Annotated in this window: 52 protein-coding genes and 1 pseudogene (1 of these 53 running past the window's edge); 28 read left to right on the top strand and 25 right to left on the bottom strand. The window is 60.2% G+C overall.

The window, feature by feature from the left end:
- A pseudogene (locus IB279_RS26780) lies at positions 1-233 on the top strand (5-dehydro-4-deoxyglucarate dehydratase); the annotation flags it as partial.
- A gap of 20 nt (positions 234-253) precedes the next feature.
- Complete coding sequence (locus IB279_RS26785; RefSeq protein ID WP_192340022.1) at positions 254-1,390, top strand: mandelate racemase/muconate lactonizing enzyme family protein; 1,137 nt, start codon at positions 254-256, stop codon at positions 1,388-1,390.
- A 123-nt stretch (positions 1,391-1,513) separates the two neighbouring features.
- On the opposite strand, the gene IB279_RS26790 is transcribed toward IB279_RS26785, so the two are convergent.
- The gene (locus IB279_RS26790) at positions 1,514-2,434 is read right to left on the bottom strand and encodes an AraC family transcriptional regulator (protein WP_090301571.1); all 921 of its coding nucleotides are present in this window, start codon (positions 2,432-2,434) and stop codon (positions 1,514-1,516) included.
- A gap of 213 nt (positions 2,435-2,647) precedes the next feature.
- Here IB279_RS26790 and IB279_RS26795 point away from each other — a divergent pair, with 213 nt between their 5' ends.
- The 6 genes from IB279_RS26795 (at position 2,648) to IB279_RS26820 (ending at position 9,618) form a co-directional block, all read left to right on the top strand.
- Entirely contained in the window at positions 2,648-3,529 is an 882-nt protein-coding gene (locus IB279_RS26795; protein ID WP_034798656.1) for a carbohydrate ABC transporter permease, read from the top strand.
- A 4-nt stretch (positions 3,530-3,533) separates the two neighbouring features.
- Positions 3,534-4,418: a carbohydrate ABC transporter permease gene (locus IB279_RS26800; protein ID WP_034798658.1), complete on the top strand. Its 885-nt coding sequence runs from the start codon at positions 3,534-3,536 to the stop codon at positions 4,416-4,418.
- Between the two features lie 2 nt (positions 4,419-4,420).
- A complete protein-coding gene (locus IB279_RS26805) occupies positions 4,421-5,515 on the top strand; it encodes an ABC transporter ATP-binding protein (protein ID WP_034798661.1) in 1,095 nt (364 codons plus the stop codon).
- A gap of 39 nt (positions 5,516-5,554) precedes the next feature.
- A complete protein-coding gene (locus tag IB279_RS26810) occupies positions 5,555-6,820 on the top strand; it encodes an ABC transporter substrate-binding protein (RefSeq protein WP_060584383.1) in 1,266 nt (421 codons plus the stop codon).
- 75 nt (positions 6,821-6,895) lie between these two features.
- Positions 6,896-8,449, top strand: a complete 1,554-nt coding sequence (locus IB279_RS26815; RefSeq protein ID WP_060609430.1) for a glycoside hydrolase family 28 protein — start codon at positions 6,896-6,898, stop codon at positions 8,447-8,449.
- An 8-nt stretch (positions 8,450-8,457) separates the two neighbouring features.
- Positions 8,458-9,618: a glycoside hydrolase family 105 protein gene (locus IB279_RS26820; RefSeq protein WP_060609427.1), complete on the top strand. Its 1,161-nt coding sequence runs from the start codon at positions 8,458-8,460 to the stop codon at positions 9,616-9,618.
- Here the strand turns inward: IB279_RS26820 and IB279_RS26825 are convergent.
- A complete protein-coding gene (locus IB279_RS26825) occupies positions 9,555-10,571 on the bottom strand; it encodes a LacI family DNA-binding transcriptional regulator (protein ID WP_192340024.1) in 1,017 nt (338 codons plus the stop codon). The two genes, IB279_RS26820 and IB279_RS26825, sit on opposite strands and share 64 nt — an antisense overlap.
- Before the next feature lie 137 nt (positions 10,572-10,708).
- Between IB279_RS26825 and IB279_RS26830 the strand changes: the two genes are divergently transcribed.
- The 6 genes from IB279_RS26830 to IB279_RS26855 all read left to right on the top strand — a co-directional run bounded on the left by IB279_RS26830 (position 10,709) and on the right by IB279_RS26855 (position 16,947).
- Positions 10,709-11,743 (top strand): Gfo/Idh/MocA family protein, encoded by a 1,035-nt coding sequence (locus tag IB279_RS26830; RefSeq protein ID WP_090301575.1) that lies wholly within the window; start codon positions 10,709-10,711, stop codon positions 11,741-11,743.
- 10 nt (positions 11,744-11,753) lie between these two features.
- On the top strand, positions 11,754-12,656 hold the full coding sequence (locus IB279_RS26835; protein WP_034798673.1) for a sugar phosphate isomerase/epimerase: 903 nt from the start codon (positions 11,754-11,756) through the stop codon (positions 12,654-12,656).
- A gap of 59 nt (positions 12,657-12,715) precedes the next feature.
- A complete protein-coding gene (locus IB279_RS26840; RefSeq protein WP_034798675.1) occupies positions 12,716-13,948 on the top strand; it encodes a sugar ABC transporter substrate-binding protein in 1,233 nt (410 codons plus the stop codon).
- A 202-nt stretch (positions 13,949-14,150) separates the two neighbouring features.
- Positions 14,151-15,053, top strand: a complete 903-nt coding sequence (locus tag IB279_RS26845; RefSeq protein ID WP_060584395.1) for a carbohydrate ABC transporter permease — start codon at positions 14,151-14,153, stop codon at positions 15,051-15,053.
- On the top strand, positions 15,050-15,877 hold the full coding sequence (locus tag IB279_RS26850) for a carbohydrate ABC transporter permease (RefSeq protein WP_034798680.1): 828 nt from the start codon (positions 15,050-15,052) through the stop codon (positions 15,875-15,877). Before IB279_RS26845 ends, IB279_RS26850 begins: the two co-directional genes overlap by 4 nt.
- The gene (locus tag IB279_RS26855; RefSeq protein ID WP_034798682.1) at positions 15,874-16,947 is read left to right on the top strand and encodes an ABC transporter ATP-binding protein; all 1,074 of its coding nucleotides are present in this window, start codon (positions 15,874-15,876) and stop codon (positions 16,945-16,947) included. Before IB279_RS26850 ends, IB279_RS26855 begins: the two co-directional genes overlap by 4 nt.
- Before the next feature lie 310 nt (positions 16,948-17,257).
- Here IB279_RS26855 and IB279_RS26860 read toward each other — a convergent pair whose 3' ends face one another.
- From IB279_RS26860 to IB279_RS26870, 3 genes are read right to left on the bottom strand one after another with little or no spacing between them, the layout of a single operon-like run.
- Positions 17,258-18,526, bottom strand: coding sequence for a glycerate kinase (locus IB279_RS26860; RefSeq protein ID WP_090301578.1), 1,269 nt, complete (start codon positions 18,524-18,526; stop codon positions 17,258-17,260).
- On the bottom strand, positions 18,523-19,611 hold the full coding sequence (locus tag IB279_RS26865; RefSeq protein ID WP_034798686.1) for a tartrate dehydrogenase: 1,089 nt from the start codon (positions 19,609-19,611) through the stop codon (positions 18,523-18,525). The genes IB279_RS26860 and IB279_RS26865 overlap by 4 nt, the downstream gene beginning before the upstream one ends.
- A 21-nt stretch (positions 19,612-19,632) precedes the next feature.
- The gene (locus IB279_RS26870) at positions 19,633-20,931 is read right to left on the bottom strand and encodes an MFS transporter (RefSeq protein WP_034798689.1); all 1,299 of its coding nucleotides are present in this window, start codon (positions 20,929-20,931) and stop codon (positions 19,633-19,635) included.
- A 128-nt stretch (positions 20,932-21,059) separates the two neighbouring features.
- Here IB279_RS26870 and IB279_RS26875 point away from each other — a divergent pair, with 128 nt between their 5' ends.
- Positions 21,060-21,974: a LysR family transcriptional regulator gene (locus tag IB279_RS26875; RefSeq protein WP_034798776.1), complete on the top strand. Its 915-nt coding sequence runs from the start codon at positions 21,060-21,062 to the stop codon at positions 21,972-21,974.
- Positions 21,975-22,100: 126 nt separating this feature from the next.
- Here IB279_RS26875 and IB279_RS26880 read toward each other — a convergent pair whose 3' ends face one another.
- The 4 genes from IB279_RS26880 to IB279_RS26895 form a co-directional block, all read right to left on the bottom strand.
- Entirely contained in the window at positions 22,101-22,883 is a 783-nt protein-coding gene (locus tag IB279_RS26880; protein WP_060609421.1) for a FadR/GntR family transcriptional regulator, read from the bottom strand.
- Positions 22,884-22,925: 42 nt separating this feature from the next.
- Positions 22,926-23,822, bottom strand: coding sequence for an NAD(P)-dependent oxidoreductase (locus tag IB279_RS26885; protein WP_060609418.1), 897 nt, complete (start codon positions 23,820-23,822; stop codon positions 22,926-22,928).
- 179 nt (positions 23,823-24,001) lie between these two features.
- On the bottom strand, positions 24,002-24,994 hold the full coding sequence (locus tag IB279_RS26890) for a sugar-binding protein (RefSeq protein ID WP_060516756.1): 993 nt from the start codon (positions 24,992-24,994) through the stop codon (positions 24,002-24,004).
- A 48-nt stretch (positions 24,995-25,042) separates the two neighbouring features.
- Positions 25,043-26,023, bottom strand: a complete 981-nt coding sequence (locus tag IB279_RS26895) for an NAD(P)-dependent oxidoreductase (protein ID WP_060516755.1) — start codon at positions 26,021-26,023, stop codon at positions 25,043-25,045.
- A gap of 150 nt (positions 26,024-26,173) precedes the next feature.
- Between IB279_RS26895 and IB279_RS26900 the strand changes: the two genes are divergently transcribed.
- Positions 26,174-26,962, top strand: a complete 789-nt coding sequence (locus IB279_RS26900; RefSeq protein ID WP_234798880.1) for an ATP-binding cassette domain-containing protein — start codon at positions 26,174-26,176, stop codon at positions 26,960-26,962.
- Between the two features lie 46 nt (positions 26,963-27,008).
- Positions 27,009-28,004, top strand: a complete 996-nt coding sequence (locus IB279_RS26905; protein ID WP_060516753.1) for an ABC transporter permease — start codon at positions 27,009-27,011, stop codon at positions 28,002-28,004.
- A gap of 375 nt (positions 28,005-28,379) precedes the next feature.
- On the opposite strand, the gene IB279_RS26910 is transcribed toward IB279_RS26905, so the two are convergent.
- The 7 genes from IB279_RS26910 to IB279_RS26940 all read right to left on the bottom strand — a co-directional run bounded on the left by IB279_RS26910 (position 28,380) and on the right by IB279_RS26940 (position 36,578).
- Positions 28,380-28,649, bottom strand: coding sequence for a hypothetical protein (locus IB279_RS26910; RefSeq protein ID WP_244546903.1), 270 nt, complete (start codon positions 28,647-28,649; stop codon positions 28,380-28,382).
- 341 nt (positions 28,650-28,990) lie between these two features.
- The gene (locus IB279_RS26915) at positions 28,991-31,288 is read right to left on the bottom strand and encodes a PBP1A family penicillin-binding protein (RefSeq protein ID WP_113506347.1); all 2,298 of its coding nucleotides are present in this window, start codon (positions 31,286-31,288) and stop codon (positions 28,991-28,993) included.
- Between the two features lie 178 nt (positions 31,289-31,466).
- Positions 31,467-32,771, bottom strand: a complete 1,305-nt coding sequence (locus IB279_RS26920) for an aspartate aminotransferase family protein (protein WP_060529750.1) — start codon at positions 32,769-32,771, stop codon at positions 31,467-31,469.
- Positions 32,768-33,586, bottom strand: a complete 819-nt coding sequence (locus tag IB279_RS26925; protein WP_051659457.1) for an N-formylglutamate amidohydrolase — start codon at positions 33,584-33,586, stop codon at positions 32,768-32,770. The genes IB279_RS26920 and IB279_RS26925 overlap by 4 nt, the downstream gene beginning before the upstream one ends.
- Positions 33,587-33,604: 18 nt before the next feature.
- Positions 33,605-34,948, bottom strand: a complete 1,344-nt coding sequence (locus IB279_RS26930) for a glutamine synthetase family protein (RefSeq protein ID WP_060516739.1) — start codon at positions 34,946-34,948, stop codon at positions 33,605-33,607.
- 38 nt (positions 34,949-34,986) lie between these two features.
- A complete protein-coding gene (locus tag IB279_RS26935; protein WP_082566430.1) occupies positions 34,987-35,649 on the bottom strand; it encodes an isochorismatase family cysteine hydrolase in 663 nt (220 codons plus the stop codon).
- A 47-nt stretch (positions 35,650-35,696) separates the two neighbouring features.
- A complete protein-coding gene (locus IB279_RS26940) occupies positions 35,697-36,578 on the bottom strand; it encodes a MurR/RpiR family transcriptional regulator (protein ID WP_034798710.1) in 882 nt (293 codons plus the stop codon).
- 180 nt (positions 36,579-36,758) lie between these two features.
- Here IB279_RS26940 and IB279_RS26945 point away from each other — a divergent pair, with 180 nt between their 5' ends.
- From IB279_RS26945 to IB279_RS26965, 5 genes are all read left to right on the top strand, one after another.
- Positions 36,759-38,639: an ATP-binding cassette domain-containing protein gene (locus IB279_RS26945; RefSeq protein WP_192340026.1), complete on the top strand. Its 1,881-nt coding sequence runs from the start codon at positions 36,759-36,761 to the stop codon at positions 38,637-38,639.
- Positions 38,640-38,661: 22 nt separating this feature from the next.
- Entirely contained in the window at positions 38,662-39,825 is a 1,164-nt protein-coding gene (locus IB279_RS26950) for an ABC transporter substrate-binding protein (RefSeq protein WP_051659459.1), read from the top strand.
- A gap of 91 nt (positions 39,826-39,916) precedes the next feature.
- Entirely contained in the window at positions 39,917-40,654 is a 738-nt protein-coding gene (locus tag IB279_RS26955; protein WP_226020830.1) for an ABC transporter ATP-binding protein, read from the top strand.
- 24 nt (positions 40,655-40,678) lie between these two features.
- Complete coding sequence (locus IB279_RS26960; protein ID WP_176960447.1) at positions 40,679-41,566, top strand: branched-chain amino acid ABC transporter permease; 888 nt, start codon at positions 40,679-40,681, stop codon at positions 41,564-41,566.
- Between the two features lie 183 nt (positions 41,567-41,749).
- Positions 41,750-41,989, top strand: a complete 240-nt coding sequence (locus IB279_RS26965; protein WP_060609394.1) for a tautomerase family protein — start codon at positions 41,750-41,752, stop codon at positions 41,987-41,989.
- A gap of 240 nt (positions 41,990-42,229) precedes the next feature.
- Here IB279_RS26965 and IB279_RS26970 read toward each other — a convergent pair whose 3' ends face one another.
- From IB279_RS26970 to IB279_RS27005, 8 genes are all read right to left on the bottom strand, one after another.
- Complete coding sequence (locus IB279_RS26970; RefSeq protein ID WP_060644495.1) at positions 42,230-42,631, bottom strand: hypothetical protein; 402 nt, start codon at positions 42,629-42,631, stop codon at positions 42,230-42,232.
- Between the two features lie 318 nt (positions 42,632-42,949).
- Positions 42,950-44,011 (bottom strand): ABC transporter ATP-binding protein, encoded by a 1,062-nt coding sequence (locus IB279_RS26975; protein WP_090301584.1) that lies wholly within the window; start codon positions 44,009-44,011, stop codon positions 42,950-42,952.
- A 17-nt stretch (positions 44,012-44,028) separates the two neighbouring features.
- The gene (locus IB279_RS26980; RefSeq protein ID WP_060516729.1) at positions 44,029-44,850 is read right to left on the bottom strand and encodes a carbohydrate ABC transporter permease; all 822 of its coding nucleotides are present in this window, start codon (positions 44,848-44,850) and stop codon (positions 44,029-44,031) included.
- On the bottom strand, positions 44,847-45,734 hold the full coding sequence (locus IB279_RS26985; RefSeq protein WP_192340028.1) for a carbohydrate ABC transporter permease: 888 nt from the start codon (positions 45,732-45,734) through the stop codon (positions 44,847-44,849). Before IB279_RS26985 ends, IB279_RS26980 begins: the two co-directional genes overlap by 4 nt.
- Before the next feature lie 247 nt (positions 45,735-45,981).
- Positions 45,982-47,316, bottom strand: coding sequence for an extracellular solute-binding protein (locus IB279_RS26990; RefSeq protein ID WP_060644498.1), 1,335 nt, complete (start codon positions 47,314-47,316; stop codon positions 45,982-45,984).
- Positions 47,313-48,137, bottom strand: coding sequence for an ROK family protein (locus IB279_RS38200; RefSeq protein ID WP_234852866.1), 825 nt, complete (start codon positions 48,135-48,137; stop codon positions 47,313-47,315). Before IB279_RS38200 ends, IB279_RS26990 begins: the two co-directional genes overlap by 4 nt.
- 50 nt (positions 48,138-48,187) lie before the next feature.
- On the bottom strand, positions 48,188-48,874 hold the full coding sequence (locus tag IB279_RS38205) for an N-acetylmannosamine-6-phosphate 2-epimerase (protein WP_034798722.1): 687 nt from the start codon (positions 48,872-48,874) through the stop codon (positions 48,188-48,190).
- A 69-nt stretch (positions 48,875-48,943) separates the two neighbouring features.
- The gene (locus tag IB279_RS27005; RefSeq protein WP_034798725.1) at positions 48,944-49,690 is read right to left on the bottom strand and encodes a GntR family transcriptional regulator; all 747 of its coding nucleotides are present in this window, start codon (positions 49,688-49,690) and stop codon (positions 48,944-48,946) included.
- A gap of 472 nt (positions 49,691-50,162) precedes the next feature.
- On the opposite strand from IB279_RS27005, the gene IB279_RS27010 reads away from it, so the two are divergent.
- The gene (locus tag IB279_RS27010; RefSeq protein ID WP_064817045.1) at positions 50,163-50,309 is read left to right on the top strand and encodes a DUF1127 domain-containing protein; all 147 of its coding nucleotides are present in this window, start codon (positions 50,163-50,165) and stop codon (positions 50,307-50,309) included.
- Between the two features lie 286 nt (positions 50,310-50,595).
- On the opposite strand, the gene IB279_RS27015 is transcribed toward IB279_RS27010, so the two are convergent.
- Positions 50,596-51,597, bottom strand: a complete 1,002-nt coding sequence (locus IB279_RS27015) for a DUF4105 domain-containing protein (RefSeq protein ID WP_034798802.1) — start codon at positions 51,595-51,597, stop codon at positions 50,596-50,598.
- Between the two features lie 529 nt (positions 51,598-52,126).
- Here IB279_RS27015 and IB279_RS37380 point away from each other — a divergent pair.
- The 5 genes from IB279_RS37380 to IB279_RS27035 all read left to right on the top strand — a co-directional run.
- Positions 52,127-52,657 carry an ABC transporter substrate-binding protein gene (locus IB279_RS37380; protein WP_234824578.1) on the top strand — a complete coding sequence of 177 codons (531 nt, stop codon included), beginning with the start codon at positions 52,127-52,129 and terminating at the stop codon, positions 52,655-52,657.
- Positions 52,654-53,193 carry an ABC transporter substrate-binding protein gene (locus tag IB279_RS37385; RefSeq protein ID WP_246802147.1) on the top strand — a complete coding sequence of 180 codons (540 nt, stop codon included), beginning with the start codon at positions 52,654-52,656 and terminating at the stop codon, positions 53,191-53,193. Before IB279_RS37380 ends, IB279_RS37385 begins: the two co-directional genes overlap by 4 nt.
- A 576-nt stretch (positions 53,194-53,769) precedes the next feature.
- Positions 53,770-54,222 carry a DUF2721 domain-containing protein gene (locus IB279_RS27025; RefSeq protein ID WP_034798730.1) on the top strand — a complete coding sequence of 151 codons (453 nt, stop codon included), beginning with the start codon at positions 53,770-53,772 and terminating at the stop codon, positions 54,220-54,222.
- Positions 54,223-54,612: 390 nt separating this feature from the next.
- Positions 54,613-56,304: an aspartate-alanine antiporter gene (aspT, locus tag IB279_RS27030; protein ID WP_034798732.1), complete on the top strand. Its 1,692-nt coding sequence runs from the start codon at positions 54,613-54,615 to the stop codon at positions 56,302-56,304.
- A 260-nt stretch (positions 56,305-56,564) separates the two neighbouring features.
- Positions 56,565-57,671 carry the 5' portion of a decarboxylase gene (locus IB279_RS27035; RefSeq protein ID WP_034798734.1) on the top strand. The gene runs 1,620 nt beyond the window's last position, so the window shows 1,107 of its 2,727 coding nt (coding positions 1-1,107); its start codon is at positions 56,565-56,567; the stop codon falls past the right edge of the window.

Genomic DNA, 57,671 nt, shown 5'->3' on the forward strand with positions numbered 1-57,671 from the left:
CCGCCCTTCGCGCCGGCGAGCGCGCCACCTGCGAGCGCATCCTCAACGACTTCTTCTATCCGTTCATGGCCATCCGCAACCGCGCCAAGGGCTATGCGGTGTCGGCGATCAAGGCCGGCGTGCGGCTACAGGGTTTTGATGCCGGTCCGGTGCGTGCGCCGCTGAAAGACTTGACCGAGGAGGAAGTCGCCATGCTCGACGCGCTCATCGGTGCGAACAAGCGTCAGAAATGAGTGTTTTGCGAGGATAGCCCATGAAGATCGTCGCCGTCCGCACCCACCTTCTCGAACATCGGCTGGCCGTGCCGTTCGAAAGCGCCTCCATGCGTTTTGACCGTCGCGCCCATGTGCTGGTCGAGATCGAGTGCGACGACGGCACGATCGGCTGGGGCGAGTGCCTCGGCCCGGCGCGGCCGAATGCGGCGGTGGTTGCGGCGTACACGACCTGGCTGATCGGCCAGGACCCGCGCCAGACGGAAAAGCTCTGGGCGATCCTCTACAACGCGCTGCGCGATCAGGGGCAGCGCGGGCTTGCGGTCACCGCCCTTTCCGGCATCGATATCGCGCTCTGGGATATCAAGGGCAAACACTATCGTGCCTCAGTTTCCATGCTGCTTGGCGGGCGCTGGCGCGAGAGCGTGCGCGCCTATGCGACCGGCAGCTTCAAGCGCGGTGGCGTCGACCGGGTCTCCGACAATGCGCTGGAGATGGCCGAGCGCCGGGCGCAAGGCTTCCATGCCTGCAAGATCAAGATCGGCTTCGGCATCGAGGAAGACCTGCGTGTCATCCGTGCCGTGCGCGAGGCGATCGGCGACGAGATGCGGCTGATGATTGACGCCAACCATGGCTACACCGTCACCGAGGCGATCCGGCTTGGCAAGGCGGCGGCCGACTACGACATCGACTGGTTCGAGGAGCCGGTCGTGCCGGAACAGCTTTCCGCCTATCGCGCGGTCAGGGCCGGCCAACCAATCCCGGTTGCCGGCGGCGAGACCTGGCATGGCCGCTATGGCATGTGGCCGGCGATCGAAAGCCGTGCCGTCGACATCCTGCAGCCGGATCTCTGCGGCTGCGGCGGCTTTTCCGAGATGGCGAAGATCACGAGCCTTGCGACGCTGCACGGCGTTCGCATCGTGCCGCATGTCTGGGGCACGGGCGTGCATATCGCTGCCGCGCTGCAGTTCATGGCGGCGATGACGCCGGATCCGGTGCGGGTCAACCCGATCGAGCCGATCCTGGAGTTCGACCGGACGGAAAACCCGTTCCGGCAGGCGGTGCTGAAGGCGCCGATCGAGGCGGTCGACGGTGTCGTTGCCATCCCCGATGCGCCCGGCCTTGGCATCGAGATCGACCGTGACGCGCTCGCCAGGTTCAAGATGCCCGAGACATGAGAGTGTTGTTGACATGCGCGCCGACCAGGGCCATGTCCGAAATTGCCGGGTATGTTCTCCCACATCATCGCGGCGAGACACATGGGTGCTTGTCTGTCCGGCTTAGCGCCAACACACTTCGAGCTAGTCGGCCGCAAGCCCGTCGGCAAGTACCAGGGCCTGTTCGCGCTCGTCGAGGTGCATGAGGCCGCCATCTCGGCTTTGGCGAACCCTTTTCATGTGATCGCGTGGACTGATACCCAGAGTTCGCTTGAACATGCGTGAGAAGTAGTAGGGGTCGGGATAGCCGACTTCCGCGGCCGCAGAGGAAACCGAAAGCCCTGCTTCGAGAAAGTGCATCGCCCGCTCCATGCGTTTCAGTTCCTGGTACTTGCGCGGCGTGCGCGCCACGCGCTTTTGGAATTCCCGCAGGAAATAATCGCGATTGTAGGGTGATGCCTCAACCGCTTTCGTCGCAATATCCGGGTCGAGCGGATTGGCGGAGATCATCGTTGCGGCCTTCATGACAGCGAGATCGATCGCGTCTGCCCCCTCGGGCTGGTAGGTGGCATGGTCTCGCCACCCGATGAACGCATCCTCGATGAAAGCGATCAACAGAACCATGAACAGGTGGTGCTGGCCAAGCGTCACGGAAGAGGGCGGCGCGCTTTGACGATAGTGGCGCGCCAACGGCTCAAGCAACCCCCACCGCGCCAGTCTCAACTTCGGCACCAAATCCATCTGCTCGACCAGGTTGTGGCGGCCGTAAATATCAAGAGTGAAATGCTGGGCGAGGCCAAGATACGTCTCCGGTCCCTCGCTCCATCCGATGAAGCGCTGGCCGCGCGAAATCAGCATGGCATCACCCGGCTCCATCACGCGTGGCTCGCCGTCGACCAGATAGTGGCCGCGCCCTTCAAGGCAGATGACGAGGTCGTCGACCGGGTTCGACTTGTCGATGCGCCAAGTCTGCGAATGCTCCATCCGGATAGCAGCGCGGGTCAGATTAAGCGTCAGCGCCGCCGGTGGAATAGCTGAGAGAATTCCACCTTCAATTTCGTCCATCTTTTTCCTCGCCTTTGTGAATTCATTCTGTGACAAAAATACGTGAGTGTCATCGCAGAAATGCATGCACGCACCGCATCGAACTGGGAGGAGATCGGTCAGCGGACGGGAAGGAGGCTACAGCCTGCGCCTGTCTGCGCCGTTCCGGGAGCGCAATTTGTACGAAACCGTATCTAAAATGGCCGCTCTGCAGTGCCGTCCGGGAGGGCCGGCATGAAAGGGCATCGTCTTTTAGGGCTTGGCTATCTGGCGCCCTACATTATCGGCCTCTTGATCTTCACGGCCATTCCGTTCATCGGCTCATTCTATCTCAGCTTCACGAGCTACGACTTGATGAGCGAGCCGCGCTGGACAGGTGTCGCCAACTACGAGCGGCTGTTTACCCGCGACCGGACTTTCATCAAGTCGCTGAACGTAACGCTGCTTTACGTGTTCATTACCGTGCCTTTGAAGCTCGCCTTTGCGCTCTTCATCGCTGCAATACTAAACCACAGGTTGAAATTCATCGGTCTTTTTCGAACGGCGTTCTATGTGCCTTCAATCCTTGGGGGGTCGATCGCGATTGCCGTTTTGTGGCGTTATGTCTTCGCTTCGCAGGGCCTTGCGAACATGGCGCTTTCGACCCTTGGTATCGCGCCCGTCGATTGGTTCGGCGATCCCGTGAATGCGCTTTTCACCATCACGCTGCTGCGCTGCTGGCAGTTCGGCTCGGCCATGGTGATCTTTCTTGCCGCCCTTCAATCGATCGACAAGTCACTTTATGAAGCGGCCGCCATCGACGGCGCCGGCAAAGTGCGCACCTTCTTCTGGATCACCCTACCGCTGCTAACGCCGGTTATTTTCTTCAACTTGATCATGCAGATGGTTCAGGCGTTCCAGGAGTTTAACGGCCCTTACATCATCACCCAGGGCGGTCCACTCAAGGCGACCTATCTGCTGCCGCTCTACATTTATGACGAGGCTTTCAAGAAGTTCAACATGGGCTACGCCTCGTCTATCGCCTGGGTGCTCTTCGCCATCATCACTGTGCTGACCCTTGTTGCCTTCTGGTCCTCCAAGAAGTGGGTCTATTACGCCGGCGACAAGAGGAGCTGACGAGATGACCGAGTTTCAAGCTCTCAACGATCGCGTGGCTGCACGCAGGGCAAGGGTCCGCCTGATCTCCACGGCGGTTCGCTATGTGCTTCTGTTTTCCGTTGGGTTCGTCATGCTCTACCCGCTGATCTGGCTGGTAGGCGCGAGTTTCAAGACGAATTCGGAGATCTTTTCTGGTGCTGGTTTCATGCCGGCAAATCCGACGGCTGACGGCTATGTAAAGGGCTGGCAGACGTCGACGCCCTATACGTTCGGCCGGTTCTTCTGGAATTCCTTCCTGATCATTCTGCCGAAGGTCATCGGTACGGCGATCTCATGCACGATGGCGGCTTATGCCTTCGCAAGGTTCGACTTTCCGCTGAAGAAGATCCTCTTCGGTTCGGTCATTGCCATCCTGCTTCTGCCAAATGTTGTAACCCGCATTCCGCAGTATATTCTCTTTCGCGATCTCGGCTGGCTCGACACGTTCCTGCCGCTCTGGGTACCTTCCGCCTTTGCGGGCGATGCCTTCTTCGTCTTCATGCTGGTGCAGTTCCTGCGCTCGCTTCCGGCGGATATGGAAGAGGCCGCTCGTGTTGACGGCGCAAACAGTCTCCAGACGCTGGTCTACATCGTCGTGCCGATGCTCGCGCCGGCGCTGATCTCTGTCTGCCTGTTTCAGTTCATGTGGACCATGAACGACTTCCTGGGACCGCTGATTTACCTGTCATCGGTCGACAAATATCCCGTGAGCCTCGCGCTCAAACTTTCCATCGACACCACCGAAGCCTTCGAATGGAACCGCATTCTCGCAATGTCGGTGCTGACGATCACGCCTGCCTTGGTCGTCTTCTTCGCTGCGCAACGGTACTTCATTGAAGGGATCTCCTCTGGGGGAGTCAAAGGCTGAACATGGCTAAGGTCCAATTGAAGAACCTCGAAAAGGTCTATGGCAACGCATTCAAGGCCGTGCACGGGATCAATCTCGATATCGAGGATGGCGAGTTCATGGTCTTCGTCGGTCCCTCTGGCTGCGCCAAGTCCACCACATTGCGCATGGTCGCGGGGCTCGAGGAGATTTCGGGAGGCGAGGTCGTGATCGGCGACCAGCGGGTTAACGACCTGCCGCCCGGCAAACGCTCCATCGCAATGGTGTTCCAGAACTATGCACTGTACCCGCACATGAAAGTGCGCGGCAATCTGGCCTTCGGGTTGAAGATTGCCGGCAAGCCGAAGGCGGAGATCGACGCGGCTATCGCTCACGTAGCCAAGATCCTTGAAATCGAGCCGTTGCTCGATCGGTTGCCGAAGCAGCTCTCCGGCGGCCAGGCCCAGCGCGTGGCGCTCGGGCGTGCATTGATCAAGAAGCCCGGCGTCTTCCTGTTCGACGAGCCGCTGTCCAACCTCGACGCCAAGCTGCGTGCCTCGATGCGTGTCCGCATCACCGACCTGCACCGCCAGCTCAAGGCCGAAGGCTTATCCTCAACGGTCATTTACGTGACACATGACCAGACCGAGGCGATGACGATGGGCGACCGCATCTGCGTCATGCAGGCGGGCCACATCATGCAGGTCGCCGCGCCGAAGGAGCTCTACAATCGCCCGGCGAACCTTTTTGTCGCTGGCTTCATCGGCAGCCCCGAGATGAACCTTGTCGATGCCGAACTTGTCGACGGGCATCTTTCTATCGGGACCCAGCGCCTGCCGCTCGGCTCCAACCTTCAAGCAAGGCTCTCGGCGAGGCCGGCAGAGGCGGTGCTCGGCATGCGCCCGCAGCACCTCTCACTCGCCACCGACGGCCCTGCGTTCACAGCGAAACTCACGAATGCCGAGTTCATGGGCCATGAAGTCTACCTTCACGCCGATCTCGAGGGTCGAAAGCTGGTGAGTGTAGTGGGCGCCGCCGAATTCGAGGCTCTTGGCCGCTCCGATCTGATCCGGCTGCGCCCGGACCCCAGAAAGCTTCATGTTTTCGACAAGACCGATGGCCGCAACGTGTCGCTTTGAGGAGGCGATGCGTCGTTCAATTTCAAGGAGGAGAAACCAATGAGAATGACAGTAAAGATCGCTGCGCTCGCCAGCGTTGCATATGGCGCTCTCGCGCTCGCCACGGCAGCGCACGCCGCTGAGCTACGCATGGCGTGGTGGGGCGGCGAGAGCCGCCACGTTGCCACCCAGAAGGCGATCGCAGCTTGCGGTGAAAAATATGGCCATACCGTCAAAGGCGAGTTCACTGGTTTTGACGGCTACCTCGAAAAGTTAACGACCCAAATGGCCGGCAAGACCGAGGCCGATATCGTGCAGGTCAATTGGCCGTGGCTGCCGCTGTTTTCGAAAAATGGTGACGGTTTTGCGGACCTGCGTACGCTCCAGGCGATCGATCTTTCCAACTGGAGCGAAGCCGATCTCGCGGCGGGCTCAATGAACGGCGTCTTGCAGGGGCTTTCCGTCTCGACCACCGGCCGCGTCTTCTTCTTCAACGCCACGACCTTCGAGAAGGCCGGGGTGCCTATCCCGAAAACCTGGGATGAGTTCTTCGCTACGACGGCAACGATTAAGGAGAAGCTTGGCAAGGACTATTACACCTTCAACGCCGTCAAGGAGACCGCGCAACTTCTAACGACATTGGCCGTCGTCCAGAAGACCGGAAAGGATCTCGTCGATCCTGAGACCAACCGTGTTGCCTGGACACCTGAGGAGCTGGCTGAAGGCATTTCCTTCCTCGGCAAGCTGGTCGAGACCGGCGCCATTCGCTCCCAGAAGGAAGAGGCCGCCGACGGCAACGTCAATCTGTTCGAGAAACCCTCCTGGGCCGAGGGGAAGGTCGCCGGTTCCTATGAATGGGATTCGACCTATTCCAAGTATGCCGATCCGTTGAAGGACGGTCAGGTGTTGACGCCCGTGCCGATGCTCAAGCTTGCTGATGCGGTAACGGACGGCGTCTATCGCAAGCCCTCCATGGTGTTCTCGATCTCGAAGAATTCGAAGGACCCAGCGGCTGCGGCGCAAATCGTCAACTGCCTGTTGAACGAGCCGGAAGGGATCGATGCACTCGGTACCTCTCGCGGCCTGCCGGCGTCGAAGGCCGCTGCCGCTCGCCTTGGTGAAAAGGGCGAGCCCGAGGTGCGGGCCGCCAATGCCATCGTGCTGGCCGCCGGCGGGCCGACGGTTTCGCCGTTCAATGAACACCCAGAGATCCGCGCCGCCTTCATCGATACGCTCGAGGAATACGCCTACGGGCAGCTCGATGCCAAGGAGGCGGCAGAACAGATCATCGATACGGTGAACGACGTTCTCGCCAAGTTTGACTGATCGCTAAGACTGCCCGCCGTTGCTTGTCGCGGCGGGCGTCCCTGCGCCCTGCGGGAAGCCTACACGAGAGAGATCATGACCCGACCATCCATCATCGCGCTGTCGGCGCGAACGGCGGCGTTTTGCCTGCCGGCACGCGGAGCACTATACCACCTGCCGGCGACAGCGAAGTGGCGCCTTTCCTCGTCCGACGGGGACAATCAGATGCGGCAGGGAGAGACCTCCCTTGCTGTGCCTCTGCTGCACGAGCTTCAACCTCGCGCACGTTACTGCTTCGAAGCGGAAGGGTTTGAAGCGGTCGAGTTTGACACCCCGTCCTGCGCGGGGCTCGTCGACGCCGCCGAGTTTGGTCTTGTCCTTGATGTTCTTCCCGAGGATTTCGACGGTGCCCGCCGGAATGCGGCTGCTTTGAGAGAGGCCGTTGCTGCGGTTCCGGTGGGCGGTACGTTGAGGGTGCCGGCTGGGGTCTGGACGGCATTTCCGGTCAAACTCAAGAGCCACATGACTTTCCACCTTTCCCAAGGGGCGGTCTTGCGAGCGCCGTCGGTGCGGCGCGGATGGCCCATCCTGCCCGCCCGTGACGCGTCCGGCCGGATGTTGGGGAGCTGGGAAGGCCTTCCGGCCGACTGTTTCGCAGCTCCGCTCCATGCCGTTGGCGTGAAAGAGCTGACAATCGAGGGGCAGGGCACGCTCGACGGTTCCGGCGATAGGGGCGACTGGTGGACCTGGCCGAAAGAAACGCGTGACGGTGCACGCCGCCCGCGCGGCCTTCATCTCGTTTCCTGCTCAAATGTGCAGCTCCTTGGCTTTGCCATCCGCAATGCGCCCTCCTGGACGATCCACCCGCAGGGTTGCAGGCGATTGACGGCGGCAGGACTATTCATTTCCGCTCCGTTCGACAGCCCAAATACCGATGGCTTCAATCCTGAAAGTTGTCGCGACGTGACAATCACCGGCGTCCGCTTTTCCGTCGGGGATGATTGCATCGCCGTGAAGGCCGGCAAACGCGGCCCAAATGGTGAGGATGACCATCTGAGCGAAACGCGTGGCGTGCGGGTGAGCCACTGCTTGATGGAGCGTGGCCACGGGGGGCTCGTCATTGGTTCGGAAATGTCTGGCGGCGTGCACGACGTTTCGATCGAGAATTGCGCCATGGTCGGTACAGATCGCGGCCTGCGCCTTAAGACGCGGCGCGGCCGTGGTGGAGCGATCACCGATATCGCTATGCGCAGCGTTCTTATGGACGGCGTCGAGACCGCGCTTTCTGCCAACGCACACTACCATTGCGATGCCGACGGCCACGACGCCTGGGTGCAATCCCGCCAGCCGGCTCCAGTCGATGTGGGCACGCCTGTCATCGACGGCGTCACGATTGAGGATGTCGAGATCCGGAAGTTGGCCCATGTCGCCGGTACCTTCCTTGGCCTGCCGGAGGCCCCAATCCGCAACATCAAAATTCGTCGGCTCAAGATCGTCTCCTTCAACTACGAGGCCACAGCCGCTCCTCCTGTCATGGCTGACGGGATCCGACCGATGCGGCATGAAACGATCGTCTCGGAACAAGCGGACGTCGATTGCGACGAGCCGGCGCTCCTGAGCACCGCCGCGATATCAACGCACTTCGAGTGAGAGATCCCATGAACCCGACCGACTATTTCGACCAGTTCGCGCATCGCTACAGTCCCTACAAGGGCGGGAGCTGGTGTTACGAAGACGGCTGCCTCTACCGAGGCCTTCAGCTGCTGTTTCAGGCGACGGGCGAGAAACGTTGGATGAACCATCTTCACCGGCTGGCCGATCGGCAAATCGGGCCCGATGGCTCACTCCTCGGCTACGATCCCACAGAATACAATATCGACCACATTCTCGCCGGACGATCGCTCTTTGCCTTGGCCAGGGATACCGGCGACGCCCGCTATCTCGCGGCGGCAGAACATCTGGCTGGTCAACTCGAAAGCCATCCGCGCATCCCCCAGGGCAACTACTGGCACAAGAAGCGCTACCCACACCAGGTCTGGCTCGATGGGCTCTATATGGGCCTGCCGTTTCAAATCGAATATGCGCTGGCCACGGATAGGCCGGCGCTTGTTACTGACGCCCTTCGGCAATTTTCGACGGCGCTTTCGCTAACGGCGACCCCGGCCGGCCTCTATGTTCATGGTTACGACGACAGCCGAAAACAGCTGTGGTCCGATCCGGAGACAGGCAAATCGCCTGCCGTGTGGGCACGCGCTGTTGGCTGGCTGGCGATGGCGCTCGTGGATGCGCTGGCGCTTCTACCTGATGACGAAATCTCCGGTCCTCATCGGCTGAGGGCACGCCAGCTTTTGGGGGAACTCATGGCGCGGCAGACATCGTCTGGCCTCTGGATGCAGGTGCTTGACGCACCGAACCTCGAAGGCAACTACGAGGAAAGCTCGGCCTCCGCCATGTTTGCCTATGCGCTGATCCGCGCCGCACGCCTTGGGCTCGTCGAACCTGATCGAGCGTCAGAGACAATCGCGGCCGGCCGCCGCGCACTCGACGCTCTGCTCTCTATGCGGCTCATTGCCGACGCCCAGGGCATAACCAGGCTGACGACGATCGTCTGCGTTGCAGGTCTCGGAGGCTTCGAAGGCACGTACAGGGACGGTACGCCCGGCTACTACCTCGCAGAACGGCTGGTGAGCGACGATCCCAAGGGCGTCGGTCCGCTGATGATGGCCTTCGCCGAAAGTGTCAGCAAACGTGTCGATCAGTCGCTCTCACCCGGGACGAGCGTCATGGGCCAGAGGAACCGCGCAGATCTCACCGGGTAAATGTCGGCAAAAGCCGGCATCGTACCAAGCAGGGATTCGGCAAGTGCTATGCCAAGATCGCGTAGGGACAGGCTGAAAGCCGTCAATCGGGGCGACAGGAATTGCGAATGCGGACTTTGACGACCGATGATCGCCATGTCCCGTCCGGGCTTTATGCTGGCTTCCACCAGTCCGCGATAAAGGCCGACAGTGATTGCTTCGTTGATGAGCACAATCGCCGTCGGACGGGTCTCAAGCGCACTCAGTTCCCGGGCGATTTGATACCCTCCCGCTTCGTTCGGGGTTGAGCGGAACACATGACGCTCGTCGAGGTTAAGCCCATGTCGGGCCAGGGTCGCACGGCACTGATCTTCAAACACATAGCCCAGGTTCATGTCGTCATGCGGCCGCGTAATCGCTATGTGCTTGTGGCCGTGCGCAACCAGCCGATCGATCGATGCCTCAGCCATGCCCTCGAAATCCAGATCAAGCCAGGGTTGACCGACATCTGTCAGGCTACGTCCGAGCGTGATGAACGGGATCTTGCGTTTGGACAACAGCTCGAAGCGGGCATCGTGTCGCCTTGTTGCCGAAAGGATGATGCCGTCGGCAAAACCGCGCGCGACAACGCGCTTCAAGTAGTCGTTCGGATCCTCCTCAGAGGAGCAGAGCAGGGCGACGAGGTCGAGCTTGTGACGAGCAAAGACGGTCTGGACACCGTCGAAGACGCTCATGAAGAATGTGTCCCCCTGGCCGGTGATTTCGGAGCCGGTCTGCATCATGAAGCCGATGACGCCGGTCGCGCCCTTGCGGAGCGCACGGCCCGATTGGTTGGCGACATAACCAAGGGACTCGGCTGCTTCGAGCACCCTTTTTCTGGTCTCTTCGTTGACGTCGGGCTTACCGTTCAGCGCCCGGGATACTGTCCCGATCGAGATATCGAGGTGTTCTGCAAGCTCGCGAATCCCCTTCATTTTTCCGCGTTCCTCCCCAGACCCGCGACTGGTCATTTTCACACCTCTTGACATAAAAACCCTTTGCCGCATAGTATCGTAAACGTTTACGGAAGCCAATTGAGGAGTTGCTGCTTCCGTTTCTTGGAGGAAATCACGTGCGATACAGGGCCGTTTTGTGCGGGTGCGGAGCTATGGCCAAAGGCTGGCTGAGGGCGCTGACGGAGAGCGAACTTCTTCGCGTGAAAGTCGAGATTGTTGGCCTCGTCGATCTCGACCAGGCGACTGCTGAGGCGCTCGCTACCGAATTTAACCTTGGCGGCATCGTTATCGGAACGGACCTGCCGACCGTGCTTCGCGAGAGCCGCGCAGATCTTTTGTTCGACATCGTCGTTCCGGCCGCACGTCGTGCGGTGGTGGCCGCCGGACTTGCGCATGGTTGCCACGTTTTGAGTGAGAAGCCCATGGCCGCCTCGCTCGGCGAGGCACGCGAATTGCGTCGACTTGCTGCAGCGGCCTCGCGGATCCATGCGATCGTTCAAAACCGTCGCTTCATCAGCGGTGTTCGGCGCATACGCCGCCTCATCGAGTCGCTCGTTCTCGGTGAGCTGACGGCGTTGCATTGCGACTTCTTCCTCGGCCCGCATTTCGGAGGATTTCGCGAGCAGATGGACAATGTCTTGCTGCTCGACATGGCCATCCACACCTTCGATGCAGCGCGCTTCATGTCGGGCAAGGACCCGCTCGCGGTCTATTGCCACGAATACAATCCCAAGGGCTCCTGGTATCGCCATGGCGCGGCCGCCAATGCGATCTTCGAGTTCTCCGACAATGTCGCCTTCACCTATCGCGGTTCCTGGTGCGCTGAGGGTGCCAACACCAGTTGGGAGAGCGCGTGGCGCATCACCGGTTCGAAGGGCACCTTGCTTTGGGATGGCGGCGATCGCTTTGACGCCAAAGTCGTTACGGGTCAGGAGGGCTTCATGCGCACCGTTGAACCGGTTGCGATGCCCGATACCGAAGATCTCGCCGATACGAACGGGCATGCCAGCGTGATCGAGAATTTCATCCGCGCGATTGACGCGGGAACTGTGCCGGAAACCGACGGCAGCGACAACATCAAGAGCCTTGCCATGGTCTTCGGCGCGATCGACAGCGCGCGGGATGGCAAACGCGTCACCATTGCAGCCTAGGGAGCCTATTTTGATCAACCCAAGCAAATCCATCCGTATTGGCACGATGATCTCTGCCACGAAGGGCGGTGCCGACAGGCGTATCGCCCAGATCGCGGGCATGGGCTTCGAGAGTTTCGAGCCCTTCTTCTGGCAAACGACGAATGGCCAGGACCTCGCCGACCTCGGCAAGCGTTGCGTGGCGGCGGTCGGCGATCGTGACATCACCATCTCCACAATCGGCATGTTCGGCAATCCGTTGGAGACGACCGCGATCGACGAAGAGACCTTGCAGGGCTGGCGAGACTGCATCGACAATGCCCACCACTTCGGCGCGACCTGCGTTGCCGGGTTCACCGGCCGCCTTCGCGGCAAGCCTTTGACCGACAGCCTGCCGCGTTACAGGAAAATCTGGTCCGAGCTGTCGAAACGTGCCGCCGACAAGGGCGTAAGGATTGCATTCGAGAACTGTGCCATGGACGGCAACTGGCATACCGGCGATTGGAACATCGCGCATAATCCGGATGCCTGGGAACTGATCTTCAACGAGACGCCAGACGACCACATTGGGCTCGAATGGGAGCCATGCCATCAAATGGTCTATCTGATCGATCCGCTGCCGCAGATCCGCAAATGGGCAAGCAAGATCTTCCACGTGCACGGCAAGGACGCGACCATCCGCTGGGACGTCATCCGTGAACACGGGATCTTCGGCAAAGAGAAATTCGTCTTCATGCGTACGCCCGGCTTTGGCGACACGAACTGGACCGACGTGATCTCCGAACTTCGGTTGGCTGGTTGGTCCGGCTCGATCGATATCGAAGGCTGGCATGACCCGGTCTATCGCGACGATCTGGAGATGACCGGCCAGGTTCACGGCCTGAATTACCTCAAAACGTGCCGGGGCGGCGACTTCGTCATCGATCCGGTCTGAGACGTGCATGTTGGCCGGCATGGAGGATGCCGGCTCGGGGATAATCAAAGGAGGAGAAAATGGCTATCCGCGGATCCGCAATCCTGGGCGCGCTCGCCCTTGCAGGTGTCTCTCTATTCGGCCTCACCGCCAAGGCGGAGGATGTCACGATCAGCGTCTGGTCGCTCGATCGCGATATTCAACCCGCACCGAACTTGATTTCGGACTTCAACAAGCTGAACACTGGCATCAAGGTCGAGTACCGCCAGATACAGTTTGACGACGTCGTCAGCGAGGCGATGCGCGCCTATTCGACCGGGCAGGCACCCGACATCATCGCTATCGACAATCCTGAGCATGCGCTTTTTTCGTCGCGCGGCGCGTTCCTCGATCTCACCGATATGATCGCCAAGTCGACGGTGGTCAAGACGTCAACCTATTTCCCTGGCCCGCTCGCCTCCACCATGTGGGATGGCAAGAATTACGGTCTTCCCAAGGCCACGAACACGATTGCGCTCTACTACAACAAGGACATGTTCAAGACGAAGGGCCTCGATCCTTCCAAGCCGCCGCAAACCTGGGACGAACTCGTCGATGCGGCTCGCAAGCTGACGGACCCTGCGGCCAACGTTTATGGGATCGCGTTTTCAGCTAAGGCGAACGAGGAGGGGACCTTCCAGTTTCTCCCCTGGGCCCAAATGGCCGGTGGTGGCTACGAGCACATCAATTCGGATGGCGCCGTCAAGGCGCTCGACATCTGGAAGACCATCATTACGGAGAAGCTGGCGTCGCCGGACACGCTCACCCGCGGACAGTGGGATTCGACCGGTACCTTCAACTCCGGCAACGCCGCCATGGTCATCTCCGGCCCGTGGGAGCTCGACCGGATGGTCAAGGAGGCGAAGTTCGACTGGGGTGTCGCTCTGTTGCCCGTGCCTGAGCTCGGTGCGGAGCGTTCATCGGCCATGGGCGATTTCAACTGGGCGATATTCTCCAACACGCAACACCCTGCCGAAGCGTTCAAGGTGCTCGAGTACTTCGTCTCGCAGGACGATCGCATGTTCAAGGACTTCGGCCAGCTTCCCGCCCGTTCCGACATCGCTATTCCGGAGACTGGCGTGCCGCTCAAGGACGCGGCCCTTAAGGTCTTCAATGAGCAGTTGAAATACGCAAAGCCGCGCGGCCCGCACCCGGAATGGCCGAAGATCTCAAAGGCAATCCAGGATGCAATCCAGGCAGCGTTGACGGGACAGATGAGCTCGAAGGAAGCACTCGACCAGGCTGCTGAAAAGATAAAGGCAGTCCTGGGCTAAAGTCTTGGCCAAGGCGGCCTAGAGGCATCCCGCCTGAACCGGAGAGCCGGGCCGCCTTCCGCAAGCGCTCGATCGCATTGAGGCGCTGGGACGGAAACCCGCAAAAACCATGCCGGCTATGCCGGCGTGGTTCTGGTTGTCTAGTTTGCAGGCCAAGCTGCGTCAGCCCAAATGCGCTGAGGCCTTGGCGGCGGAGGAGCTCATGAAACGCCTTCTATCCAGCATCATCGACGGCCGCGGCTTCGATATCGGCCTCGTGAGCCTGCCGCTCGCCTTCCTGCTAACCCTGTCCGGCCTGCCACTGCTCTACAACATCGCCATGAGCTTTCAGGAGGTGGACATGTTCAGCCTCGGCAGCTTCTGGCGCCCGTTCGTCGGTCTCAAGAACTACCGCGATCTCTTCGCCCAGCCGGAAACCTGGCCGATCCTGGCCAATACCGCGACTTTCGTCGTCGCCTCGATCGCCGGTCAGTTCCTCGTCGGCTTTGGACTGGCGCTGTTCTTTTGGACAAATTTTCCAGGCGCCTCGTGGGTGCGGGGTCTGTTTCTGGTTTCCTGGGTGATGCCTGGCCTCGTGGTTGGCGCGATCTGGAATTGGATCCTGTCGGGTGATTTTGGCGTGCTCAACTTCATACTGCGGGAAACGGGCCTCATCGACAGTAATATCTTCTGGCGCTCGGATCCCGGTTACTCGCTCTGGGCCGTCATAATCGCGAATATCTGGCTCGGTACCTCCTTCAACATGATCCTGATGTCCGTCGGTCTGTCGGCCATTCCGCGGGACCTTTATGAGGCGTCCGAATTGGATGGTGCCAATGTCTGGCAACGCTTCTGGACGATCACGCTGCCGATGATGCGCTCGTCCATAGGGGCCATCATCGCGCTCGGGCTCATTTTCACGCTGCAGCAGTTCGATCTTTTCGCCTCGATCACCTCCGGAGGGCCGAACAATGCCTCCAACGTCACGCAATACTGGGCCTGGGATCTGTCTTTCCGGCAGTACGATTTCGCCAAGGGCGCGACGATCTCGGTGATCATGATCGTCTTTGTGATGATCGCTTCTGTCGTCTACGTGCGTTCGACACGGCATGAGGTGCGCGGATGAGCAACGTATCCCGGGATCGCCTGCTTCTCGCAATCGCGATCATTCTCGCCGGCCTTTATCTGTTCCCACTCTACTGGATGTACATCACCACGATCAAATCGGGGTCGGAGATGTTTGCCACTCCGCCGACCTTCTGGCCGAGCGATCCCCAGTGGCAAATCTTCGGCAACGTGTGGCAGAGCCGGAACATGGGCCGGTACATCTGGAACTCCTTGGTCATCGCCTGCGGAGCGGTCAGCGTCATCACCGTGCTTGGTGTTGGCTGCGCCTACGTGCTGGCGCGCTATCGCAACATCTGGATCGATATCGGGCTCTTCCTCATCCTCATGTTGCAGGTCCTTCCGGCGTCGCTGATGGTTACGCCGATTTTCGTGGGCTTTTCGCAAGTTGGGTTGCTCAACTATCCGCGGCTTGCCGTCATCCTGGCGATTGCGGCCAAGAGCATGCCGTTCTTCGTCGTCCTGGTGCGCGCGACCTTCATGAGCGTGCCACAGGAACTGGAGGAAGCAGCCCTTGTCGACGGCAACTCCAGGGTCGGCGCATTCTTCAATATCGTCCTGCCGCTCGCACGCAACGGCATCCTCGTCAGTGCGATCCTGATTTTCATGCAGGCCTTTGGCGAGTTCGTCTATTCGAAATCGATGATCCAGGCCGTCGAGCTGCAACCGGCAAGCGTGGGGTTGAACTCCTTCATGGGGCCAAACACCAATGAATGGAACAATATCATGGCCTACGCGGCGATCTACGTGACGCCGATCCTCGCCATTTTCGTCCTCCTGCAACGCCGCATCGTCTCTGGTCTTACCTCGGGAGCGCTCAAATGAATGCCCAGATCGAACTAAGGAACGTCAACAAGTATTATGGTGCCTACCATGCGCTGAAGGACATCGAGCTTTCGATCCGCAAAGGCAGCTTTACAGCTCTCGTCGGTCCGTCAGGTTGCGGGAAGTCGACGTTGTTGCGGTCTCTGGCGGGCCTGGAGAGCATATCGTCCGGTACGCTCAAGATCGCTGGCGAGGTGATGAATGCAGTGCCGCCGCGCAAGCGCGATGTGGCGATGGTGTTCCAGTCCTACGCGCTCTATCCGCACATGACGGTTGAGGAAAACCTGACTTATAGCCTACGCATCAGGGGCGTTGCCAAGGCCGAACGCAAGAAGGCGGCACATGAAGTTGCCGCCGTCACCGGGCTCACGCATCTCCTGGCGCGCTACCCGCGCGAGCTTTCCGGGGGTCAGCGGCAACGCGTAGCGATGAGCCGGGCGATTATCCGGCACCCAAAGGCGTTCCTGTTCGACGAGCCGCTCTCCAATCTTGATGCCGCACTTCGCGTTCATATGCGCAAAGAAATCCGCGCGCTGCACGATCGGCTGGGCGCCACGTCGGTCTATGTCACGCACGATCAGGTGGAAGCGATGACAATGGCGGACCATGTCGTCATCATGCGTGACGGCGTCATCGAACAACAGGGCAGTCCGCTTGAGCTTTATGACCGGCCGGCTAACAAGTTCGTGGCCGGCTTCATTGGATCTCCTGCCATGAATTTCCTGCCCGCGGTCGGCGGTCCGGACGGACGCTCGATCATCCTCGATGTCGGTACCAAACAAACGATCGCCCTTAACCGGACGGTGCAGCCAGGACAGGCCTTGAGCGTCGGCTTGCGTCCGGAGCATATCGAACTTGCGGCAGCCGATGAGGGCATTCTCTCAGCACCAGTGGCAATGATCGAATCGACCGGTGCGACGTGCTTTCTGACAATGGCAACCACGCCCGAGCTGTCGGTGGTCTTCAATGGCCGATCGGTCGCAAGAGCAGGCGACCGGGTCGGACTGAGCTTTGCTCCCGGCAGCATGCATCTTTTCGATGCCGATACCCAGCGCCGCCTTGCCGATTGAAGCCCAAACTATCCAGGCGCGCACCGCCAAAAAAGGAGCCTGCCGACGCCTCGGCCGTGCGTTCCCGGCCAACTCGTCGGTTCTCAGCGGTGGCTCGACCCGCTTCGAGGATCATGCTTTCCCGATCTGAGCGACACGGAGATTATTCGTGCTGCCTTCAGTCGCGAACGGGAATCCGCTGACGATGACAGTTTGAAAGTCCGTCCGACGCCGGTGAGGAACAACGATTTGAGCGTTTCGGGCGAATTTGAAGCCGGCCCGACCGTCGCAACGATCTTGGCCTTGCGGTTGCTGCGTGGGAGCATGATTTCTATCCGATCAGGATTGCGCGTATGTCATTGACGTTTGTGAGTGTTGGCCCGGTGACGACAAGGTCGCCAATCGCCTTGAATGCGGTGTAGCTGTCATGTTGTGAAAGCGCGGTGCGCGGAGCAATGCCGACTTGCTGCAGACGGGTAAGGGTGTCAGGAGTGACGAAAGCACCCGCAGCGTCCTCGACACCGTCGATACCGTCTGTGTCTCCGGCAATTGCCCAGATCGAATTTGCACCACTCAAGCCAATCGCAAGGCTCAGCAGGAATTCGGTGTTGCGGCCGCCACGTCCGGTCGAGCCTTTCGGCAAGGACACGGACGTTTCTCCGCCCGACAGGAGCACGGCTGGTCCCGCAACCGGTAAGCCCTTGTCGCGCGCGGAGAGCGCGATGCCGGCAAAGACTGTACCGACTTCTCTCGCTTCTCCCTCAAGCGCATCGCCAAGGATCAAGGGGCGGATCCCGTGAGATTGCGCAACTTGTGCCGCCGCATGCAGGGCTGTGGACGGTGAGGCTATCAGCCGCGTTTCTGCGTTAATCGGGGCGCTCGCCGCCGCGGAGCCGCCACCGTCGAGAACGGCGATCGCTTCCGGTGGAAGAGCGAGTTTGTAGCGCGCGACGATTTCGCGAGCCTCGACAACGCCCGTCTCGTTGGAGACAGTGGGTCCCGAGGCAATTTCGGAAGAGTTGTCGCCCGGCACGTCGGAGATCACGAGCGTGACGACCCTTGCAGGATATGCTGCCTGCGCGAGCCGTCCGCCTTTTATGTTTGAAAGCTGCTTTCGAACGGCGTTCATCTCCGAGATCGTCGCACCGCTGGCAAGCAGCATCCGGTTGACCTCCTTCTTGTCGGCCAACGTCATGTTGCCGGCTGGAGCAACCAGCAAAGCGGAACCGCCGCCTGAAATCAGGGCAATGACCAGATCGTCCGGCCCAAGGTCGCGGACCTTCTCAAGGATACGTGTCGCCGCCTCAACGCTCATCGCGTCGGGGACCGGATGGGCCGCTTCGACGATTTCGATGCGCCCGGCAGGAACTGCATGGCCATACCTCGTCACGACTAGTCCGGAAAGTTCAACGTCGCTCCATGCGGCGTCGAGTGCCGCCGCCATCGCAGCCGAAGCCTTTCCGGCTCCGATCACGATGCAGCGGCCCTTGGGCGGATCGGGCAGGTGGTTTGACACCACTCTAACCGGATCCGCGCTGGTGACCGCTGCGTCGAACATTTGACGCAGCGCATCGCGGGCGGATGTATCGCTAAAGGTCATTCGGCAGCAACGAGGATGTTTGAGCCGGCGATCGCCTCGCAAACGGCATCGGTCACCTGCTGTGTGGTGGCGGTGCCGCCGACATCAGGGGTGAGGATGCCTGCCTCGGTGACGCGTTCGACAGCCGTCATCAGTCTTGTCGCAGCGTCTTTTTCTCCAAGATGTTCGAGCATCTGGGCGGCCGTCCAGAAGGTGGCGATGGGGTTGGCGATGCCCTTGCCGGTGATGTCGAAAGCTGAGCCGTGAATCGGCTCGAACATTGATGGGAAGCGACGCTCCGGGTCGATATTGGCAGTCGGTGCGACGCCGAGGGAACCAGCAAGGGCGCCGGCGAGATCCGACAGGATGTCGGCATGCAGGTTGGTCGCTACAATGGTGTCAAGACTTTCCGGCCTCAGCGTCATGCGCACCGTCATCGCGTCGACTAGCATCTTGTCCCAGGTCACATCCGGGAATTCCTTCGAAACTTCGGCAGCGATCTCGTCCCACATGACCATGCCATGCCGCTGCGCGTTCGACTTGGTGACGACGGTCAAGAGCTTGCGCGGCCGCGACTGGGCGAGTTTGAAGGCGTAGCGCATAATGCGGGTAACGCCGACGCGTGTGAAGATGGCAACCTCGGTGCCAACTTCCTCCGGCAGCCCCTTGTGGGCGCGACCGCCGTGGCCCGAGTATTCGCCTTCGGAATTTTCTCGAACGATGACCCAGTCCAGGTCGCCTGGCCCGCAGTTGCGCAGCGGCGGAGTAATTCCTGGGAGTATCTTGGTCGGTCGGACGTTGGCGTACTGGTCAAAGCCCTGGCAGATTGGAAGACGCAGGCCCCAGAGCGTGATGTGATCGGGGACATCCGGCGCACCAACCGCACCAAAGTAGATTGCGTCGAACTTCTTGAGTGTCTCCAAACCATCGGCCGGCATCATGACGCCATGTTTTTTGTAGTAATCCGAGCCCCAGTCAAAGGTTTCGGAGTGGATCTTGAAGTCGCCGCTACGCTTCTCCAGCGCCTCAAGGACCTGAAGACCCGCTGCGATCACTTCCGGGCCAATTCCGTCGGCCGGTATCGCTGCAATTTTGTATTCGCGCATTGTTGTTCTCCAATCTGGATTTCAATGTTGAATGGAAGCCGTCCGAGTGGCCTCGCGGGAGGCCCCGCGAGCAAGGATCAGAGTGACCACTGCCGAAATCACGAGCAGTGCCGCGACGAAGTAGAGACCACCGGCAAAACTCCCTGTCGTGTCCTTGATCCAGCCGATCATCGAGGGGCCGACGAAGCCGCCGAGGTTGCCCAATGAATTGATGGTGGCGATACCAGCGGCTGCGGCCGGGCCTGAGAGGAACATCGTCGGCATGCTCCACAGCGGCGGCTTGGAGGCGCTGATCCCGATGTTCACAAGCGTCAGGGCGATCATCACGGCAAACACAGTCGTCGCACCGGTTGCAAAGACAAGGCCCGCGGCAGCCAGCAGACAGGCACCGACAACGTGCCAAGTGCGTTCGCCGGTCCTGTCGGAATGGCGTGCCCAGACAATCATGCCGATCACAGCAAAAACAGCTGGAATGGAATTGATCAAACCAACGTGGAAAGACGAAAGGCCAAAGCTCTTGATGATCTGTGGTGCCCAGATTCCGAGCGTGTAGAGACCTGCTGACGTGCCAAAGTAGATGAGCGAAAGTGCAAGGACCCTTACATCAGCGAGCCCTGCCCAGATGCCGTGGCTTGCCTTCACCTTGCCGGCCTGTTCCTGCTCCATGGTCTTCACAAGCCAAGCACGCTCGTCGTCGGTAAGCCACTTTGCCTTTTCCGGTCGGTCCGTCAGGAAAAACAATACGACCACACCGAAGATTACCGCCGGAACAGCTTCGATGATGAACATCCACTGCCAGCCGGCCAGGCCCCAGATGCCGTGCATCTCGAGAAGGGCGCCAGAAATCGGCGACCCGATGGCTGTTGCAAGCGGAGCAGCTGCCATAAACATCGCGGTGACCGCCGCTCGGCGACGCGCAGGAAACCAATAGCTCAGATAAAGAATGATGCCTGGGAAGAACCCAGCTTCGGCCACGCCCAGCAAGAAGCGCAGGGTGTAGAAGCTCGTCGTGCCTTGGACCAGCGCCATCGCACCCGATACCAGGCCCCAAGTAATCATCACCCGGGCAATCCAGATGCGGGCGCCGACTTTGTGGAGAATGAGGTTCGACGGCACCTCGAAAAGAAAGTAGCCGAGAAAAAAGATGCCCGCGCCCACGCCGAAGACGGTCGATGAAAATCCAAGGTCCTGGTTCATCGTCAAAGACGCGAAGCCGATGTTCACGCGATCGATGAACGCGATCAGGTAGAGAACCATGATGAATGGCACGATGCGCCATGTGATTTTGCGCAATACGCGCGTCTCCCGGTCGCTCGTCAAAACAAGCTCCTCCCTATGTTCGAACCCGGCGCGTCCTCTCGCGCTTGTCGAGAAGGTTAGTTTCTCCTTTCCTGCGCATGAAGGTTCATGCAATTATATAATTTGTTGATATAATGGAGGGCGTGGGGGTGGAACTCGAACAGCTCAGGTGTTTTGTCGCGGTCGCCGAAGAACTGCACTTTGGAAGAGCTGCCCAGAAGACGGGCATGCTGCCTGCTTCGCTCGGCCGGCACATCCGGTTACTGGAAGAATCTTTGCGAACGCAGTTGTTGAGTAGAACAACCCGAAGCGTGAGCCTGACCGATGACGGCGTGTCGCTTTTGCAAGAAGTGCGGCCGCTCCTGGGGCGGCTTGACGAAGTCGCCGAAAAATTTCGTGCAGCCCGACACAGGCCGTCCGCCATACTGCGCATCGGCGCGATCGATAGTGCTGCCGCCGGTCTCTTACCGTTGCTCTTGCAGGATTTTCGGGAGGCGGCGCCTGATGTCATCACCCAGATCATTGAAGACAAGTCTGTCCGGCTTATTCCGAAACTGCTGGCCGGGCGCCTCGACCTTGTTTTGATCCGTCCTCGCGATGGGATCAGCCGCACTCTGAATGTGCAGTTGCTGTTTCATGAAACGGCAGTTGTTGCGGTACCAATGGGGAGTGCTCTTGCTGGACGGTCCGAAATTACCGTCCAGGATCTGGCGGAAGAGCCATTGATCGTGCCAGAACGCCGCTCGCGACCGCACAGTCATGACCTCACAATGGGATTGTTCGCGGACTTTGACATGCGTCCCCGCGTCGCACAAATAGCCGATGAAAAGCAGACGATAATCAATCTGGTTGCCGCCGGAATCGGGTCCGCCATCGTTCCACGCTGGACCTCGAAACTTGCTGTGTCAGGTGTCAGCTACATCCCGCTCGCTCATCCATCGGGATCGCCGATGCATCGACTACCCCTCTCAGCCGCCTGGATGAAAGCGGTGCGAGATCCGTTGCGCGACACGATGCTCGCGTTGTTGCAGCACAATGTCGCGCGATACGCGGAATTTGCGTGAACGCCACGAGACGTAAAAGGCTGTCACGATCGCGATCCTCGGCCTGCGCGGGGGCCTTAGCCGGTCCACCGCATGGGTAGCTCTCAGCAGCAGTTTGTTCACGACGACGTGCGGCGCGCCCTGAGCTCACATGTTGCGCTCTGAATGCGCAATGAGTGCATCGGTGTTCGCTAAAAGTCGCCTTACGGCGTTACGGGCCGCGTTCGGGCGTTGAAGCCGAATGCTTTTCTCGATGTTCTCATGGAGCCTAAGGGCATGGACGAGGGTGCTGTCGTTCCGGGTTACCAGCAGGAAAAGGTGGTTGAGTGCGGATTCAATCAACGTCCCGAGCGGAATGAGGAGGTCATTTCCGGAAGCGCGCAGGATCGCGAGGTGGAACCGCGTGTCAGCTTGGGTGCGAGCCTGCAGCGTTGTCGCTTGCCCCATGTCTCTCAGTGCCTCGGTGATTTCGGCCATCTGTTCTTCGCTGCGGCGGATCGCTGCAAGGGCGGTGGCTTCCGGTTCGATGATGTGACGAAATTCCTGTACGGTCTTGAGGAACTGGATCCGATCCGGCGAGTGTGCGTACCAACTCAGGACGTCGCGGTCGAGCAGGTTCCAACGCTCCTTCGGCTCCACCCAACTGCCGATTTTTGGACGCGATGCGAGTAGCCCCTTGGCCATCAATATCTTGATCGCCTCCCTGACGGCGGTTCGGCTTACATTGAAGATTTCCGTCCACTGGGCCTCGTTCGGCAGGATCGTTCCCGGAGGATAGTCGCCACGCACGATCCTGAGCCCGATATCTTCGGCGAGCGACATATGAACGCTCGGCCCTGACATGCGCGGCGCGTCGAGCCGTCGGGTCGCACGCGCCGCCTCCGCGGTACCCGAGCCTGCGGAGCGTTTTTCTGGTCGCTGTTCAGCCATTCATCTTTTCTCGTATCTCGAACCCTCTAGCCACGCATTGCGTCACCTGCCGCCAACATAGGTCCGCCAGCTGTGTTGCGGCTGAAAACCGAGCATCGCGCGCGCCTTCCGGTTCGACAGAAGTGTCTCGTATTCGCCAAGCTGTCCTTTGACCGGTACGCCCCGATAGAACCGGTCGATCAGCTCTTGCGTCGGAAGGTCTGAAGACGTCTCGTCGTTCGCTGCATTGAAGATCTGGAACCCGAGACCATCCGTGTCGATGGCCCTGAGGGTGATCTGGCCGAGGTCCCGCGCGTCGATGTAGCTCCAGGCGATGCGCTTTCGAAATCCAGGGTCGGCAAACCAGCCTGGGAAAAGGTGGTATTCGTTGGGCTCGATCACATTTCCAATGCGCAATGCATAGATGTCGGCTCCGCTTCTGAGCGCAAAGGCGCGCGCGGTCCTTTCGTTCACCACCTTGGAGAGCGCGTAGCTGTCCATCGGATCGACGTCATAGTCCTCATCGAGCGGAAAATAGTGCGGGTTTCGTGGCTCATTGGCGAAGACGAGACCGTAGGTCGTTTCGCTGGATGCGATGACGATCTTGCGGATGCCAAGTTTCGCCGCCGCCTCAATGACATTGTAGGTGCCCATCACATTGATGCGAAAGAGTTCATTGTCAGGCGCGATCAGGATGCGCGGGATCGCCGCGAAATGAACAACGGCATCGATCGGTTGCGGCGCAAGCGACGGGTCGAATTCGTGCAGGCCGGTGTAGCTCGACAGTGCATTGAACACTTGGCCGCTGTCGGTAATGTCGGTGATCAGCGTGCGTACTTTCGGGTTATCGAGGGGCTTCGTGTCGAGGTTGAGCACCTGATGGCCCTGCTCGAGGAGGTATTGCACGACATGGCGACCAGCCTTGCCGCTACCTCCGGTGAAGATGATCCGCTTGGTCATTGCGCTCTCCGTGCTTTGCAAAATTGGGGAATGGTCTTGTCGATGATAGTTCGCCGAAGGGAACTTCCAAGCGGGGTCGTTGCAAGGAGTCGCGGCCGGCCGTCAAGCGTGCTGACCGCGCTCGCTGCTCATGGGGCGGAGGCGCCGGAGGCCGTCAAAGGGCGCTCCGGCCACCGTTCCTATTTCTGGATGCAGGTATCGGCCGTATCCTTGGTGCATTCATCGAGACCGGTAAATACCGGATCGTCTACCGGCTTGCCGGCGATCAGGTCGAGCATGACCGATGGCGCCTTGTAGCCCATTTCGAAGGGTCGTTGGCCGACAAGTGCGGTCACGAGACCCTCCTTGGCGATCGCCACTTCCTCTCCGATCGTATCGGCCGCGCCGATGACGAATTCATTCTTCGCAATCTTGTCTGCCATCGGCTTGAACAGATCGCGATAGGGTTGCGGCGCACCGAACAGTGGCCAACCACCCATGATGCCGAAGGCGTCGAGATCGGGATTGGCCGCAAGAATGTCCGTCATCGCCTGCACGCCTTTGGCGCCGTCGTCATTGGTAAAGACCGGGCAGCCAGCAACCTCGGTCCAGCCACCTTCACCCTTTAGCTCGGCCAGCCCGTCCTTGCCGGTCAGCACGTCACGCATCCCTTGAGCACGGCGCAGGATGTTATCAGCGCCAGGGTTCCCTTCGATCGTGCAGATCTTGCCGCCGTTCGGTTTTGCCTTCTTGATGTAGTCCGCGATCCGCGCGCCCATCGTATAGTTGTCGGTACCAAGATAGGTCTTTCGCAGGCCCGCATCTTCCTTGGCAAGGTCGGCGTCAAGCGTCATGACCGGGACTGTCGGGTTTGCCGACTTCAACGTCTGGGCGATCAGCTTGGCGTTGGAAGGCGAAATGGCGATCGCAGCCGTGCTGGGCTTGCCGAGCATGTCCTGGACGATCTGCGCTTCTCCTGCTTCGTCGGAAGTCGACGCCGGGCCGGTATAGAAGCATTCATATTCCGAGCTTGTGTTTTCCTTGTTCCACTTCTGGCAACCCTGATTGATCGCCTCGAAGAAGGGATTGTCGAGACCCTTGACGACGATGACGAGCTGCTTTTTCGTCTGGGCGCCGGCGGGGCCGGCGGCCAGCGCCAGCGCTGCGACTGCGAGCACCAATGCTTTCCTCATTTTATCCTCCCGTTGAAACAAGCGGACACCCTCTGTCCGCGGCACAAATCAACCCGGATACCAGACGATACGAGGGTCACTTGGTGGACGCTCGTATTGAAAGGCCTGGTCGATAAGCTTTTCGAGATCGTATTCCGGTTGCCAGTCCAGCAGGAATTTTGCCTTGCTGTTGTCCAACCAGTTTGAGTGGAAATGGCTTGGAACATCGACCGACGGCAGGCCGCGCGTGCGTTCGAGATAGCTTGCGACCTCGCCGTAATCGACCGGACGATCCATGGCGATGTTGAAACGTTGACGCTCTGCGTGCGGATTGTCGATCGTGCTGAGGATCGCTGACACAAGGTCGCTGACGTGGACGAAGTTGCGCTTGAGCGGTCTTCCGTCGGCATCGCGCAGTAATGGTACGGTTCCGGCCTTTGCGTGGCGCCTGGCTTCATGGGGCGGAAAATACGTCTTCCAGTCCGGTCCACCGAAAACGTCGTCGCCGAAGGAAAGCGAGTGCCTGAAGTCGTCCTTTTCCATGATCCACGGCGCACGCAGGCAGCAGACGTTCATCCCATATTGGACTGAGTACTGCTCGACCATCACCTCCTCGAGGACTTTGGAGAGCGCGTAGCTGCCGGGATAGGCGCGATGCGGTGTCACCTCGGTTATCGGTCCTTCATGGCGATAGAAGAAATGGCCGACCGCGGCGTCGCCGCCGATCAGAATGAACTGCCGGGCTGTTGGGCTCATTCTGAACGCTTCGAGCAGCCAAAAGAGACCTTTGACGGTCACATCCATGACGTCGGCGGGCGTTTCCTTGCAGGTCGCCAGATGCACGATATGGGTCGCGCCGGCAATCGCAGCGTCAGCGACCGCGCGATCGGCGATGGAGCCGCGGATAATCTCGAGGCGCTCGCTTGGATTGAGCACGCGGTTGTGGCAGAGCGCGCGAATGCGCGCTTTCGAAAAACGTGGTCGGTCAAGCAGCGTGGATATGAGGTGCTGCCCGACCTTGCCCGTTGCCCCGGTGACAAGGATAAGCATGCTTATCTCCCAGTAGTAGCTAATATATGATTGCGACTTTCGTCAATGTCTAATTGTCATACAAATAAGGTTTGTCAGACGAGAGATCATTGACGCGGTTGTGATGATTTGCGTAAATAAGCAATCTCTCACTCAAGGGGCGGGCATATTGTGACGCGCCTTGGTGAAGGCCGCGCGTCTTGGGAGTTTGGAAGGCTGGTCGTGCTGCTAGAACTCAGCAATATTTCCAAGCACTTCGGGGCCATACAGGCCGTCAATGACATTTCGCTGTCGTTAGAGGCGGGCCAGGTTGTCGGATTGATGGGCGACAACGGCGCCGGCAAGTCGACTCTCGTCAAAATGATTGCGGGAAACTTTCGACCGAGCGAAGGCACGATGCGCCTCAATGGCAGCGAAATCGTGCTGCATCGCCCGGTCGAGGCGCGGCACTTCGGAATTGAGATCGTGCACCAGGATCTTGCCCTTTGTGACAATCTCACCGCGGCGGCGAACGTTTTTCTCGGACGCGAACTGAGGCGGGGCATCGGCCCATTGGGCGTGCTCGACTACAAGGCAATGTACCGGAGGGCCGCGGAGATCTTTAAGGAACTCCGTTCCGAGACCAGAGCACGCGACCTCGTGAAACAGATGTCGGGCGGTCAACGCCAGGCGGTGGCGATTGCGCGTACGATGATTTCGGAGGCGAAAATCGTTCTGATGGACGAGCCGACCGCGGCCATTTCCGTGCGCCAGGTCGCTGAAGTGCTCCATCTCATCCGACAACTGCGCGATCGTGGCATTCTGGTTGTGCTTATCAGCCATCGCATGCCCGACGTATTCGATGTCGCCGATCGCGTCGTTGTCATGCGCCGAGGCCGAAAGGTGGCGGACAAGCCAATCATCGAGACCTCTCCGGAAGAGGTGACAGGGCTTATTACTGGCGCCATTGAGGGTGGATAGAGGAAAACGATCTGGGTCTTTTGCGCCGGAGGAACGCGAGGTTAACATGGCAACGACGCTGCACGAGACGATAGCCCATAGGCAGCGCACGCTCGCAGCAACAGTCCTGGGCAGCCAGACCTTCTGGGTACTGGTCGCCGTCATTCTCGCCTGCATCTTCCTGTCATTCGCCACCGACAGTTTCGCAACGGCAAAGAACCTCTACAACATCACCCGCAACGTCACTTTCATCGCAATCATCGCGCTCGGGATGACGCTTGTCATCATCACCGGTGGGATTGATTTATCGGTAGGGTCGGTGCTCTGCCTGTGCAGTATGGTACTTGCAGTCACGATGCATGCGGGATACGGCATAGGGACGGGCATTGCCGTCTCGGTCGCCACGGCATTAGTGATCGGCGCGTTCAATGGCATCTTGATTGCCTATCTCGGCTTTCCGCCCTTTGTCGTAACGCTCGGCATGCTCTCGGTTGCCCGGAGCCTGGCCATGGTCGCGTCCAACAATACTGTCGTCTTCGAATTTGGCCCCGATCATGCCAAGCTGCTGGCGCTGGGCGGTGGGGCGGTCTTCGGTATCGCCAATCCAGTGATCTACATGATCGTGCTGGCGCTCCTGACCGGCTTCGTGCTGCGGTGGACGCGGATCGGCCGCTACATTTACGCCATTGGTGGCAACGAAAAGGCGGCCGTTGCCACGGGCCTTCCCGTACGACCCATCAAGGTCTGCGTCTATATGATCTCGGCGCTGTCGGCTGGCATCGCCGGCATCATTCAGACCGGCTGGCTGGGTGCTGTGACGACCAATATTGGAGCGGGCATGGAGTTGCAGGTCATCGCTGCGGCAGTGATTGGGGGCGCTAATCTCGCTGGCGGCGCAGGTACTGCCTTCGGCGCACTTGTCGGTGCGGCACTCATCGAGGTGATCCGCAATAGCCTCGGACTTCTCGGCATCAATGCGTTCTGGCAGGGGACATTCATCGGCGGCGCGATAATCCTTGCAGTCCTTTTCGATCGCATCCGCAATTTCCGCCAAAGCGAGTAGCGCACACGCCCTGCAGCACGCGATTTTCTCACGCGTTGGTCGCGCACGCCAGTGCGCGCGGTAGTGCGAGTTTGTGTTCTATTCCCGGTGGAGAACGCGTTCATCACCCGCCTACCATTCTTCGAAGGCCGCTTGCGGTCGTGAAGGCTGCTCGGACCTATGCGTCTCACTGGAGAGGAGAGGCATGACGGATCCAGCATGCTGTGGCTCGGGGTGCTCGCTACCCATAGGCATACGAGCCAGCGCCTATGGCCATCAGGGCCAGGAGACGGGGATACTTATGACCGAGGGCAAAGAGGTCGAGATTTGGTCGAGGGCAAGCTCGACGGTGTTGCACTTGGTGAGGCAATTTACGGCCAAACCCGCAGCGCCACACTAGCCATTCGGCAGTTCTTTGAGCATTGTCAGTCGGTTTCCAGGCAACAGAGCGATGATTTTGTCCTGTTCAAGAGCGTAGAGCACCTCCAGGATTTCATCCTGCGAGAATCCTGCCGAGGTCAAAGGATCGCCGACTTCAAACACGTTGATGGACATGTCCGGCATAGCCTTCAATGCGCGTAGGCGCTCGATCAATGCGATTTCGGTTTCCGTGAATCTGCTCATACCAACTACATAACGCTCTTCGGGCAGATGTCTCATGGCCATTGCACGTCTGCCGTCATCGCTATGACCATGGTCCGCGGATCGAGCTGTTCCAGCGGATCGAGCTCTTCCAGTTGCACGACCTGCGCACGGCCTGGCGGCGGCCCTCGGCTACGCGGTGTTGTCACGAAGCGTTGACGGCGTTGTGAAAAAGCCCCACCTTCGCCGGAGCGATGATGGGGCTCCTACCTTGATCCGGAGGGATCCGAGATCATCAGCAAAGCAAAAACACGAATGTACGGAAAAGGTTCCCGCTTGCTGGGCCGCCTTGGCCGGTTCCGAGAGGGGAAGGCATCGAGGCTTGCCGCCTTTGTGGGCGGTTCGCATTTGATCCGACGTATTCGTCATTTTTCGCAGAGCCTTCGCTCCCCGAAATAGGGTTGGTAGCTGCAGTCCGATGGCCGGAAGGAGCGATAGCTGCGAGAGCAAGCGGTGATGTTGCAGCTCTGAGGCGGAGCGCTGTCGTCAACCAGAACGCCCGCTGCGGGGGTCGCCAACGCTTCCCGCATGAAATCCCGCCAAATCTGCGCTGGCATATCCCCGCCCGTTACGCCTTTCATCGGCGTGTCGTCGTCGTTGCCGACCCAGACCCCTGCGACAAGCGGCTCGGTGAACCCGACAAACCAAGCGTCACGATTGTTCTGGCTGGTGCCGGTCTTGCCAGCAGCAAACGCGCCGGGGTCGGCTGCGCGCCCGGTACCGCGTTCCACAACAAGCTGTAGAAGGGAAAGGAGATCGCGCCGATAGGGGGCCAGATCCACGCTTGGCGTATCTTTTGCCCCGACTCGAAAAGCCGTTGCTTGGTTCGAAGCCTGAAATTCGATAATTCCCCTGGGTTCAACGGGGGCCTTGCCGAATTGCACGGACGCATAGGCACTTGTCAGGTCAAGCAAGCTGACCTCGGACGTGCCTAACGCCAGCGAAGGCGTATCGACAAGTGGCGCGTCGATCCCGAGTTCACGCGCGGCACTGATCACCTTGTCAAGGCCGACATGTTGGGCGAGCGCCACTGTTGGCGCGTTGAGAGACCGGGCGAAGGCCTCAGCGATCGTGACCCAGCCGCGATAGCGGCCGCCGGAATTCTCTGGTGACCAGCCGTTGATTTCGATCGGTGCGTCCAGTACCCGGTCGGATAAGGAAAGTCCGGCCTTCAGAGCGGCATAGTAAACGAACAACTTGAAGGTGGAGCCCGGCTGCCGTTTTGCCGTGACGGCACGGTTGAACTGGCTCTCTTTGTAATCGCGGCCGCCGACCATGGCCACAACCGCTCCATCCGGGGTCATTGCCACCAATGCGGCCTGAGATGCACCAACAGTTCTTCCCTCAGTATCCAAGGCCCTCTTGATGACCCTTTCGGCAATCCCCTGAAGCCGGGGAACAAGCGTCGTTCGAACTGTGGTCGAGCCCGGCGAAGTCCCGGCGATTTCGCTCGCCTGCGGTGAGACCCAGTCCGCAAACCAACTGCCGGATCGGGGCGTTGGCGTTGTCGGGTGGAGGGTAGCAAAGCTCGCCTTGATCTGCGCAGCCTTTGACGCGTCAACCTTGCCGTTCGCAACCATCGCGTCGAGGACGACCGATGTGCGCTTTCGGGAACCTTCAAGATTGTCGATCGGGTTCCATAGGCTAGGAGCCCGCAACAATCCCGCCAGAAGCGCCGATTCCGAAAGGTTTAGCGCTCCGATATCCTTGTTGAAATAAATGCGTGCGGCGGCCGGCATACCCGTTGCGCCAGCGCCAAGATAGGCGCTGTTGAGGTAACGCGTCAGGATTTCCTGCTTTCCGAGTTTCCACTCCAGCCACAGGGCAATCACAAACTCCTGTATCTTTCGTTTTACCGTACGATCGCTGTCGAGATACTGCAACTTGATGAGCTGCTGGGTGATCGTGCTACCACCCTCCACAACCGACCCTGCCTTGAGGTTTCGAAGAAGCGCTCGTCCGATGCCTCTGATATCGATGCCGAAGTGGTCCATGAACCGCCGGTCTTCAACAGACAGTACCGCATCGATCAGTTGTGGCGTGAATTGGTCGAACTGTGCGTAAGGTCCTTGATAAGGTCCTTGTCTGACCAGCGGCTGACCGTCCGCGGTTTCCAACACCACGATAGGCTTTAGTGTACCGTCCCTGATCTCGGCCCAAGGGACATCTTTTAGCGCCCACACCAAGCCCGTTACACCAACCAGAATACAGAAAACGGCGGTCAGCCGCACCGCCGATTTCCACCTGGCTTTCCTTTGCAAGACAGGCTGGCTAGACCGGCGAAGCGCTCGTCCTGCCTTTTTGGGAGCGTTCGCAAGTGCCCCGCCGAGATTTTTCAGCAGAAATGAAAGAGTTTGCTTATCCGCAGCCTGGACCTTGGTCTTTACGGACGAAGCAGCCGCCCGGACCTTGACCTTGACCGCTGTTGAGATAGCCCGCAAATCGTCGTGAAGCGCACGAAGCAGAGCGTGCGCTGCCTGTCGGGTCTGCTCAAACGGCAGAGGCAGATGTTCGCTCGTTCCAGCTCGGATGAACGGGTCAGCGTCTGCGCTGTGATCCGCCTCTTTTGTTGCCGCGGGGGCTCTCTGGGCGAGCACTTCCGCCTTTTGATGGTCGTCCGACCCAGTGCCACTTCGTGTAGAGACGTGAGGATTGCGGGGCATTTTTTAAGACGCTCAAACCCTTAATGACTTAGAGCACTGTGGCGGGTTCTCAACGTACGGCAAAGACGCTGGTTCCAGCCAAAGGAAATACGCCGCCATCATCAGTGCGCGCGTCACGACAGGTGGGACCTAAAAATCCCAACCGTGGCGGGCGCGAGCTTAGGTCTTGAGACTGCCTTTACCAGCCCGCGAACTGCGAAACAACTGTATCCGGAACGTCGGAGACTTCGGCGAAAGCTCGATCCAGAACGTTTAATGCCTGAACGATGTCGGTGTCCGGGACGGTCAGCGGCGGAGTCATCTCCAGAACATTTGCGTTCATCCCGACACAGTAGACGACGAGGCCGAGTTCATAGGCCCGATAGATAAGTTTTGCTGCTTCCGCTCGCGCTGGAGCCCGTGTCTGCCGATCGAGAACGAGGTCGACGCCGCAGGCAAGACCTCGACCGCGGATATCGCCGATCAGTTGATATCGTTCGGCAAGCCTTGCCAGGCCGTCGCGCAGCAGTTTGCCTTTGCGCTCCGCTTCCTGCGCAAGCTCGTCGCGCTCAATGGTTTCAAGAACGGCAAGGCCGGCGGCAGTAGAGATCGGATTGCCGTGGAGCGTCTGCATGGCAAAGGCGCTGGCACAATCGAGGATGCGTGCCGGGCCGATCGCGGCAGAAAGCGGCAGCCCGCCGCCAAGACCCTTGCCGATGGTCAGGATGTCGGGGACGAAATCCTCATGTTCGAAGCAATGCAGGCGGCCGCTGCGGCCAAGCCCGACCTTCACTTCGTCGCAGACGACGAGCACACCGTATTCCCGGCAGATCGCGGAAAAGGCTTTAAAAAAACCGGTTGGCGGAACGATCAGGCCGCCGTCTGACTGGATCGGCTCGATGAAGGCGACCGCGAAACGCTCCGGCGCCGCCTCAAGTCGCTCCCGTAATTCTGCGAGTATCGCACCACCTGTCGGGTCGTCGTGGTAGGGCCGGTAGGGATCGGGGTACGGTAGCAGGAGCAGTCCGTCCGCCTTGGTCGCGCCCGCCTGGACGCTGTGGCCGGAAAAAGCCATCGAGCCCACGGTACAGCCGTGGTAGGCGCCGACGAAGGCGATGACGCCCGACCGTCCCGTCGCCTTGGTGACAGCGCGGAAGACCGCCTCGTTGGCATCGGATCCGGAATGACCGAACCAGACCTTGTTGTCGCCCGATCCGGGAAAGGCCGTGAGGAGTTTTTCGGCAAGGGCCGCCGCCGGTCCATTGGCGGCAGAAAGAACACTGGCGCCGGCGGGATTTGCCGCAGCACCGGAGATTGCCTCAACCAGCGCCGGGTGGCCATAGCCAAGGCTCGCCGCCCCCCATGCCCCGGAGAGGTCGATCAGTTCGCGGCCGTTTTCCTCCGTCAGCCTCGCGCCGCGGCCACCGGTCACTGCAAGCGGGAAGAAGCGCAGCTTCTGTAGGTTGGCGACTGCCGCTTGGTCTCTCTCGTAGAGTGCGGTCACGGGGCTTCCCCTACGCTAGCTTTAAGACACCGGGTGAGACGCTCGCCCCAGGCAGTGACGCCCGCATCCGTATCGATCAGATCGTGGCGCACCTCGACCAGAACGCCCGGAAGCCCACGCGCGTCGGCATGAACCGGCACGGTGTAATCCTCGTCGGGATGGATGTTGTAGGGCTCGTTGTCACCGATCGTCAGCTGGCTTTCGCTGGCCAGTTCTCGGATCAGCGAACCGGCAAAATCGACGGCGTCGCGATAGAGGATGCCGGCCTGCCAGGGGCGCGGCTTGCCGAAATAGACCGGCGTGAAGCTGTGGATGCCGACGACAAATGGCCGCTTGCCTTCGCCTTCGAGCCGGTCGAGACGGCGGCTGACCGCTTCAGCGAAGGGCGTGAACAGCGTATCGATCCGCTGCTGCCGCTCTTCGTCGCTCAGGTTTCGGTTGGCGGGGATCTCCGTCGTCTCGCTGATCTCGGGGATCATCGAGGGGGCGGGAAGCGGCCGGTTGCAGTCAATCACCAACCTTGAATAGTTGGTGAAGAACAGTGGTGCATCGAGGCTGAGGCTTAGGTGCTGAGCCAGCGCCATGGCGCCGATATCCCAGGCGATGTGGCGCTGGCGCTCGTGCAGCGGAAGCCCCATATCGCCGAGCGCGCGTGGCATCCGGTTGGAGGCGTGCTCGCATAAGAGCAGGATCGGGGAGGTGCCGTCCGGGTTGAAGACCGCATAGGGCGGCAGTTCGTCGATCGAAAGCAGCGGCGCGCTCGGGTCGTGTCGCGCGCCGGGTTCTAGGCTCTTGATGGCCGTTGTCGAGGTCATGGGTTGCCCATCCGTCAATCAGTAGACCGCCGCATAGCGGGCACAAAGTTCGTCCGGCGAGAGCCCATCGACGATCTCGATCTCCTTGCGCTTCATCGCCATGTAGCAGTCAAGGAAATCTCGAGAGAACCAGCCCGTGACGACCGGATCGGCGGCGAGCGTATCCAGAGCTTCCGGCAGGCTCGCGGGCAGACGACGAATACCGAGCTTCTCCTGCTCTGCCGCCGAGAAATCGGAGGGGTCGGAATTGATCAAGGGCGGCTGTTCGAGCCCGGCCTTGATGCCTTCGAGGCCGGCCTTCAACAAGACGGCCAGCGACAGATGCGGGCTGGCGCATGCGTCGGCGGCGCGGTATTCCATGTTGAACTGCCTGGCCGGATTGCTGCCGGGAAGGTCCAGTGTCGGGCAGATCCTGAGCGTCGCTTCGCGGTTCTTTTCGCCAAGGCAGGTGTAAGCGGCGCTCCAATGGTGCGGCACGAGCCGCATGTAGGAAAGCACCGACGGAGCGGTAAAGGCGGTCAGCGCCGGCAGATGCTTGATGACGCCGGCGGCAAAGGCGCCGGCGATCTTGGAGAGCCTGCCGGGGCGCGAGGCGTCAAAGGTCACCGGATTGCCGTCGAGATCGGTGAAGCTCACATGCAGGTGCACGCCGTTGCCGACGCCATTCGAGACCGTCTTCGGGGCAAAACTCGCATTCCAGCCGAAGAGGGCGGCGACTTCCTTGGTGATTGCACGGATGGTAGCGCCGCGATCGGCGGCGGTCAGCGCGTCGGCGGGACGGCAGGTGATTTCGAACTGGTCCTTTCCGTATTCCGGCAGGAACATTTCCGGCTCGGCGCCGGCTTCCTGCAAAGCGGTCATCAGCAGAGACCCGAAGGGTTCGGCACGGCGCTGGGCGCGCAGGCCGAAGGACGGCGCATCCGGCCAGTCGACGCCGAGCAACTGGAACTCCTGCTCGACGGCTGAAATGACTTTGAGGCCGACTTGTTCGTATTCCTTCAGCGTCTGTTTCAGGAAGCTGCGTACGCAGCAGTCCCAGGCATTGCCTTGGAGGTCGGTGATGTCGGCGTGATAGAAATGCAGCGGCGTCTCGTCTGGCAGGCAGGTGACGCGCGCCTTGCTGTCGGGGTCGGCCATCAGCCGGAGGTCGCCGGCCGAGCCCCAGGGATTGTTCTCGGCAATCAGGTCGAAGGGCGTGAGCGCCAGGTTGGCCGGCACCCAGCCGACACCCTTGCGCAGGTAGCTGTCGATCTCGGAAGCCGCAAAACTGCGGCCGCGCGTGATGCCGGCGATGTCGGTCGTGACGAAGGTGGCAAGTTCCGTCAGTGCGGCGGCCGCCTTGCCGTTGTTGGTTTCCGTCATGGGGTTCCCCTCTATTCGTTCATTTTTTAGGCGGCGACTCAGGCTTGGCGCAAAGTGCCGAGGCGGCTGACCACCGTCTCAGTGTCGGTCGTCCAGCAATAGCCGGAGTAGGCACGAAGGGCCGCGTCATGGCGCTGCTCGCTATAGGTGGCGCAGGCGTCGTTGACGACGGTGACAAGGTAACCGCGGTCGGCGGCGTCGCGCACCGCCATGTCGACGCACTGGTCGGTGATGACGCCGGCGATGATCAGGTAGCGGGTGTTGAGGTTGCGCAGGACGTAGTCGATGTTGGTCGAGTTGAAGACGCCCGACGACGTCTTCGGCAGCACGATCTCGTTGTCGATGGGCGAAAGTTCCGGAATGACCTGCCCCTCCGGAGAACCTTTCGGCACGTGCATGTCGGAGAGCTTGTGGTCGAGCGAGCGGTCGCGGCCGTCGAGCGTCAGGCTTTCGATGATCGTGTGCAGCACATCGCAACCGGCCTTTCGCGCCGCCTCCAGAATGCGTACCTGGTTTGGGATGACGGTCTGGCGCAGGCGCCTGTGATAATAGCTCTCGGCGTCCTGCGGGTGGGTCGGGTCGAGGTTCGGCTCGCACCAGATGCGCTGCATGTCGACGAACAGCAGCGAGGTGCGGCCAGCCTCATAGGCGCTGTCGCGCCTCAAGCGATCGTCGCCAACCTTGACAGTGACTGCACTCATTCGAATTCTCCTCGGTTTATTTTGGTTCGCCGGGACGGCGGAAAGGGTCAGCGGTCGTCTTCAACGGCTGGATTGAAGGCGTCCTCCGTGATGGCGTATCCGCGGCGCAGGTCCTCCATGCGCTCGATGCGACCACGTGACTGCGTGGCAAGGCGGGCGGTAAGTGCCGCAATCACCGCCTCCGTCTGGGCAATCGCCGGCACCATCGTGTCGTAGGGCGAGACCGTGTCGACGGGTGCCGTCAGCGTCACTGTCGCGAAATCGGCGATCGGCGAGAGCCAGCGGTCAGTAAAGAGCACGATGCGCGATCCTTGCTCGGCCGCCTGACGAGCAAAGCGGATCGTGTCGTTCTGGTAGCGGCGATAGTCATAGACGAAAAGCACGTCGCGCTTGCCGAGGTCGACAAGCTGATCGACCTGGTCGGCCTGACTGCCGTTGATCCAGCGCGTGTCGCCCCTGAGCTGCTTCATGTGCGACCAGAGGAGGCCCGCGAGAAAGCCGCTGAAGCGGCCGCCGAGGCAATGGATGCGAGCGCTCATGTCGGCCGCCGCATCCACGGCTGCCTCGAAGTCTTCCGAAGGCAGCATTTGCATCGAAGACTCCAGCGCATGGATGCTGGCGCGAAGGAAGTACTGGTAGAAGTTCTCTTGTTCCAGCGACGGGCGGCGCGCGTCGAGCATGGAGAGCGGCGAGCTCATGCGCTCTTGGACTTCACTGAGCAGCGCCTTCTGGAACTCCGGATAACCCTCAAAGCCCAGTGTGTTGGCAAAGCGCACGACGGTCGGATTGCTGACGCCGGCAGCGGCCGCGAGATGCGCGACCGTGTTCAGCCCTGCTGCCGGATAATTCGACAGAAGCTGCCTGACGATCTTCAGTTCCGAGCGCGTGAAGGTAATTGCGCCGTCTGTCAGTCGGTCCCGGATTGCCACGATTTCTGCCTCCCAAAAACGATGGCGTGAATTCCGATTTCTAATTTTTGTTACATAATTGCTAGCAGATAATGTTTTTTGAAACAAGATTGACATTTGGTCGATCTGCGATAACGTTCATGTCGGGAACGGGCCCGAGCCAAAAAATACGCGGCCGGGCCAAAATCTGGGGGAATGCGGATGGTGCGCGTCAGGCGAGAAACCGTCGTTGGTATCCTTGTAGCGTCGCTGCCGCTTTTGGCCGCTGCCGCCATCGCCTGGTTGTTCTTTCCGGGCAGCGGCGAGCGCCTGGTGACGCTTTACATGATCAACGTCATCGCCGTGCTCGGCATCGGCATCTATGCCGGCAATTCCGGTATCGTTTCCTTCGGCCATGTCGGCTTCATGGCGATCGGTGCCTATGCGTCGGGTCTGTTGACGCTAAATCCGATCATCCAAAAGACAGCGTTGCCACATCTCCCGGAATGGCTGGCCGGGATGGGCATGCCCTTCCTTCCGGCACTTGCGATTGCGCTTGTCGTGGTTGCGCTCGTCGCGGTGCTGATCGGCATTCCCGTGGCGCGCCTTGGCGGCTCATCGGCTTCGATCGCGACCCTTGGTTTCCTCGTCATCGTGCATGTTGTGCTCGTCGCCTCGACCGATTTCACCCGCGGCAGCCAGACCTTTTTTGGTATTCCCCGCGCGGTCAATCTCTGGGTGGCGGTGCCCTTTGCTATCGCTGCCGTGGTGGTTGCGCGTCTCTATCGGGATTCGAGTGCTGGCTTGAAGCTTCGGGCGTCGCGCGAAGACGAGATCGCCTCGAGCGCCGTCGGCGTCAATGTCAAACTGCAGCGCTTCTTCGCCTGGGTTCTCGGTGCGGTGCTTGCAGGCGCTGCTGGCGCCTTGCTGGCCCATTTCCTCGGCGCGTTTTCGCCGAAGGACTTCTACTTCAACCTCACCTTCATGCTTTTGGCGATGCTGATCCTCGGCGGTATCACCACCGTCTCGGGTGCCGTCGGCGGCGCTGCCGTAATCATGCTGATTGTCGAACTCCTGCGCAAGCTCGAGGGTGGCGTCGATCTCGGCTTCCTCAAGCTGCCGACCGTCTTCGGCCTCACCGACATCGGGATCGGCGTGGCAATCCTCGTCGTGATGTACCGCCTGCAGGATGGCCTCTTCGGTGTGCGCGAACTTGACGAGCGCTTCGGCTGGTTCAAGCGCTCCACAGAGAAGGACGTTGTGCCGGTGAAAAGCGTGCCTGCGTCCGAGGCCGCTGCAGCCGGTCACGGCTCTCTCCGGGTCGAAAATCTCGGCAAGAAATTTGCCGGCCTCGTGGCGCTCGAGAACGCCAATTTCGAGATCAAGCCCGGTATCGTCACTGGCCTTATCGGCCCGAACGGTGCGGGCAAGTCCACGCTGATCAACAGTGTGTCCGGCGTCGTGCCGCCGTCGACGGGCCGCGTGCTGATCGATGGCCAGGATGTGGCGTCGCTTGCCGTTCACGCGGTTCCCGTCGCGGGCCTTGCCCGCACCTTCCAGAACATCCGTCTCTTCAAGAACCTAACGGTCATCGAGAACGTCACGGTCGCGGCGAGCGCCTTGAAGGCGGGCGGTGAGGATCCCGCTGCCCGTGCCTTGACGGTGCTTTCGGAAGTGGGCCTCGCGGAATTTGCCGACCGGCTGGCCGGCACGCTTTCCTACGGTGCGCAGAGGCGGCTAGAAATCGCCCGCGCGCTGGCGCTGAAGCCGCGTTACCTGCTGCTCGACGAGCCGGCTGCCGGCATGAACCCGGCCGAGACCGAGGAATTGATGCATGTGCTCGACCGCATCCGCACGAAATACCGCCTCGGCCTGCTCGTCGTCGAGCATGACCTGAAGCTGATCATGCGGCTCTGCGATGTTGTCGTCGTGCTCAACAAGGGCCAGCAGATCGCCATCGGCACACCGGCGGAAATCCAGGCTAACCCTGATGTCATCGAGGCCTACATCGGCCGCCGCCGCTCAGCGGCGCAGGCGCGCAACGCGCCCGTCGGGACCCCCGTTCTGCCGTCCGGCGCGCCGGGCCTGCATAAACCAGCATAAATCAAAAGAGGGAGCTTTTCGGATGAAGAAGAACGTCACGGCCCTGTGCCTTACAACCATGCTTGGCGGTATCGCGTTGTCGCCACTACCCGCATTTGCAGACGATCTGGTTATCGGTCTTGCGACCGCACAGACCGGCGGTCTTGCACCCTATGACCAGCCGTCGCTGAAGGGTCTGGAAATGGCGGTCGAGGAGATCAATGCGGCCGGTGGTGCTGCCGGCAAATTCCCGATCAAGCTCGTCGCCAAGGATACGCGCTCGGATGCGGCGCAGACGGCGCTGGTGGCGCAGGAACTGGTTGACGAAGGCGTCAAGATCGTGATCACGCCTTGCGATGCCGATCCGTCGATTGCTGCCGGCCAGGTGACACAGGCAGCCCAGATCCCCGCCTTCTCCTTCTGCGCCACGACGCCGACCATGCCGCTTGCGGTGGGCGACTACATGTTTGGCAATTATCCGGCCGACAACGTCCAGGCCTCTGTTCTTGCGACCTACGCGTTCGAGAAGGGTTACAAGAAGGCCTACATCCTGAAGTCGCCGGATAGCGCCTATACTCTGAAGCTGCCGGAGTATTTCGCCGTTGCGTTCAAAGCCAAGGGCGGCGAACTGCTCGGTGAGGGCACCTACAGCATGGGCCAGCAGGACTTCGGCGCCGAGGTCACCAAGATCAAGGCGATGAACCCGGCGCCCGACGTCATCATGACGGCGGCCTACGAGCCGGATTTCCCAGCCTTCATCCGTCAGCTGCGCGGTGCAGGGGTGGCCACGCCGATCCTCGGCAGCGACGGCATCGATTCGCCCACGACCTTCGGCCTTGGTGCCACCGTCGACGGGGTTGTCTTTACAACCGCAGGCTTTGCCAGCGAAGGCAGCCCGCTTGCTGACTTCAATGTGAAGTACAAGGAAAAATACGGTCAGGTGCCGGATACGGTCTACATCGCCAACGGCTACGACCTTGGCAAGGTGATCGACGCGGCGGTGACGGAGGCAAACAGTATCGATCCGGTTGCCATACGCAACGCGATCGCCTCGCTCGAAAACGTCCAGGGTGTGACCGGCCCGATCAGCTATGCCGGCACGCAAGGGATGCCGATGCGCTCGGTATCGCTGGTGCAGATCGAAAGCGGCAATCGCCAGCTGATCAGTCAGGGCGTTCCGGCGGCCGCCGACGTTCCAGCCCCCTGATCGATCACCTGTGGTGGTCCCCGGATTTCCCCGGGGATCGTGCCTGTCTGCGCCGGCGGCGCTTTGCAATCCACGGCAAGGACTTTGCCCGATGATGATGAGTGAAATTCCCGTTCTGAAGCCGCTTCTGGAAGTGAGCGGCCTTAAGGTCGCCTATGGTGCGGTCGAAGCCCTGAAGGGTGTTGATCTCGCCGTCGGCAAAGGGCAGATCGTGACGTTGCTCGGCGCCAACGGCGCTGGCAAGAGCTCGACGCTGAACGCGCTTGTCGGTCTGGCGGGAAAGAAGGCCGGACGTGTGTCTTTCAACGGCCGGGATGTTTCCGGCCTCGCGCCGGAACAGATTGTCCGGCTCGGAATGACCTTGACGCCCGAGGGACGGCGCATCTTCCCGAGCCTCACCGTCGACGAACACCTGCTGCTCGGCGGTGCCATGCACAAGGCGCGCGGCGCGATATCAGAGGTGCGCGAAGACATGCTCTCGCGATTCCCGATCCTGAAAGAACGCCTCACCCAGAAGGCCGGCTCGCTCTCAGGGGGAGAACAGCAGATGCTCGCGATCGCCCGCTCGATGATGTCGTCGCCTGACTTGTTGCTGCTCGACGAGCCCTCGCTCGGCCTGGCGCCGCAGGTGGTGGATCTGATCTTCGACCTGATCGCCGGGCTGAGACAAAAGGGCCTGACGATCCTCCTGGTCGAGCAGAACGTCTCTCTGTCGCTCGAGATTGCTGACGCGGGCTACGTCATGGCCAATGGCCGGGTCGTGCTTTCGGGCACGGCCGCCGAACTGCGCAATTCAACCGAAATCCAGGGCGCCTATCTCGGCGCCTGAGCCGAGCGCGTGGAGGGTCAATTCATGGATATGTTCCTGCAGCAACTCGTCAATGCGCTCAGCCTCGGCGGCACTTATGCGCTTCTGGCGCTTGGCCTTGCGGTCGTCTTTTCGATCATGGGGCTCATCAATTTCGCCCATGGCGAACTGATGACGGCTGCCGGCTACGGCCTCTGCTTTGCCCTGTTGCTGGGCCTGCCGTTTCCGCTCGCTGTCTGTGCGGCTCTTTTGATCGCCATCGTGCTTGCCATGCTGATGGAGCGCATCGCCTTTCGGCCGGTGCGCGGCGCCAGTGGCACGACGCTGCTTCTAACGAGCTTTGCCGTTAGCGCGATCCTGCGCGTGATCTTCCAGAACTTCATTTCCGCCCGTCCGAAGCCGGTGCCGATGCCCGAGAGCTTTTCTGGCACGATCGAGATCGGCGGCCTGCATCTGGGCCTCATTCAGGGAACCTCGATCCTCGTCACGATCATCATGCTGGTCGGCCTGAACCTCTTCCTTCGCACGACCGTGCTCGGTCGTGCCATGCGTGCTGCATCCGAAGATTTCGCTATCGTTCGGCTGATGGGTATCCGCGCCAATGCGGTGGTCGCTACCGCCTTTGCGATCTCCGGCCTGCTTGCCGGCGTCGCCGGCATCCTCTGGGTGGCCCAGCGCGGCAGTGTCGATCCGTTGATGGGCTTCCTGCCAGTGCTCAAAGCCTTTATCGCCGCAATTATCGGTGGGCTCGGCAGCCTCTCCGGCGCTGTCGCCGGCGGCTTTCTGCTCGGCTTCATCGAAGTGTTCTTGCAAGCCTATCTGCCGGAAAGCCTGCTCAGCTACCGCGACGCCTTCACCATCCTGCTCGTCATCGGGGTTCTGCTCTTTGCTCCGCAGGGGTTGCTTGCAAAGAAGACCGTCATCAAGCTTTGATGTTCGCGAAAGCACCTGGTATCGGGATGATAGGGTCAGTGCAGACGCAAGCAATGGCAATGAGTTGGCATTGATCGTCCGCAATCACCTTGTGGACTCGTCGAGGTCGGCAGGATTTGCGGCTTGCCCTTGGGCCCTGTCGTCTTCCCGTCATGGCACTTGGTATCAACGAATGGAATGGAAATGCCGCACATAGTCGTAAAGATGTTCCCTGGCCGCACCGAGGAGCAGAAACAGGAATTCGCCGCGAAAGTGGTCGAAGCTGCGAAAACCATCCTAGGCTCAAGCGACGCTTCGCTTTCCGTTTCCATCTTAGAAGTGGATCCGGCGGAGTGGGATGCGAGTGTCTACGACCCGGAAATAGTGGCGAACGAAAGCACGCTCTATAAACGGCCGGGTTACGGGGCTCTCTCACAGTCGTAGGGGGTGATCGCCGAGGGCGTTTTTGAATGAAGCGGGGGTGCCATGCAAACCCCGCTCGCCTCGGCCACACGGCCACTTTGCCCGGCATGCTGACAGGATTGGAGTGTCCAATGTTCATTCATCTGCTGGCGCTGCCAGCGGAAGAGCGCGCTATTCAGGATGGGGTGGCGCACCAGGCACCTGCGCTGGCTCCGTAGGCGCCAACCCCGCGACCCGGATCTACGTCTGCACTTGTGATCGTCAGGCTGAGCTCGGATCCCACGTCGGTTTGTCAACCGTGGTGCAAGGTACAGCCCGCCAATTGGAATGACGAGCATTGAGCAGCGTTGAATTCCCGTCCACCACGAGCCACAGCCCGTTGCCAAGGGCGTGTACAGTGAGGGGTTTTCGCTTCTCCTGCTTGCCGCGCGCCGACGCAAGCATATAGCGGTTCGCGCTGATGATGCCTCGTTCGCGCATTCGCGCGTTAACAAGCTGCTCGAGCGGAATAAGCAGATGTGCTTCTCCAAGATCGAAGTAGAGCGAAGGATCCTCCGGCAACCTTTCGAGCGCGGCCGCGATCTCTTGGTTCAACTCCATCTTTCCAACGGCGCCGTCGGCCTGGAGTGCTAGATACTTTCGCGACATTTCATCGGCTTTCATTCAGCGCTACAGCGACGAGCACTTCGCTGGGCCATCCCGGCCAGGACGACCCTGTTGCTCGTCGGCATTCGGTACCATTATCGCTCATGATTGCTGGGTATCTATGTGAAATCGCACTGTCGGCTGTCCGACCGACAAATTTCAACTGTTCCCCATTGTGCATGCTTGCTGTTGGGTCAATCGAAGGCTTTTCTTTCGTCTGCCAGGGTCCGCAGCGTTTGATGTGAAATCGGCCAATGAACCGATTTTTGCCATCTGAACGCTGCCGATCGCTTGAGCGCCTGCCTAGCTCAAAGGCCTTCGAGGGATCCCCCAGTGTCAGGCACCAATTGCTGCGCCCGTACCATCGAACAGCGAGGACCGGCTCTCGTCGATCCGGATCCCGACGGCTTCGCCAACGCGAAAAGGTGTGTCGGCCGGTGCGCTGACATTGATCAGGCCGAGCCGGCCGGCGCGAACGAAGACGCTCATATTGCCGCCGAGATACTCGCTCGCCTCGATGACGCCGCGGCAATGCCCAGTTTCCGGAGCAACCAGCGCCAAGTGCTCGGGCCTTGCGCCCAGTTTCTCGGGTTCGACCGTCCCTGGCATGGGAAGCGCTAGATCGCCTTCGCCGCTCAGGTCGAGGCGGCCGCCCTGGTCGCGCCGGCATGGCAGGAGGTTCATCTTTGGGCTGCCGATGAACTGCGCGACGAAAAGGTTCGCCGGCTTTTCGTAGAGGTCTCTCGGGCTACCCTGCTGCATGATCCGCCCGTCCTTCATCACGACGATCCGGTCGGCCAGCGTCATCGCCTCCACCTGGTCATGGGTCACATAGATCATGGTGGCGCCAAGCGTGCGATGCAGCTTGGCGATCTCAAGTCGCATATCGACGCGCAGCGCCGCATCGAGGTTTGAAAGCGGCTCGTCAAAGAGAAAGCCGACCGGCTCGCGCACAATTGCCCGCCCGATTGCGACTCGCTGGCGCTGGCCGCCCGAGAGCTCCTTCGGATAGCGGTCCAGAAGGGGCGTGAGCTTCAGCGTTTCCGCCGCTGCCTCGATCTTGGCCCTTGCGGTCTCCGACGGCACCTTGGCGAGCCTCAGGCCGAAGCCCATGTTCTGCCGCACCGTCATGTGCGGATAGAGCGCATAGGACTGGAAGACCATGGCGAGCTGACGATCGACCGGCGAAGCGGACGTCGCATCCCGCCCATTGATCAAAATCTGGCCGTCGGTCGTTGCCTCGAGACCCGCGATCATGCGCAACAGCGTTGACTTGCCGCAGCCGGAGGGCCCGACGATGACGACGAATTCACCGTCGGCGATCTCAAGGTCGAGCTCCCGGATGATCTCAACTGCGCCGTAGCGCTTTCCGGCTTTCCTGAGCGAAATCGTTCCCATGCGTGTCTCCTGGAATATCAACCCTTGACCGCGCCGGCGGTCATCGATCCACTGATCTGGCGGTACATCACGAGGCCGAGCAGCATTGGCGGCAAAGCGCCGACGACCATCACTGCCGATGCTACGCCCCACTGCACACCGCCGCCGCTTGCGGCAAAAAAGAAGGATGCGCCGACCGTGACCGGAACTGCCTTGGAGGTCGTCAGCATCAGGCCGAAGAGGAATTCGTTCCACGCGGTGATGAAGCCGAAGATCAGGCTGGTGACGATCGCCGGCCGGCAGAGCGGCATCACGACCTTGATGAGGATCTGCGTGCGGTTTGCACCATCCATGAGGGCAGCCTCGTCGAGTTCCGCGGGCAGGTCACGGATGGCGTTGACGAGGATGACGAGCGCAAGCGGCAGGTTGACGATCGTCAGGATCAGCCCCAGCCCCAGGCGCGTATCAAGCAGCGCAAGCCACTGGAACATCATGTAGAGCGGGATCGCGAAGATGATCAGCGGCACGGCGCGCAGGTTGACAATAAAGGGCAGGAGTGTGCGTTCGCCAATCTTGCCGCGGGCAATCGCGTAGGCTGCGGGGAGCGCCAGCGCCACGGCAAGTACCGTTCCCATCAGCGCCACAGCAAGGCTGTTGAACAGATAGAGGAAGATGTTCAGCCGATCGGAGACCTCGAACACGGCGCGGTAGTTCTCAAATGTCGGGGCCTGGACCCAGAGACCGGGGTTGCCGGAAAGCTCGCGCGCACTCTTGAACGAGGTGGAAAGCGTCACCAGCACCGGAAAGTTCAAGCCGATGGCGGCAACAGCGAAAACGAACCAACGGAGTGCTGACATCATCGCTTGGCTCCTTTCCGCCGGCTGGCGAGAGCATTGAGGCCATAAAGCACGGCGAAGGAGGCGACGAACAGGACGACTGAGGTGGCAACCGCCTTGCCGATGGCGCCCTGCTTGAAGAAGGCCTCATAGATGTAGATCGACAGCGATGCCGTCGATCCGCCGGGACCGCTCCCGGTCAACACATAGACGTTGTCAAAGACCCGGAAGCCGTCGATGAAGCGGATAAGCAACGCGGCCGCGATCGTAGGGCCCATCATCGGCAGTTCGATGAACCACAGGCGCTGCAGGCTTCGCGCCCCGTCCATTGCGGATGCTTCGGCAATCTCGGAAGGGATCGCCTGATAGGCCATGTAGAAAAGCAGCAGCGTGAATGGTGTCCACTGCAACGTCTCAACGACGACCAGGGTCCAGAAGGCGGAGCCGGGCCCAAGGAACGAGATGCTGGCGCCGAAATAGGTCCAGAGATAATAAGGTACCGGCCCGACGAATTCGTGCAGGACAAGGCGGTACATCAGGCCGACCAGTGCCGGTGCGACCATGAGCGGCAGCATCAGGATCGCCATCAGCCAGCTCCGTTTTTCGATGAGCGGCGACAGGAAGATCGCCAGCGACAGCCCGAGCAGGCATTCGAGAATAGCGGTCAAGAGGCCGAAGCGCAGTGAGAACCAGCTCGCCTGCCAGAAAGCCGCATCGCTCCAGACCGAGAGAAAGTTCTTGAGCCCGGTAAACGTCGGCTGGCGTAGCGTCTCGAAGGAGACCTCGGAGACCGAATAGATCAGGTTGACGAGGGCCGGGAAGCCCAGGAAAACGAGCAGGAAGAGAACGAGCGGCGTGGCGAGCAGCCGGAACTCAGGGGCATTGGATTGCGGTCTGGCTATCGTCATGGCACCGATCTGTGTCTGTTGTCGGTCGGGCAAGGGGACGCAAGGTGTTTCCTCGGTCCACTTCCCAGTGCCTGTTACAGGAGATCTAGCCAGCCCAAATCCTTGAGCTGGATGGCTCTTTGGCACCGCGGACGCGGCGCACCTGGATCCCGTGTGGAGCACTGGCAAGTGGGGTGGAGAAAGATTCCCCGGTACCCGCTTGTCGTTGAGGGCTGCGGCCTCCTGGTGGACGCCGCAACCCTTTCACTTACTTCAGCAGGTCTGCCATGCCCTTTTCGGTGTTAGCGAGCGCATCCTCGATCGATTGCTGGCCGGACCAGTAGCCGGTGAACTCCTTGGCCTGCAGTTCGTAGACCGACAGCGCCTTGGCTGACGTAGCACCGTTCATGACGTAACCGTACTTGCCGGCGAATTCGCCGAGCTTGACGAGATCAGGCCGGGAATCGGCGACCTCGACGACCACTTCCGGCGTCAGGGCTGGTGCGCCGTTGTTTTTGGCGTAGATCAGCGCCGCTTCCTTGGAAGACAGCCACTTCACGAACTTGGCCGCACCCTCCTTGTTTTCGGCATTCTTGTTGAGGCCGAAACCGAGGCCGTGGATATGGGTGAAGCGCCCTTGAGGACCTGCAGGTGGTGCGACCGTTTCGGTCACGTCTGCCACAGCAGGGGATTTCTCCTTGCTCGTCAGGTCGCCGGCTGCCGCATTCCATTGCAGCATTGCGGCCACTTGGCCAGACGCAAAGGCGGCATTCGCCTCGGCAAATTCGTAAGACAGTGAGTCCTTCGGTGATGCGCCATTGTCGTAGAGCAGCTTGTAGATCTCGAGGCCCTTTCGATAGGCATCGGAGTTCACGGTGATCTTGCCGCTGTCGTCCCTCCAGTTCGCACCATAGGCGCGTGGTACCGACTGCCAGACCATGATGTTGAAGAGAAGGTTCTTGAGCTGCAGCACCGTGCCGTAGCGGGTCGGGCTGTCCGGGTTGACCGCCTGAGTGAAGTAGAGCGCGGTGGCGGCGTAATCGTCCCAGGTCCACTCGTCCGGGATCTTGGGCTCCAGCTTCTTGCCGAGATACTTCTCCGAGATCTCGGCATATTTCGCCTTGCCGGCGTCATCTTTCAGCAGGGCCTCGATCAGGTCCTTGCGGAAATACATGAAGTGAAGCGAGAGATCGGTTGGCACGCCATATTGCTTGCCCTGGTACTGCATGGTCGACAGTACGGAATCGCCATAGACCGCCTTGGCTTCGCCCGAAAGTTCGACCGGCTCCATGAACGGCGCGTAACGGCCGATCGAATAGGTAGCGAGCAGGTTGAGGTCGAAGGCCTTCGAGCCAGCGGCGAGATCGGCCTGCAGCTTGTCCCAGAAGCCGTCTCGGTTGAAGAACAGAAGTTCGACCTTGTCGTTCTCGGCAACGTCTGACTTGGCGTTGTAGGCGTCGGCGGCAGCCCGCAGTGCCGTTTCTTCCGGGCCGCCCGGCCAGCCGAGCACCGTTACTTCCGCAAGGGCCGGCGTGGCCGCCAGCAGGCTCGCAATACCCGCTGCGGCGAGCAGCGCACGTCTTTTCGTTGTCGCAAATGTCATTTTTGGTTCTCCCTCAAGTTTTGTTGACACTCTGCAAGATCAGCAACGCCGATCACCCCTGCATTCTCCCCAAGGGCGGCGGCGTGTAGCGATGGTCGAAGGCGTGGCGGCACCGGTTCCAGTGCGCGTTCGACGGCGGCGAGATAGCCTTCGGCCAGGCCGATGCTGCCGCCGATGACGATGCGTTTCGGGTCCAACGTGAGCTGGATGTTGCGGCAGAGCAGCGCGGTTCGCCCCGCGGATGTTTCGATGATGCGCCTGGCCCAGTCATCGGCATTTCGGGCCGCGGCAAAGACGTCGCGCGCGGTGGCGCCGGATTGGTGGGGGGATGCCTCCCTGGCGATCCAGTGGCCGGACACGCGATCTTCGAGCACATCATCAGCCCATTCGGCACTACGCGATTGGCCGAAGTGTCCGGCGAGGCCCTCGAGCAGACGCCCGTTCAGGACGATGCCGCCGCCGATGCCGGTGGAGATCGTCAGGAAGACCATGTCTTCGCGGTTGCCTGCGCCAAAGGCGTATTCACCCCAGGCGGCCGCATGGGCGTCGTTTGCAGCCAGTACCGGCACGTCAGCCAGTCGTTCGATCGTCGCTGTCAGCGGAAACCGATCAGGTATGGCGAGTGTGTTGCGGTTGAGCGCTGACCATTGGCCGTTATCGACAATGCCAGTGACCGCGGCGCCGACCGAGCCGTACGCACCGCGCCAGGACGCGATCGCACCGAAGAGTGCGGCGAGCCACTGGGTCGGGTCGCCTTGGCGGGGCGTCGGCATCCGGTGCGTGTCGACGATCTCTGTTCCCCGGATAAGGGCAGCCAGCATCTTCGTGCCGCCGACATCGATCGAAAGAACGGTCCGGGGCTCAGTCATGATCAAGCCTCGCTTCCGGCAAGCGTTTGATCGAGCGCCTGCCGGAACCACGCCGTCACATGTTCGGGACGCGTGATCGCGGAACCGACGACGACAGTGAAGGCCCCCGCCTGCAGCGCCTGAGCGGCCTGTTCGGGCGTGCGCACACAGCCTTCGGCAACCACGTGAGGGGTGAGGCCGCGCATGGCGGCGATGAGCGCGAAGTCCGGCTCCGTCGGCTCGACCGGTCCGGTGTAGCCAGCAAGGGTTGAGCCGACGATCTCGGCACCTTCGGCAAGCGCGCGCTCGGCGTCGGCGAAAACAGAGCAATCCGCCATGGCGATCTTGCCGCCGGCGTGAATGCGCTCGATCAGCGTCCTGGTCGCAACCGGCCGTTCGCGAGCAGTGGCATCATAGGCGATGATATCGGCGCCGGCTGCCGCCAGAGCATCGACGTCCTCGACAAAGGGGGTGATGCGGATCGGCGATGTCTCCAGGTCGCGTTTGACGAGGCCGATAATTGGCCGATCGGTCGCCTGGCGCACGGCGCGAACATAGTCTGCAGATTCGATGCGAAGGGCGGTTGCGCCGCCGTCGAGCGCGGCCAAGGCGAAACCGACAACCATGGCGGCATTGTCCATGACGCCGCCTTTCACCGGTTGGCAAGAAACGATCAGACCGTGCTTGAGGCTATGGATGTCGAAGGTCACGCAGGCTCTCCCAATGGAGGCCTCACGGTAACAGTGTAAGACCAGATTGCAATAGGAATTATACTGGTATTACCTCATCAGCTCGATAACGAAGTCGTAGACGTCACCCCGGTACTTGGTCTGGGTGAATTCGACAATTTGCCCATCGGCCAGGAAACAGCGCCGCTCCATGACGAGCAGGCTCGTGTCTTCGGGCGTTGCGAGCAGGCGTCGCTCTTCATCGCTTGCAGGCTTTGCCTGCATGCGCTGCAGTGCCCGGACAGGCAAAGCGCCGTGGGCTGCGAGATATTCGTACAAGGACGCGCCGATGGCGTCCGGATCCGGCACAAAGCGGGCGGGAAGCGATGCCGTTTCGATCGCGATCGGCGTGTCGTTGGCCGTCCTCAATCGTCTAAGGCGTACGATTTTTTCTCCCGCCGGAATGCCAAGCGCCATCATTTCAGCGGGTGACGGGCGGCTGATTTCACGTGAGATCCAGGTGCAACCGGGTTCCAGCCCGCGCGAGCGCATATCTTCGGAGAAGCTCGTCATCGTGGCCAGGGATTTCTCGACACGTGATGAAACAACGGTCTTTGCCCCCTGGCGGCGGTCAAGCAGGCCATCAGCGACGAGCCCTTCGATCGCCTTGCGCACCGTCACGCGCGAAATCGAAAGGCCCTCGCTCAAGTCCCGCTCGCTGGGGATGACCGAACCGCGGCGGAGTGTCGAGGCGCTGATGGCCTGTTTGATCGCCTCTTCAAGGCGGCGATAGAGCGGCTCGCCGCTGTCGCCCGACATTTGGCTGGCAAGAAACTCGAGCGTTGTCTGATCGTTCATGGGGATCACCTTTCCGGATGACCCCTTATGCAAAATTTTTCATAGGTTTTAAACTGGTATTGTCGTAATCGGCCTCAGCGACACATGCCGGGCCAATGTGTGGCGCCGATCCGTGGCGGCAAATGGCGTCCTGCACGAGCCTAAAGCAGTGCCACTATCGCTGCGATGAACAGCATTGCGAGCACCGCGAGTGCAAGATGGAGTAGGTTCGCCCGGTGGCTTTGGCTTCTAAAAGTTCGCGCCATGTTCTTTACCTCACGATCTGACATGTAACGCACAGCTCTCATGATGGTTCATGGCCATCGCAGCTGAACCGTCGGCTGGCGACCGCCTATGCATTTCCCACATGGGAGCGCTGAGTTTTGAGCGCTGCAACTTAGGGAAAGCCTGAGCTATAAGGTGTTCATCGAAGCGAAACGAGGCGCCACGGACTGGCAGCCAGGCTTCGAAAGCCCATTGAAAGGGGGATCAAATGAACATCGCACGCTCCATCAACAACTGGCGCAAGTACCGTCAGACGGTCACCGAGCTGGGCCGCATGTCGAACCGCGAACTTCGCGACCTCGGCATCGAACGCGCCGACATCGACCGCGTCGCACGTACGGCCTTCGCCCGCTAAGGCGATCTTAAAGACTGAAGAATTGCCAAGCGCCTGCATCTCCTGCGGGCGCTTTTGCTTTTGAGGTCATGGAGTTTGTTGGGGCGTAGGGAACACCATATGTTCCAGGCTGGCGCGCCCCGCAAAATCGTCCAAAAGAAAACCCCGCCGGGGAAGGCGGGGCAAGGCTCACGCCCAGTTGGCTCGGGGAAGAAACTCCATCAGAAGACTGACATGCGCACGTAGCGAAGAATGAAACAGGCTGTTGCGGATTGCTGATGAGCTCCCTGATGACCGTTCGCCGTCTTCAAGGCGAGCCCTGCGGCACTGGCGAAGGCACGCCGAGTCTTATTGCCTTTGAGAAATTTGGCGACAACCCGTCGTCCCGAGCACGTTGGCCGATATGACTGGCATTTCTGAGTTCTGCGAGCGACACTGACGTATCGACCGCCCCCCGATCATAAGCGTAGTCGGGAAGATACCCGTTGACGATGAGACGCCAGTCGAACGGGATCGAGTCTCCTACAACGCGCATCATCTTGACAACCGTCGTCGTGCAGTTGGTCGTAAGCGAGTTGTAGAAGAGCGGCGTTGTGGCAAGAGCGTTGGCGTCTGTAACATACTCGCGCAGAAGCGCACGCGCCTGGTCAGGTGACGCCTTCAGGCGATAGATTTGAACATCCTCGCTGCGGAAATTTGACCGGACGCCCACCACGTCCCGTTCGTCGGCTGCGATGATCACCAAAGGATTGCTCTTGAACAAATCTGCGAGCGGCGAGAACGCGCCGCCAACCCGCCGACGGACTTCGACCGACCACGGGAGCTGCTCGCCGCCTTCAAATCCAAAGCTGAATATTACATGGGCAATCTCTGGCCCCGCCCAATAGGACATGAACAGGTCGACTGTTCGGAGCTTCCTCATATCGTAGGTCCGCGTGGTCCACCGTTCGACGAATTCCGTGCTGCTGTGCCATTCGAAGTTGCGAACATTGGTTAGTGTCAGCAGGTCGCCGTGAAATTCGCCTGTAACCTGTCGTGCAACATCAGGTGCCCACGAACCGTCTTCGACGGGTTTGATCGTCCTCCACCAAATCAAGACAACTGCGAACGCAACTGCAAATACCAGGAGAGCTTTGAGACGCCAGCGGCCAAACAGCGCGGCGACCGTCAAAAGCCCGACAAGTGCAAAGAGTCCGGCGATAAAACCTCTTGTGAATTCGGAAACGGGAAGACGATACCATAATGCAAGCGAGGCCCATGCGGCTGCCACGGCTAGCAGAATCGCCGGCGGAACAGTCAGAACAACCAGAGCCCAGCGACTCCAGCCACTCCTTTGCTTGTTCCAACCTGGATTCCTCAACACTTCAGGTCCCGCGTAGTTTGCCAGCCGCTTTGTTTGGGCTGCCGCTTGCTCATGTTTGACTCCTCTCGTCACATTCTCGATTGGCCCATTTCAAGAGCCGCTTAAACCACACAGTATTTCCCCAGGTTCGCTCTTCGTCAGCATTATGTCGAATATATCGTACTACTGAAGAACGTAACGGTTACATTCCGCACGAGCGCGTTGCAGCCGCGGTGAGGAGGGAACCGTCAATTATTGACGGGGAAGACCTCCGGAAATCGTCAACCGCCGCCAACCGTAGACTGGCTCGGCATCTTCGCGCGACCGATGCGGTTTACTAAACTGCCTTGGTGCCTGGAGGCAGACCGCGCTATTCGTCCGGTGCAGCAGCATCTTCTGGCGAATCTCCCTAAAAATTTACGGAGCGCTGGACACGGCGCGATAACTTGACTGGCAGAACTTGGTCCGAACCTACCGACCTTGCGATGGAGCGTACATGTCAAGCCGCCTCAAGACATTCACTGCACTGGTACTGTCCCTATCGGCGTTTCTGCCGGCCGCGGCGTCGACCGAAACGGCCTTCCTCGACCACCGCGGCAAGAAGGTCATGTTTGCAAAACCGCCGGAACGCGTCGTGACGACAGTTCGCTCGGCGCCGATCATCTATCGTGCCGTGGACGAAAAGGCCGATCGCATCGTCGGCATGAACAAGGATTCGCTGGTGAGGTACTTTACCAGCGGCATCTATGCCGAGATGCTCCCGGAAATGGCCAAAATCAATGCCAGTGCCGCCCAGGATGGCTTCGTACCGAATGTCGAGGCGATCCTTGCGGAAAAACCCGACGTGGTGATCCAGTGGACCCATGACGAGAAGCTTATCGAACCGCTGGAGCGGGTGGGGCTCACTGTCGTCGGCTGGCAATGCTGCTCCGAGCAGGACCGGCTCGACTATGTCACGCTCAGTGGCTACATGACCGGCCGCAACGACCGCGCCCAGGCAATCCTGAAGCACAGTCCGAAACGTTGAAGGCCCTCAATGAAAAGGTTGCCAAGCTCGACAAGTCGGCGCTTCCGTCTGTCCTTCACATCGACAAGGTCGCCGACCAGATCCAGGTCATCGCCAATGGCTCGCAGGATCTTTCCCTCAGCGGCGTCACCAACCCGGCGGCGGATAAAACCGGTGAATGGTGGCGAACCGTCGATTTTGAACAGTTGCTCGTCTGGAACCCGGACATCATCATCATTCCCGCCTATGCGACCGACCTCAACCCCAAGGATTTCTTCAACAACCCGGTCCTTGCCAGCCTGAAGGCCGTGAAGGAGAAGCGCGTATACAAGCAGCCGATCTTTGCCAGCACCCCCGATGCGCCGGAAATCTTCCTGACATCGGAATGGCTGGCGGCGGTCGCCCATGGGGCCGATTTTGCTCCCACCTTCAAGAAGCAGATCCTCGACAACTACAAGCTCATTTACGGCGCCGAACTGAAAGACGACCAGGTCGCTGCGATCCTTGAAACTGAAAGCAATGCGCCTGCGAGCAGATATGCCGAGCTCTTCCAGTAAGGGCGACCTGTAGCCTGCGGACTGGATCTGGCAGTACCCGACGACGACGGCGCGCGGCGGCTACGTCTTCATGCACAAGGACAACATGACCCGCTACCCAGACCGTGGCCCCAAAAAGGAGGCGCTTGTCGCCAATGTCTGCCTCGCGTTTCGCAGGCTCTCCATGGGTGAACTGCTGACTTAAAGGACCAAGACGCGGTCCCTATTGGCGCACGTACCCAAAAGTGCAGGTGGCTCACGGCCAGGCCGCGTAGTTCGTGTTGACGTCGTTCCTCTTCAGGGCGCCGCCGGCGCTGGCAACGAGCTTCTCAGCTGTGCAAGATTTTCTGTCAAATGTTCTGGCAGGCCGTGCTTGCCTTTGGCCTTCTCCGCTTCTTTTGACGTAACAAAGGTCGTGCTTCCTGTTCTTTTCACGAGCACACGAAAGGGTGAATTTGCCCTGGAGTGGCTGCGGCCATTTTGGCCTTCAATCGTAAGTGACCGCCCCCCCCCGAGCCCGCTTATAGTGATTTGCCTTTTGGGGAGGCCGCTACAGATTGCTAATGTTCTATTGCGCGAAAGTTGTTGAGAGCACACATGCAAACACCAGCAATCGTCACGGATCTTGCCTCTATTGTCCAAACTGCTCTGGCGCCGGTATTTCTCCTCGCTGGTACGGCAGGTTTCGTCGGTGTCTACGAGATGCGTCTTGGCAGGGTTTCCGATCGGCTCAATGCGATACAGGAAAAAGGTGAGCGAGGGGGCGGGCGACGCACGCAGTTGGACTATCTGCGCCGCCGTACGCTTGCCCTGGAAATAGCTGTCGCACTCGGGACGTTTGCCGCGATTTGCACTGGATGGGCAATCCTCAATCTACTCGCCGGTGCGCTTCAGTTCGGGTTTCGTGAAGAAAATCTCTTCTGGTTCTTCGGCGGTGCGATCCTGTCGCTTATCGGATCGCTTGTCGCATTCCTTGTCGAGATGCTTATTGCTGGGCGCAGCATGTTGCGCCAGATACGGATGGACGAAACCACCCCGGAACGCGATTGATCGGACAGTCCAAAGGTTCAAAGACAGGAAGCCTTCGCAGCCAGATCTCGGGGACGCGCAGGCGACCGTTGGACCGACCTGCGGCTTCTAACCGGAGCATTTAAGGTTTCGATCGCCTCTGGTTTCTTCCGCAGAGTCGCAGACTGCTAATAGAGCGACAGGGCCGCCCCCGGATAAAGGCCATCTAACAGTTTCCTCCAGGAATGCATGAACGGGCACAAAGAGCGTAAGATGTCCTTCGTTCTGGCGGTTACCGCGGCGTTTTTCATACTAGTATTACTATAAACAAATAATGTCTTGTAACGGGTGGGCATGGGTGTATTCTCGCGTAAATAGCGATGAGCGCTTAGTCTGATTTTGTCCCGATTACCACGTTTTGGGGATGTTATTATGATCGACTGGTTCGTAAGCACGCTTCGCACATATCCTGAAATTGCAATCTTTCTCTCATTGGCGCTGGGATACTACTTCGGTTCATTCACCTACAAAGGCCTTGGCCTCGGTGCGGTGACTGCGACGCTGATCGCTGCCGTCATCATCGGTCAACTCGGGATCACCATTTCGCCGCCGCTCAAGGCCACGTTCTTTCTGATGTTCCTGTTTGCGATCGGCTACGGCGTCGGGCCGCAATTCGTTCGGGGCATCGCGAAGGATGGCCTCCCGCAAGCGTTGTTCGCGGCGGTTGTGTGTGTCTTTTGCCTGGGAGCGCCATATATCGCTGCCAAGATAGCCGGTTATGATGTGGGTTCCGCGCTGGGGCTCTATGCAGGCTCGCAGACCATCTCGGCGTCGATGGGATTGGGAACGGATGCCATCAATCGCCTTGGTTTGGCGCCGGAAGAAACCAAACGTCTTCTGGACGCCATGCCGGTCGCCTATGCCGTCACCTATATTTTCGGAACGATCGGATCGGCCATCGTGCTGGCGTTGATCGGTCCTGCGCTCATGGGTATCGACCTGGAGGCGGAATGCAAACGCTACGAGGCCGAGCAGGGTGGCAAGAAGGAAGCGGGGGGCGCTGGAACCGCTTGGCACCACTACGAGTTGCGCGCCTATCGGGTCCGCGAGGGCGGGCCGGTCGTCGGCAAGACGGCACGTGAAGCCGAATCGATGATCCCTGAGCAGCGGATTTTCATTGAACGTATTCGTCGCGGGGGAAAGATCGAGGATGCTACGGCAGACACGGTGATCCAGGCAGGCGACGTCGTTGCCGTGGCCGGGCGGCGCGAAGTGCTGGTAAGCGTGATCGGTCAAACGGCAGAGGAAGTCGACGACCGCGAGTTGCTGGCCGTGCCGGTCGAAGGGGTCGATGTTCTTGTCACAACCAAGGAGGCGAACGGCAAGACGCTGGCGGAACTGGCACAATGGCCAACGTCCCGTGGCGTGTTCCTGCGCCGGATCGCCCGTGGCGCTACGGCGACGGAAATTCCGATCCTTCCGAACACGCAAGTCCACCGCGGCGATATCCTGACGATCGTCGGGCGAACGCAGGACACCGCGGCTGCCGCCAAAGCCCTGGGTGTGGCCGACCGGCCGAGTGACATTGCCGATGTCGCCTTCATCGGCGCCGCAATTGCCATCGGTGGCTTGCTCGGTGCGCTCGTCTACAAGGTCGGCGATGTGCCGTTTACCCTGTCCACGTCTGGAGGCGCATTGATATCCGGGCTTTTCTTCGGCTGGCTCCGCTCCGTGCGGCCGAAATTCGGACGAATACCGACATCGACGGTCTGGTTCATGAACTCCGTCGGTCTCAACGTTTTCATCGCGGTGGTCGGTATTTCCTCGGGTCCAGGATTTGTAGCTGGCTTGCAGCAGCTTGGCTTCAGCCTGTTCCTTTGGGGCATATTCGCAACGACCGTCCCGCTCGTGCTGGCAATGTATGTCGGAAAATATGTGTTCCGGTTCCACCCTGCTATTCTGTTGGGATGCTGTTCCGGCGCGCGCACCACGACTGCCTCGCTCGGGATGATCAACGATCGCGCCAAGAGCCAGATACCAGGCCTCGGCTATACTGTGACCTATGCCGTCGGCAACACCCTGTTGACGATCTGGGGCATGGTGCTCGTGATGATGATGACCTAGCGCATCTCCGGGTTAAATGGGGATGCGGAGGTGCCGCGTCCCTTCGACTACAGGCATGTATCTCGCATCTTTTCCAGTAGGCGGCTTCTTATCGGACCGGGATGGTTCGTCTTTCGAAGCCCTGGCCAGCGGGATCAGAGACCCTTTCTTGAGACTGCTTCGTCCCATTTATTGCGTCGATAATAATAGCCGCGACCACTGACGAAAACCGCAGATCGGTGGCCGCGGGTAGCCCATACGAGCCGAGTTGGGAGCGCGCTATGCCGAACAAGACCGCACAAGTAGATCAGTTTCTGCTCATCCATTCGGCACGCGCCGACAATTGGCGTGAGATCACGACGCTGGCAGACGCCTGGGCCGCCAATCGCGGCGCGCGGGCTGCCCTGGAAGCGGCGATTTCTGCTGTGGCACCGGCGGAGGAATACTACGCCTATCCGGGCAGACGGCTGCTTTCGGTTCTGGCAGAGCGTATTGCCACCGACGATGCCGGTGGAGCGGCAAGGCTTGCACGACGCATCTCCAATGGGCTGCTCAGCCATTCCTATCGCGGCCGCCAAAGTGAATGGGACGTGCATGACGAAATGTCAGGAGCCGAAGTGACCGATATCATGCCGCCGGGAACCGGAGAGGCTCGCGGGCGCCGGCCCTATTTCGAAGTTCTGTTCGTCAACAGTCAGCCGGCCACGCGTTGGGAGGCATTCGCCGCAGAGATTAGGAGGCTGCGCCGGCCAGAGGACGGTTTCATTTACGAGCCGGTGCTGGTCGGGTCCTTCGAGGATGCGTTCTGCGCGGCCGCCCTGAACCCCGATATTATCGCTATCGTGCTCGCTGAAGGTTTTCCTTACCGCTCACGGCACGACGCGCCTGTGCTTCGATCGGTGCTTGATCCGCTGGGAGAAACCGAGGGACCAGACATGTCGGCGCTTCGCCTGGCGCGCGGCTTGAAGCGCATCCGGCCCGAACTCGACGTCTATCTGCTTTCCGACCGGCAAGTCGAAAAGATCGCCGGAGATCCGACGGCGGATGCGGTGCGGCGCGTGTTTTACGCGGTGGAGGAGCCGCTGGAGATGCATCTCGCGATCCTCGAAGGGGTGCAGGCACGCTATGAAACGCCCTTCTTCGACAATCTTAAGAAATATGCGCGACGGCCCATCGGTACATTTCATGCGCTCCCCATCGCGCGCGGCAAATCCGTCTTCAAGTCTGACTGGATCCGCGACATGGGCGAATTCTATGGGCTCAATCTGTTCCTTGCGGAAAGCAGTGCGACGACGGGTGGTCTCGATAGCCTTTTGGAGCCCACAGGTACGATCAAACGCTCTCAGGAGCTGGCGGCACGTGCCTTTGGCGCTGACCACGTCTTCTTT

This window comes from Ensifer sp. ENS06 (assembly GCF_014852205.1).
Lineage (GTDB): Bacteria > Pseudomonadota > Alphaproteobacteria > Rhizobiales > Rhizobiaceae > Ensifer > Ensifer adhaerens.

Coding starts and splice junctions, on each gene's coding strand:
- IB279_RS26785 (WP_192340022.1), top strand. CDS start 254: ATGAAGATCGTCGCCGTCCGCACCCACCTTCTCGAACATCGGCTGGCC.
- IB279_RS26790 (WP_090301571.1), bottom strand. CDS start 2,434: ATGGACGAAATTGAAGGTGGAATTCTCTCAGCTATTCCACCGGCGGCG.
- IB279_RS26795 (WP_034798656.1), top strand. CDS start 2,648: ATGAAAGGGCATCGTCTTTTAGGGCTTGGCTATCTGGCGCCCTACATT.
- IB279_RS26800 (WP_034798658.1), top strand. CDS start 3,534: ATGACCGAGTTTCAAGCTCTCAACGATCGCGTGGCTGCACGCAGGGCA.
- IB279_RS26805 (WP_034798661.1), top strand. CDS start 4,421: ATGGCTAAGGTCCAATTGAAGAACCTCGAAAAGGTCTATGGCAACGCA.
- IB279_RS26810 (WP_060584383.1), top strand. CDS start 5,555: ATGAGAATGACAGTAAAGATCGCTGCGCTCGCCAGCGTTGCATATGGC.
- IB279_RS26815 (WP_060609430.1), top strand. CDS start 6,896: ATGACCCGACCATCCATCATCGCGCTGTCGGCGCGAACGGCGGCGTTT.
- IB279_RS26820 (WP_060609427.1), top strand. CDS start 8,458: ATGAACCCGACCGACTATTTCGACCAGTTCGCGCATCGCTACAGTCCC.
- IB279_RS26825 (WP_192340024.1), bottom strand. CDS start 10,571: ATGAAGGGGATTCGCGAGCTTGCAGAACACCTCGATATCTCGATCGGG.
- IB279_RS26840 (WP_034798675.1), top strand. CDS start 12,716: ATGGCTATCCGCGGATCCGCAATCCTGGGCGCGCTCGCCCTTGCAGGT.
- IB279_RS26845 (WP_060584395.1), top strand. CDS start 14,151: ATGAAACGCCTTCTATCCAGCATCATCGACGGCCGCGGCTTCGATATC.
- IB279_RS26850 (WP_034798680.1), top strand. CDS start 15,050: ATGAGCAACGTATCCCGGGATCGCCTGCTTCTCGCAATCGCGATCATT.
- IB279_RS26855 (WP_034798682.1), top strand. CDS start 15,874: ATGAATGCCCAGATCGAACTAAGGAACGTCAACAAGTATTATGGTGCC.
- IB279_RS26860 (WP_090301578.1), bottom strand. CDS start 18,526: ATGACCTTTAGCGATACATCCGCCCGCGATGCGCTGCGTCAAATGTTC.
- IB279_RS26865 (WP_034798686.1), bottom strand. CDS start 19,611: ATGCGCGAATACAAAATTGCAGCGATACCGGCCGACGGAATTGGCCCG.
- IB279_RS26880 (WP_060609421.1), bottom strand. CDS start 22,883: ATGGCTGAACAGCGACCAGAAAAACGCTCCGCAGGCTCGGGTACCGCG.
- IB279_RS26885 (WP_060609418.1), bottom strand. CDS start 23,822: ATGACCAAGCGGATCATCTTCACCGGAGGTAGCGGCAAGGCTGGTCGC.
- IB279_RS26890 (WP_060516756.1), bottom strand. CDS start 24,994: ATGAGGAAAGCATTGGTGCTCGCAGTCGCAGCGCTGGCGCTGGCCGCC.
- IB279_RS26895 (WP_060516755.1), bottom strand. CDS start 26,023: ATGCTTATCCTTGTCACCGGGGCAACGGGCAAGGTCGGGCAGCACCTC.
- IB279_RS26905 (WP_060516753.1), top strand. CDS start 27,009: ATGGCAACGACGCTGCACGAGACGATAGCCCATAGGCAGCGCACGCTC.
- IB279_RS26910 (WP_244546903.1), bottom strand. CDS start 28,649: ATGGCCATGAGACATCTGCCCGAAGAGCGTTATGTAGTTGGTATGAGC.
- IB279_RS26915 (WP_113506347.1), bottom strand. CDS start 31,288: ATGCCCCGCAATCCTCACGTCTCTACACGAAGTGGCACTGGGTCGGAC.
- IB279_RS26925 (WP_051659457.1), bottom strand. CDS start 33,586: ATGACCTCGACAACGGCCATCAAGAGCCTAGAACCCGGCGCGCGACAC.
- IB279_RS26930 (WP_060516739.1), bottom strand. CDS start 34,948: ATGACGGAAACCAACAACGGCAAGGCGGCCGCCGCACTGACGGAACTT.
- IB279_RS26935 (WP_082566430.1), bottom strand. CDS start 35,649: ATGAGTGCAGTCACTGTCAAGGTTGGCGACGATCGCTTGAGGCGCGAC.
- IB279_RS26945 (WP_192340026.1), top strand. CDS start 36,759: ATGGTGCGCGTCAGGCGAGAAACCGTCGTTGGTATCCTTGTAGCGTCG.
- IB279_RS26950 (WP_051659459.1), top strand. CDS start 38,662: ATGAAGAAGAACGTCACGGCCCTGTGCCTTACAACCATGCTTGGCGGT.
- IB279_RS26955 (WP_226020830.1), top strand. CDS start 39,917: ATGATGATGAGTGAAATTCCCGTTCTGAAGCCGCTTCTGGAAGTGAGC.
- IB279_RS26960 (WP_176960447.1), top strand. CDS start 40,679: ATGGATATGTTCCTGCAGCAACTCGTCAATGCGCTCAGCCTCGGCGGC.
- IB279_RS26965 (WP_060609394.1), top strand. CDS start 41,750: ATGCCGCACATAGTCGTAAAGATGTTCCCTGGCCGCACCGAGGAGCAG.
- IB279_RS26970 (WP_060644495.1), bottom strand. CDS start 42,631: ATGAAAGCCGATGAAATGTCGCGAAAGTATCTAGCACTCCAGGCCGAC.
- IB279_RS26975 (WP_090301584.1), bottom strand. CDS start 44,011: ATGGGAACGATTTCGCTCAGGAAAGCCGGAAAGCGCTACGGCGCAGTT.
- IB279_RS26980 (WP_060516729.1), bottom strand. CDS start 44,850: ATGATGTCAGCACTCCGTTGGTTCGTTTTCGCTGTTGCCGCCATCGGC.
- IB279_RS26985 (WP_192340028.1), bottom strand. CDS start 45,734: ATGACGATAGCCAGACCGCAATCCAATGCCCCTGAGTTCCGGCTGCTC.
- IB279_RS26990 (WP_060644498.1), bottom strand. CDS start 47,316: ATGACATTTGCGACAACGAAAAGACGTGCGCTGCTCGCCGCAGCGGGT.
- IB279_RS38200 (WP_234852866.1), bottom strand. CDS start 48,137: ATGCTGGCTGCCCTTATCCGGGGAACAGAGATCGTCGACACGCACCGG.
- IB279_RS27005 (WP_034798725.1), bottom strand. CDS start 49,690: ATGAACGATCAGACAACGCTCGAGTTTCTTGCCAGCCAAATGTCGGGC.
- IB279_RS27010 (WP_064817045.1), top strand. CDS start 50,163: ATGAACATCGCACGCTCCATCAACAACTGGCGCAAGTACCGTCAGACG.
- IB279_RS37380 (WP_234824578.1), top strand. CDS start 52,127: ATGTCAAGCCGCCTCAAGACATTCACTGCACTGGTACTGTCCCTATCG.
- IB279_RS27025 (WP_034798730.1), top strand. CDS start 53,770: ATGCAAACACCAGCAATCGTCACGGATCTTGCCTCTATTGTCCAAACT.
- aspT (WP_034798732.1), top strand. CDS start 54,613: ATGATCGACTGGTTCGTAAGCACGCTTCGCACATATCCTGAAATTGCA.